The sequence below is a fragment of the Stenotrophomonas sp. SMYL20 genome (genome assembly GCF_036320045.1).
Lineage (GTDB): Bacteria > Pseudomonadota > Gammaproteobacteria > Xanthomonadales > Xanthomonadaceae > Stenotrophomonas > Stenotrophomonas maltophilia_A.
The window spans coordinates 127,401-183,664 of record NZ_JAWIRT010000007.1 but is presented as its reverse complement, the minus strand read 5'-3'; the positions used below and the strand labels follow the sequence as shown (position 1 = coordinate 183,664).

Below are 56,264 nucleotides of genomic sequence, written 5' to 3'. Positions count from 1 at the left end.
TCCCCTTTGGGGGCCGTACGATCCTTTATCGACGTTCGTGTGCGGGATGGGGATCGCTCGACTCGTCTGTCGGCTAGTATCCGCAGATGCATGCTTGACGGTCCCTCCACCCTGGCTCCTACATACCGCGTAGGAGCCGGGAGGAACATACAAGCCATGCTCGACCCGGGTACCGCAGAGTGGTCATTTGCGATCTTGTGTGTCGCAGGATCACCTTCACGGCGGACGGGATACCCGGCATTCTTGAGCGGTCCCAGTCGATCCGGTGCCCCATGCTCCGTCTTGCTTCCACTCTCGCGTTGCTCATCGTCGCGCCGCTGGCCTCCGCAGCCAGCGATCCGCGCGACGTGGTCACCCGTCTTTACGCGGCAGTCCAGGCGCCGGCTTCGGACGAAGCGACCATTCCGCCGTTGCTGGGCGATGCGCTGCGCTCAGCCATCGATGCGCAGCGCGCTTACGAGCGGACCTGTGCGGTGCTGGCCGCGCATGACGAGAAGCCGCACATGCTGGACCAGAGCCCGTATCTCATGGCGCCGGATCGGCCGGAAACGGTAAAGGTGGGGCTGCCCGCGACGAGCGGCGATGGCAGTTGGGTGTCCGTCGAAATGGCGATAGGCGACTATCGCTGGACCGACCGTGTCCTGCTGCAAAGGCAGGGCCAGGACTGGAAGGTCATGGACATCCGCTGGGGCCAGGGCGGCAACCTGATCGGGCGGCTGAAGCAGTTCTCGGCCTTCCGCTGCACCGCTTCTGGCGGCTAGCGCCGGGGCGCGCCCGACGCCTCGACCTCAGCCTTCCAGAATGAAAGCGGCCGCGACCTTGCGGCCTTCGCCCGCCAGGATGTTGAAGGTGCGCGCGGCGGCCGGATTGTTCATCACTTCCAGGCCGATGCCGCGTGACAGGCAGGCAGCCATTACCACTGCCGGCGGGAATACCTGGCGGTCACCCGTGCCGAGCACGATCAGCGCCGGGTTCAGCGCCAGGATCGGCTCCAGGTCAGCCAGCTGCAGCGCGGTGGCGCTCACTACCGGCCATTGCGTGACCAGCTGGTCCGGGGTCAGGAAGAAACTGCTGCCCAGCACCTGGTCATTCACCTTGGCCGAGCGGCCATCGGCGGCGCGCAGGCTGTAGGCGTAATCGGGCGGTTCGTGGTTCAGCTGCATGGCAGTAAGGCGATCAGCCGCGCGGCAGCACGATCTGGCGCTGTTCCTTGCTCGGGCGGTACAGCACGGCGACGTGGCCGATGCGCTGTACCAACGCGCTCTCGGTGGCTTCGACGATCTCGCCGATCATCACGTCACGGGCGTCGCGGTCTTCGGCAGCGACCTTCACCTTGACCAGCTCGTGGCGCTCCAGCACTTCGTTCAGCTCAGCGATGAAGGCCGGGGTCACGCCCTTGCCGCCGGTCTGCAGCAGGGCCTTCAGGTCGTGGGCTTGGCCGCGCAGGAAACGGGTCTGGGAAGCGGTCAGGGCGATGGACATGCAGGAAAACACGGTTGAATGGGGCGATCAGGGTATCATGAGGACCCCATCAGCCCCTATTTTCAATGGCTACCCGCAGCAAAAGCAGCCAGCGCTGGCTCAAGGAACACTTCTCCGACCCCTTCGTGAAGAAGGCCCAGGCCGAAGGCATGCGCTCGCGCGCGGCCTACAAGCTCGAAGAGCTGCTGGAACGTGACCGGTTGCTGAAGCCGCACATGGTGGTGGTCGACCTTGGCGCGGCCCCGGGCGGCTGGTCTCAGCAGGTTAGGAGACAGATCGGCGATACCGGCCGCGTGCTGGCACTGGATATCCTGGACATGCCGCCGCTGGCCGGCGTGGAGTTCCTTCATGGTGACTTCAGGGAAGAAGCCGTTCTATCGCAGTTTGAAGCCATGCTCGGGGATCAGCCGGTAGACCTTGTGCTGTCGGACATGGCCCCCAATAAGAGTGGTGTAGGCGCGGTCGACCAGCCGCGGATGATGCACCTGGCGGAGCTGGCTCTGGATTTTGCCGACAACCACCTGAAGACCGGTGGCGCATTCCTGATCAAGCTGTTCCAGGGCGAGGGCTTTGACGACTACGTGCGCGACATGCGCCGCCGGTACGACAAGGTCTCCATCCGCAAGCCGGAAGCCTCGCGCAAGCGCTCTCCCGAGGTGTATGCCTTGGGTCAGGGAAAACGCGCCCACATGAAGTAAGCTCGCAACGTACGCAAGTTCGACCACAACGCAACGCCAGCACTGAGAGGAACACCGGAGCCAATGAGGATGAACGACTTGACCAAGAACCTCCTGCTATGGGTGGTCGTCGCCGTCGTGCTGATGGTGGTCTTCCAGAGCTTCTCGCCGAAGTCCTCCGGGGCCGGCGCGCAGGGCGCGTCGTACTCGCAGTTCCTGGACCAGGTGGACAGCGGCAACGTGCAGAAGGTCGCCTTTGGTGGCGACATGCGCGGCGGCACCAGCCAGCTGACCTACACCACCCGCGGTGGGCAGTCGTCCACCATCACCGCACCGTTCGATCGTGACCTGATCAACGTGCTGCGTACCAAGAACGTGGAGATCGTGCAGGAGGAGCCGTCCAGCGGCATTTCCCTCGGCGCGATCCTGATGAATTTCCTGCCGGTCATCCTGATCATCGGCTTCTGGTTGTTCATCATGCGCCAGATGCAGGGCGGTGGCGGTGGTGCCAAGGGCGCGATGTCCTTCGGCAAGTCGCGCGCCAAGCTGCAGGGCGAAGACCAGATCAAGGTCACCTTCGCCGACGTCGCTGGCTGTGACGAGGCCAAGGAAGAAGTGGGCGAGCTGGTCGACTTCCTGCGCGACCCCTCCAAGTTCACCAAGCTGGGCGGCAAGATTCCGCGCGGCGTGCTGATGGTCGGCCCGCCGGGTACCGGCAAGACGCTGCTGGCCAAGGCCATCGCCGGCGAAGCCAAGGTGCCGTTCTTCTCGATCTCCGGTTCGGACTTCGTGGAAATGTTCGTCGGCGTCGGCGCCAGCCGCGTGCGCGACATGTTCGAGCAGGCCAAGAAGCACGCCCCCTGCATCATCTTCATCGACGAAATCGACGCCGTCGGTCGTCACCGTGGCGCCGGCCTGGGCGGCGGTCATGACGAGCGCGAGCAGACCCTGAACCAGCTGCTGGTCGAGATGGACGGTTTTGAAGGTGGCGAAGGCGTGATCGTGATCGCTGCGACCAACCGTCCGGACGTGCTGGATCCGGCGCTGCTGCGCCCGGGCCGTTTCGATCGCCAGGTCGTGGTCGGCCTGCCGGACGTGAAGGGTCGCGAGCACATCCTGAAGGTGCACATGCGTAAGCTGCCGCTGGCCGACGACGTCGAGCCGATGGTGATCGCGCGTGGTACCCCGGGCTTCTCCGGCGCCGACCTGGCCAACCTCTGCAACGAGGCTGCCCTGTTCGCCGCGCGTGGCAACGAGAAGGAGGTCCGCATGGACCACTTCGACCGTGCCCGCGACAAGATCCTGATGGGTGCCGAGCGCCGCTCGATGGCCATGAGCGAGGAGGAGAAGACCCTCACCGCCTACCACGAAGCCGGCCACGCCATCGTCGGCCGTCTGGTGCCCGAGCATGACCCGGTCTACAAGGTCACCATCATTCCGCGCGGCCGCGCGCTGGGTGTGACCATGTACCTGCCGGAAGGCGACAAGTACTCGATGAACCGCGTGGCGATCAAGTCGCAGCTGTGCTCGCTGTACGGTGGCCGCGTGGCCGAAGAGCTGATCTTCGGTGCCGACAAGGTCACCACCGGCGCCTCCAACGACATCGAGCGCGCCACCAAGATGGCCCGCAACATGGTCACCAAGTGGGGCCTGTCCGACCAGCTAGGCCCGATCGCCTATGGCGAAGAGGACGACGAGGTGTTCCTGGGCCGTTCGGTCACCCAGCACAAGAGCGTGTCCAACGACACCGCGCGCCGCATCGACGAGGAAGTGCGTAACATCCTCGACGAGGCTTACGCACGCACCACCGAGCTGATGACGGCCAACCTGGACAAGCTGCACGCGATGTCCCAGCTGCTGCTGCAGTACGAGACCATCGACGCGCCGCAGATCGACGCCATCATGGAAGGCCGCGATCCGCCGCCGCCGGCCGGTTGGAACAAGTCGAACAAGGATGGTGGCAACGACAAGGGCGGCGACGCCCGTCCGCTGCCGCCGATCGCAGGCCCGGCCGAATCGCACTGACGGCCCGCTGCACGTGACACCAGACGAGGCCGGGGCAACCCGGCTTCGTCGTTTCCGGGCCACTGGCCCATCCCGAAGAACTGATCTGACGCTGGAGCCCGCATGTCCGCCCCGAAGCCCGAACCGATTTCCCACACCGCCGAAATGGTCATCGCCACCGTGGTCGGCGTGGGTGTGGGCCTGGGGGCCGACAATCTGCTGCTGGGCTGCGTGGTGGGTATCGGTGTCGGCATCGTGCTGAGCATCGTCAGAACCCTGTACGTGGACCGCAAGCGCCGCCGCCGATAAGGGTGTCGGCAGGGCTGCGCCCTGCACCCGCGGTAGTGCCGGCCGCTGGCCGGCAACCTCAGCAGCAACAGCAACAGCGGGCTTTCCGTAGGATGGCGGGGCGGTGTCGGAGTGCGGGGACGCTGCAAGTACGTCCCTGTAAGCTTGGCAGCCGCTTGCTCGCGTGCGCATTCCTGCGCACACGGCAAGACCGGGGTTGGGCGTCCTGCCCAACCCGCCCGAGGCATGCCTCGGGCCCATGCGGCTGACACCCCGCCTTCCGACACCGCCCCACCTCTGACAGATCTCCGCGGCTGTTGGTAGGTGTCGACCTTGGTCGACACATCTGTCAGATATCGAATGAGTCATCCACGCATGGCGTGGATCTACTGCAGATCGCAGAAAACTGTCGAAGGCGGGGTGGGGGGGGGGGGGGGGGGGGGGGCGGCGGGGGCCCCCCCCCCCGCCCCCCCCCCCCCCCCCCCCCCCCCCCCCCCCCCCCCCCCCCCCCCCCCCCCCCCCCCCCCCCCCCGCCATCCCTCAGTAAACCCGCTGTTGCTCCGGCTCTTGCTGTAGCTCTGGCCTCTGCGGGTGCAGGGCGCCGCCCTGCCGAACTAAACTACCCGCCGTTGTCCCTGCAGGATTGCCCATGTTCGATACCTCGCCCCAGCTCGATTGCGCCGGCCGCATCCTGCGCCTCGACCGTGCCCGGGTCATGGGCATCGTCAACGTCACCCCGGACTCGTTCTCCGATGGCGGCGCGCACGACACCACCGAGGCCGCGGTCGCCCATGGCCTGAAGCTGGTCGAGGAGGGCGCGGACCTGCTCGATATCGGCGGCGAATCCACCCGCCCGGGCGCCGCGCCGGTATCGGTCGAGGAAGAGCTGCGCCGGGTGCTTCCGGTGATCGAGCAGCTGGCCGCCCGTACGCAGGTTCCGATCAGTATCGATACCTTCAAGCCGGAGGTGATGCGTGCGGCCGTGGCCGCCGGCGCCGGCATGATCAATGACATCTACGGCCTGCGCCAGGAGGGGGCGCTGGATGCCGCCGCTGAAGCCGGCGTGCCAGTGGTGCTGATGCACATGCAGGGCGAGCCGGGCCACATGCAGGCTGACCCACACTACGATGACGTGGTCGCCGAGGTGCACGGTTTCCTGGTGCAGCGCCTGTTCGCTGCAGAAATGGCCGGCATCGCGAAGAAGAACCTGCTGGTCGACCTCGGTTTCGGCTTCGGCAAGACCACGGCCCACAACATGACCCTGCTGGCGCGCTCGGAACGCTTCCTGGAACTGGGCGTGCCGATGCTGGCCGGCTTGTCGCGCAAGCGCAGCCTGGGGGAACTGACCGGCCGCGATACGCCGTCCGAACGCGTGGCCGCGTCGGTGGCCGCGCACCTGATTGCGGTGCAGCGTGGTGCGCGCATCGTGCGCGTGCATGACGTGGCGGCCACCGTCGATGCGCTGAAGATCTGGCAAGCGGTGGAAGCCGTGCCGACGCCGCGCGCCGACGCCACGCCGACGATCCGCTGGCCGGACGAAGACTGATGGGCATCGACCGGCGGCCACTGGCGATCGCCGTGATGGGGCCGACCGCCAGTGGCAAGACCGCCACCGCGATCGCCCTGGCACAGCAGCTGGATGGCGAAATCGTCAGCGTCGATTCGGCGCTGGTGTACCGCCACCTGGATATCGGCTCGGCCAAGCCTGATGCGGCCGAGCGCGCACAGGCCCCCCACCACCTGCTGGACCTGCGCGATCCCTGGCAGACCTATTCGGCGGCCGAGTTTGCGGCCGATGCCGGTCGCGTTGTGGCCGACATCGTGGCGCGCGGCAAAATGCCGATCCTGGCCGGTGGCACGGGGCTTTATTTCCGCGCCCTGCTGCAGGGCCTGTCGCCGATGCCCGAAGCCGATCCGGCGACGCGCGAAGCGCTCAGCGCCGAGGCGGCCGAGCGTGGCTGGGCGGCGCTGCACGCAGAGTTGGCCAAGGTCGATCCAGCAGCAGCGGCACGCATCCATGCCACCGACCCGCAGCGCATCCAGCGGGCGCTGGAGGTCTATCGCCTGACCGGCACCCCCATCACTGAATGGCAGCGCCGGCCGGGCGTGGCGCCGTTGCCGGTGCGCACCCTCAAGCTGATCCTGGCGCCGCGTGACCGCGCGGTGCTGCACCAGCGCATCGAGGCGCGCTTCGACGCCATGCTGGCGCAGGGCTTCCTCGACGAGGTGCGGGCGTTGCGCGCGATGCCGGAAATGACTGCCGTGGAGGCGCCGCTGGACCTGCCGGCAGTGCGCGCGGTCGGCTATCGGCAGGCCTGGGAATACCTGGACGGGGAGGGCGATGCCGCCCGCTTCCGTGACAAGGCGATCTTCGCCACGCGCCAGCTGGCCAAGCGCCAGCTGACCTGGCTGCGCGGCGAGCTTGATGCGCGCTGGTTCGACCCCCATATCGACCAGGAGCGCCTGGCCGGCGCGGTGTCGACCTTCGTCGCACGCTGAACCCCCGCCAGCCGTGTAACATCATCGGTCGGCGGGCGGCTCGGGGGCCGTGGCAACCGTCGGCAACCCAATAAGAACAATAATCAGGAGTGTGCAATGTCCAAGGGGCAATCGCTGCAGGATCCTTTCTTGAATGCACTGCGGCGCGAACGCGTGCCGGTTTCGGTGTACCTGGTGAACGGCATCAAGCTGCAGGGCACGATCGAGTCGTTTGACCAGTTCGTGGTCCTGCTGCGCAACACGGTCAGTCAGATGGTCTACAAGCACGCCATTTCCACGGTCGTTCCGGCACGCAACGTGAAGGTCGGTCCGGGCGGTGGTTACGTGCAGTCGGGTGAAGGTGGTCAGGCAGGTGATGAAGCAGACGAGTAATACCGGAGCGGTGAATGTTTGACCGCTCGAAGAAGGGCGAACACGCCCTGTTGATCCAGCCCCATTTTGGCAAGCTGGAAGACGATGTGCTTGAAGAGTTCGGTGATCTGGCCCGCTCGGCTGGGGCCAGCATCGCCGCGACGATCACCGCACGCCTGGATCGTCCGAATCCGTCGACCCTGATCGGCAGCGGCAAGCTGGACGAGATCAAGGCCGCGGCCGATGCCAGCGGTGCCGACCTGATCCTGGTCAACCATGCGTTGAGCCCGGGCCAGGAGCGCAACCTGGAACGCTTCCTCGAGCGCCGGGTGATCGACCGTACCGGCCTGATCCTGGACATCTTCGCCCAGCGTGCGCACAGCCACGAGGGCAAGCTGCAGGTCGAGCTGGCGCAGCTGCGTCACCTGGCCACGCGGCTGGTGCGCGGCTGGACCCACCTGGAGCGCCAGCGCGGTGGTTCGATCGGCCTGCGTGGCCCGGGTGAAACCCAGCTGGAAACCGACCGCCGCCTGTTGCAGAAGCGGGTCGAGCAGCTGCAGAAGCGGCTGGAAAAGGTCGAGGTGCAGCGCACCCAGATGCGCCGCGCGCGCGTGCGCAGCGAGCTGCCGCGTGTTGCCCTGGTCGGCTACACCAACGCCGGCAAGTCGACCCTGTTCAACGCCATGACCGGCGCCGAGGCCTATGCCGCCGACCAGCTGTTCGCAACGCTGGATCCGACCGTGCGCCGCATCGCGGTGCCGGGCGGCAACGTGGTGCTGGCCGACACCGTCGGCTTCGTCCGTGATCTGCCGCATGACCTGGTCGCTGCGTTCCGCTCGACCCTGTCCGAGGCGCGCGAGGCCGATTTCCTGCTGCATGTGGTCGACGCCGCCGATCCGCACCGCGAGGAGCGCATCGCCCAGGTCGACGAGGTACTGACCGCGGTCGGTGCCGGTGACCTGCCGCAGCTGCTGGTGTTCAACAAGATCGACCGGATCGAGGGCGCCGACGTCCGCCACGATGGCCAGGACGGTATCCCGGATGAGTCGCGTCGCGAGCGGGTGTGGATTTCCGCGCGTGACGGGCAGGGCCTGGAGCTGCTGCAGGCAGTGCTGGGCAAGCGCCTGGGCCTGCAGCATGTCACCGGCGAACTGCGCCTGCCGCCGGATGCCGGCCGCCTGCGTGCGCGCCTGCACCAGTTGGAAGTGATCCGCAGCGAGCAGGCCGACGAAGACGGCTGGCTGCTGCAGGTCGACCTGCCGATCGCAGAAGCCGAAAAGCTGGCCGCCAGTGCAGACGGCGCGCCGATCCGGGCGCTGCTGCCGGAGAAACTGCCGGAGTGGTGAGCTAGCGGCCGATGCCTGGTAGTGCCGGCCGCTGGCCGGCAGCGCAACCGTGCCGGAGGAGCGCGACATCCGCCTGTCATCTGCGGTACAACGTGCAGATTCTTCACCCCACCGTCATGCCGATGTCCATTCCCACCGACGCTGAACTCAATGCCCAGTCCGCCGCGCTCGGGCAGCGCCTGCAGCAGGCTTCGCTGCAGCTGGTGACCGCTGAAAGCTGCAGTGGTGGCTGGATCGCCAAGTGCATGACTGATATTGCCGGTTCCTCGGCGTTCTTCGACTGCGGCATGGTGGTCTACAGCTACGAGGCCAAGCAGCGCCTGCTGGGCGTGCGTGCGCAGACCCTGGAGCAGTTCGGCGCGGTCAGCCGCGAAACCGTGCTGGAAATGGTGTCCGGTGCGCTGGTCAATTCCGGCGCCGGTATCGCCGTGGCGGTGACCGGCATCGCCGGTCCTGGTGGCGGCAGCCCGGACAAGCCTGTCGGCAGCGTCTGGATCGGCTGGAAGCGCCGCGGTGGCTACGCCCGTGCCGAGCTGTTCCAGTTCGATGGCGACCGCGAAGCCATCCGCCGGCAAACCGTGGCGGCGGCATTGCGCGGTATCGACGCCCAGCTGTGACATGCTGCTCCGGTAATCGTCCGGAGCACGCATGATGTGGGAAACGCTGGGCACGGTCCGTGACCTGGGCCGACTGCAGGAAATCGCCGTCGTCCTGATCCGCTATGGCTTCGGCGATGTGGTGCGGCGCATCGGCCTGGCCAGCACGCTGGAGCGGGCAGGGCGCCTGCTGCACTGGAACGAGGAGCGGCAGGAACTGTTGCGGATGACCGCGCCGGTGCGCGTGCGCAGCGCGATGCAGGATCTCGGCCCGACCTTCGTCAAGCTCGGCCAGGTACTGGCGACGCGCGTCGACCTGCTGCCGCCGGAATGGATCGCCGAGCTCTCTGAACTGCAGAACGCGGTGCCGGCGCTGCCGTACGCGGATATCCGCGAGCAGCTCGAGGCCGACCTGGGTGCATCGCCTTCAGAAGTGTTCGCCTTCCTCGATGAAACCCCGATGGCCGCCGCTTCGCTGGCGCAGGCCCATCGCGCGCGCCTGCATGACGGTCGCGAGGTGGTGCTGAAGGTGCGGCGCCCCGGCATCCGCGATGTGGTCGAAGCGGACCTGCGGCTGCTGGCCCGCCTGGCCGAAATCGTCGAGGCGCGCCTTCCGGACCTGCGTCGTTACCGCCCGGCCGAAGTCGTGCAGCAGTTCACCGTATCGCTGCGCCGCGAGCTGGATTTCGCCGCCGAATGCCGCAATGCCGAGCGCATCGCACGCAACTTCAAGGGCCGCGACGACATCCTGATTCCCGACGTGCACTGGCAGTGGACCTGCGAAAGCCTGAACGTGCAGGACTTCGTCGACGGCATTCCCGGGCGTGACCTGGCCGGCGTCGATGCGGCCGGGCTGGACCGGCGCGAATTGGCGCGACGCGGTGCGGACATCGTGCTGAAGATGGTGCTGGAGGACGGCAGCTTCCACGCCGACCCGCACCCCGGCAACATCATCTACCTGCGAGACGGCCGCATCGGCGTGATCGATTTCGGCATGGTCGGCGCGTTGTCGGAGGTGCGCCGCTTCCAGGTCGCGCAGCTGCTGCATGGCCTGGTCGAGCAGGACCCGCAGGGCGTGGCCGACGTGCTGCTGGACTGGGCCGGTGGGGTGGAAGTGGACGAGAACCGGCTGCAGCACGACATCAGCCAGTTCGTCGACCAGTACCGCGGCGTGCCGTTGAAGGACCTGCGCATCGGCCTGATGCTGGGCGACATCACCCAGTTGCTGCGTAGCTACAGCCTGACCCTGCCGGCCGACCTGGCGTTGATGATCAAGGCGTTCCTGACCCTGGAAGGCATGGGCCGCCAGCTCGACCCGGATTTCGACATGGCCAGTGCTGCGCGCCCCTTCCTGGAGCGGGTGGTGCTGCAGCGCTACGCGCCCAGGGCGCTGCTCAAGCGCGGCCGGCGCAGCCTGCTGGGCCTGGTCGACTTCGCCGGCGAACTGCCACGCGACCTGCGCAAGCTGGTCCAGGCCGCCCGCCGTGGGCGCCTGCAGCTGAAGGTGGAAACCACGGCGCTGCAGGGCTTCGGCGAGCAGGTGAACCGTGCGGCGAACCGGCTGGTGATGGGCATCGTCACCGCCGCATTGATCATCGGCTCGTCGATCGTGATGCACAGCGTTGGCGGCGTCTCCAGCCGTTGGCTGCTGGCACTGGGCGTGTGCGGCTTCATCGGCGCCGGCTTCTGCGGCGTCTGGATCCTGTTTTCGATATGGAGAAGCGGCAAGCACACATAGTGTGCTTGCCGCAGCGGTTCCCAACGGGAGCCGCGGAATCGCTGCGCGATTCCTGTAGAGCCGACCGCTGGTCGGCTGCTTCTGCTCTCGCCTTTGTCTCTGCCAGCCAGGCCAAGCCCGGCGACGATTACCGAGCACAGCTCGGCACCACAGCTGTCGCCGTGTCGCCCCCGGCACTTGCAGTCCCGCTCATTAGTAGTAATACTACTAACCATGGACCTGACCGACACCCAGCAGGCGATCCTGCAGTTGATCGCCGAGCGTATCGAGAGCGAAGGCGCGCCGCCGTCGCAGACTGAAATCGCACGTGCGTTCGGCTTCAAGGGCGTGCGCGCGGCCCAGTACCACCTGGAAGCCCTGGAGCAGGCCGGTGCGATCCGTCGCATCCCGGGCCAGGCCCGCGGCATCCGTCTGGTGCAGGCGCCACCGGTCGAGAAGCTGGCCGAGCCGGGCCTGCCCGACAGCGTCCTGCGCCTGCCGGTATTGGGCCGTGTCGCAGCCGGCCTGCCGATCGGTGCCGATATCGGCTCGGACGACTTCGTGGTGCTGGACCGGGTGTTCTTCTCGCCGGCACCGGATTACCTGTTGAAGGTGCAGGGCGATTCGATGATCGACGAGGGCATCTTCGACGGTGACCTGATCGGTGTGCACCGCACCCGCGATGCCCATTCCGGACAGATCGTGGTGGCCCGCATCGATGACGAGATCACCGTCAAGCTGCTGAAGATCGCCAAGGATCGTATCCGCCTGCTGCCGCGCAACCCCGACTACAAGCCGATCGAGGTGCTGCCGGACCAGGACTTCTCGATCGAGGGCCTCTATTGCGGCCTGTTGCGACCCAACCGTTGACCCGTTCCATAGCGCATTACCCCGCGGTCTTTTGTGGCGATTCTCTGGTTCCACTGAGGTTGGTACGGATGTCCGATAATTCTTTTCAGAGCGCCGGGCAGAATCTCAGCCTGTGCGATACGTCCGACTTAAAGTGAACCCATGGCAAAGAAGACCCCCAAAGACAGCACCTCCAACGACACGACCTCTGCAAGGACCAATCCGATGGACGAGAACAAGAAGCGCGCCCTCGCTGCAGCTCTGGGCCAGATCGAAAAGCAGTTCGGCAAGGGCTCGGTGATGCGCATGGGCGACCGCGTGGTCGAGCCCGTCGAAGCCATCCCGACCGGTTCGCTGATGCTCGACATCGCGCTGGGCATTGGCGGTCTGCCGAAGGGCCGTGTCGTTGAAATCTACGGGCCGGAATCCTCGGGCAAGACCACGCTGACCCTGCAGGCCATCGCCGAATGCCAGAAGATGGGCGGCACCGCGGCCTTCATCGACGCCGAGCACGCGCTGGACCCGATCTACGCCGCCAAGCTGGGCGTGAACGTGGACGACCTGCTGCTGTCGCAGCCGGATACCGGCGAGCAGGCGCTGGAAATTGCCGACATGCTCGTCCGTTCGGGTTCGGTGGACATCCTGGTGATCGACTCGGTCGCCGCGCTGACCCCGAAGGCCGAAATCGAAGGCGAGATGGGCGACCAGCTGCCGGGCCTGCAGGCCCGCCTGATGAGCCAGGCGCTGCGCAAGCTGACCGGCAACATCAAGCGCTCCAACACCCTGGTGGTCTTCATCAACCAGCTGCGCATGAAGATCGGCGTGATGATGCCGGGCCAGAGCCCGGAAACCACCACCGGCGGCAACGCGCTGAAGTTCTACGCCTCGGTGCGGTTGGACATCCGCCGTATCGGCGCGATCAAGAAGGGCGACGAGATCATCGGCAACCAGACCAAGATCAAGGTCGTCAAGAACAAGCTGGCGCCTCCGTTCAAGCAGGTCATCACCGAGATCCTGTACGGCGAAGGCATCAGCCGCGAGGGCGAGCTAATCGACATGGGTGTGGATGCCAAGCTGGTCGAGAAGGCCGGCGCCTGGTACAGCTACGGTGAAGAGCGTATCGGCCAGGGCAAGGACAACGCCCGTGGCTACCTGCGCGACAACCCGACGGTCGCTGCCAAGCTTGAAGCCGAGCTGCGCGAGAAGTTCCAGCCGACCGAAGCCAGCCGTGAGGAAGGCGACGACGAAGGCGACGACGAATAAGGCTTGCTGTGGGGCAGGGCGGCGCCGTCAGTGACGTCGCCCTGTCCCGCAGGTTCGAATCGCCCAGGGATGGGCTGGGCGCCACGGATGGCGCCACCCTTGGAGCACCGATGTCCGACGCCGACGACATTCCCACCGGCCGCAAACGCCGGCCGCGCGAGCAGACGCCCGTGCAACGAGCGCTGGGCCTGCTGGTCCGCCGCGAGCACTCGCGCAAGGAGCTCACCCGCAAGCTGACCGCACGTGGCATCGAAGATGAAGCCGCGCAGGCTGCTGTCGCCAAGCTGACCGAAGCCGGCTGGCAGGACGACACCCGTTTCGCCGAGAACCTGGTGCGGATGCGCGCCAACACCGGTTATGGGCCGATCCATGTCCGCGCCGAGCTGGGCACTCACGGCCTGGACAGTGCCGCGATTGCCGCGGCGATGGACAGCTATGAAGGCGACTGGCAGGAAAATGCCCGTGATCTGGTCCGCCGACGCTTCGGCGAGGCGGGTCCTCAGGACCTGACGCAGCGGCGCAAGGCCGCCGATCTGCTGGCCCGGCGGGGCTTCGACGGCGACAGCATCCGCCGTGCGACCCGCTACGACCCGGATGACTGAGACTGGCGGCGCCGGGCCTGATACCCTTTAGGTTTTCGGCGGTCCCTCGCGACCCTGGCCAACGCGGCCGGTGGTCCGGGCCCGCCGGCCCGCAGACTGCCAGCCCCCAATGAACGCATCCGCCAAATTCACGACTTCCCAGATCCGCAGCGACTTCCTTGAATTCTTCAAGGGCAAAGGCCACACCATCGTGCCGTCGGCGCCGCTGGTGCCGGGCAATGATCCGACCCTGCTGTTCACCAACTCCGGCATGGTGCAGTTCAAGGACGTGTTCCTTGGCGCGGAGAAGCGCAGCTACGTGCGCGCGGCCGACGTGCAGCGCTGCCTGCGCGCGGGCGGCAAACACAACGACCTCGACCAGGTCGGCTACACCGCACGCCACCACACCTTCTTCGAAATGCTGGGCAACTGGTCGTTCGGCGACTACTTCAAGAAGGATGCGATCGCCTGGGCCTGGGAACTGCTGACCCAGGTCTGGAAGCTGCCGGCCGAGCGCCTGCTGGTCACTGTCTACCAGACCGATGACGAAGCGTACGCACTGTGGCGCGACATGGTCGGCGTGCCGGAAGAGCGCATCGTGCGCATCGGCGACAACAAGGGCGCACCGTTCGCTTCGGACAATTTCTGGCAGATGGCCGACACCGGTCCGTGCGGCCCGTGCACCGAGATTTTCTACGACCACGGTGACCATATCGCCGGCGGCCCCCCGGGCTCCCCGGACGAGGACGGCGACCGCTTCATCGAAATCTGGAACCTGGTGTTCATGCAGTTCGACCGCCAGCCGGATGGCACCCTGGTGCCGCTGCCGGCGCCGTGCGTGGATACCGGCATGGGCCTGGAGCGCCTGGCGGCGATCCTGCAGCACGTGCACACCAACTACGAGATCGACCTGTTCCAGGCCCTGATCCGCAAGGCGTCCGAGCTGACCGGCACCGCCGACCTGGAGAACAAGTCGCTGCGCGTGATCGCCGACCACATCCGTGCCTGCTCGTTCCTGATCGTCGACGGCGTGCTGCCGTCCAACGAAGGCCGCGGCTACGTGCTGCGCCGTATCATCCGCCGCGCCCTGCGCCACGGCTGGATGCTGGGCGTGCGCCAGCCGTTCTTCAGCAAGCTGGTGCCGACCCTGGTCGAGCAGATGGGCGAGGCCTACCCGGAACTGCCGGCGGCGGTGGATACCGTCACCCGTGCGCTGCAGGCCGAGGAAGAGCGTTTCGCTGAAACCCTCGATGCCGGCATGAAGATCTTCGAGGACGTGGCCGGCAAGGCCAGCAATGGTGTGATCCCGGGTGTTGACGCGTTCCGCCTGTACGACACCTATGGCTTCCCGCTCGACCTGACCCAGGACATCGCCCGCGAGCGCGACCTGACCGTCGACATCGCCGGCTTCGATGCGGCGATGGAGCAGCAGCGCGAAACCGCGCGCGCGGCCGGCAAGTTCGGCGGTGGCGTGACCCTGCCTGCCGAGCTGGTGGCGACCCTCAGCCCAACCGTGTTCCTGGGGTATGACCGCCTGCAGGCCGACGGCCTGACCGTGCTGGCGCTGCTCAAGGACGGTCGTCCGGTGCAGTCGGCCGATGCCGGTGATGCGGTCATCGTGATCACCAACCAGACCCCGTTCTACGCCGAATCCGGCGGCCAGGTCGGCGACACCGGCGTGCTCACCGGCAACGGCGTGCGCCTGGTGGTGGAAGACACCCAGAAGTTCGCTGGCCAGTTCCATGGCCACGTCGGCACCCTGTCCGAAGGCGGCCTGAAGGTCGGCGATGTGCTGTCCGGCCAGGTCGATGGCGAGCGCCGTGGCGCCACCATCCTCAACCACTCTGCCACCCACCTGCTGCACGCCGCCCTGCGCGAAGTGCTGGGCACCCACGTGCAGCAGAAGGGCTCGCTGGTGGCGCCGGACCGCCTGCGCTTCGACTTCTCGCACTTCCAGCCGATCAGCGCGGAAGAGCTGGCCGTGATCGAGCGCAAGGTCAATCAGCAGGTGCGTGCCAACAATGCAGCCGAAGTGCACACCATGGGCATGCAGGAAGCGCTGGACTTCGGCGCGATGGCCCTGTTCGGCGAGAAGTACGGTGAGCACGTGCGCGTGCTGAAGATGGGTGACTACTCCACCGAGCTGTGCGGCGGTACCCACGTCAACCGTACCGGCGACATCGGCCTGTTCAAGATCACCTCCGAGGGCGGCGTCTCCGCCGGCGTGCGCCGCATCGAGGCGGTCACCGGCCAGGGTGCCCTGGACTACGTGGATGCCGAAGAGGCCCGCCTGGCCGAGGCCGCCGACCTGCTTGGCGGCAGCGCTGCCGACGTGGTCGAGAAGATCCGCGCCCTTGGCCAGCGCCAGAAGCAGCTGGAACGCGAGCTGGAGTCCGTGAAGGCCAAGGTTGCCGCTGGCGCCACCGCCGACCTGTCCGGCCAGGCCGTCGAGGTTGCCGGTGTGAAGGTGCTGGCGGCGCGCCTGGAAGGCTTCGACGCCAAGGCCCTGCGTGACGCCATGGACCGCCTGAAGCAGCAGCTGGGCGATGCGGTGATCGTGCTGGCCGGCGCCCAGGACGGCAAGGCCGCCCTGGTCGCGGGTGTGAACGGCAGCGCAATGGGCAAGGTCAAGGCCGGGGAACTGTTGTCCCATATCGCCGGTCAGATCGGGGGCAAGGGCGGCGGACGCCCGGACCTCGCCCAGGGTGGTGGCGAGGACGGGCCCGCCCTTGCCACTGCGCTGGCTGCAGTCGTCGAATGGGTCAGCCCCCGCCTGTGATGAACCTGGCCGTCCCCCTTCTTGTAGGAGCGGGACGGCTGACGGTACCATTGCGAATCTTTTCCCTTTGTCGTGGTAGCGCTTCTTGACGGAGCGTCAAGCCGGTGGGGGATACCCTTCCACACGGTTCCATGGAGACTTACAAAAATGTTGATCCTGACTCGCCGCGTCGGCGAAACCCTGATGATCGGAGACTCGGTGAGCGTCACCGTGCTTGGCGTCAAGGGTAACCAGGTGCGTATCGGCATCACCGCGCCGAAGGACGTCGCTGTGCATCGCGAAGAGATCTATCAGCGCATCCAGCGCGGTGACGAAGCCGGTGGCACCGGTAGCGAAAATTCTGCCGAATAACGCTTTACCTTCGCACTCGATTAACGTTATGATTCACGCCCCGCTGAGGTGCAACGCACCAGACGCGGAGAAAACCCCGGAGTGATGCCCGAGTGGCCGAAGGGGCTCCCCTGCTAAGGGAGTATAGGGTCAAAAGCTCTATCGAGGGTTCGAATCCCTCTCACTCCGCCAGATACAAAGAAGCGCCTGCAGATTCTCGATCTGCAGGCGTTTTTCTTTGCTCCAATACTCATCTCTGAATCACCATCCACCGATCATCGATCAGTGGATGGCGGCGAATCCTTTGTCCGCTCAAAGCTTCACCGTCACACCCACCTGGAAACCACGCCCCGGCAGTGGCGCAATGTATTTCAACGGCGAGTTGTGCGGCCGTGCTTCTTCATTGAGCAGGTTGCTGCCGTTGACGAACACCTCCACGCCGGCGATGTAGCTGTTGCGTACCGGCAGTTCGCGGCTGACCTGCAGGTCGACCAAGTTGAACGCATCCAGTGGCACCTCCTCGCTGACGTTGCGGCCGAGGTACTTCTGCCTGTCGTAGTAGGTGCTGGACAGCTGCGCCTTCCAGCCCTCACGCTGCCATTGCAGGTTGGCACCGTAGCGGTTGGTCGGCATGTTCGGCAGGTACTCGCCGTCATTGTGGGCACGCAGCGAATCGGGGCGGTCGGCCTTGTTCTTCACCAGGTCGGCGAAGGCGGACACATTCAACGTGCCGAAGCGGCCCAGGTCCAATGCCTGCGAAGCATCGATCTCGAAGCCCTTCACCGTGGTGTCGGTCTGCTTCCAGTACTTCAGTGGCAGGCGGTTGGCGGTCTGCAGGCCGGAGTAGCCGAGGTAGAGATAATTCTCGTACTTCATCCGGTACGCGGTGGCGGACAGCTCGAAACCGCCGAGATGGAACAGGCCGGTCAGTTCCAGGTTCTTCGCGCGTTCCGGTTCCAGATTCTGGTTGCCTTCTTCCTGGGTCATCACCGAGTAGTGTGCGTTGCTGGCATACAGCTCGTTGATCTCCGGGGCACGTTGCGAAGACGAGTAGCGCACCTTGGCCGCGAACATCGGCCCCAGCTCGACATACGAACCCAGGCTGTAGCTGTTGAGCCGGTAGTCGCGGTGCTGCAGTTTGGTGTTGGCGGCATTGCGCGCGGTCTTGAAGCGGCTGGGCTGCAATTCGTGATCCACACGCTCGTGGCGCATGCCTGCATCGAAGGTGGCCCAGCCGAAGTCCAGCGTCTCCTTCAGGAACACCGCATTGCTGCGCGTGTCCACGTCCGGCAGGTAGCGCTGCGAGCCGCTGCCGGTGACATTACGCGACTGATGGCTGAAACCGAGCAGGCCGCTGAGCGGGCCGATGCGTTGATGGCTGAGCAGCAGCTCGGCCTGGGTGCTCTCGAAATCGTAGTCGTTGGCCTTGGTGGCGCCCAGCCGCTCGCCTGAGGTGTTGTCCAGCTTGGAAACACGGAGTTCCGCGCGCTCGAACCACGGCAGTGGATCACGCAGCAGGGCTTCCAGTGCGTAGCGCTGCTGCTTGATCACCACGCCCACCGGCAGGCCATCGGCATAGTTGGAACCGAACGACAGGTTCTGCATCGAGAAGCCTGGAACGCCGTACTCGCTGTCCTTGGCATCAATGCTGACACCCACGTAGCCACGGTCGAAGAACAGGGTCGAGCCGAAGGCCACCTGACTGTTGCGCGCATAGCTGTTGCCCAGTCGGCGATGGTAGTTGGGCGTCACATCGTTGTTGATCTGCTTCTGCACATACGACGGCGTACCGGGCACGTAGGCCGGGTTGACCGGATTGATGTAGGTGCGGCGCTGCCAGACCGAGGTCGGATTGTTGGTGTAGAAGGAGAAATCACCATCGGCCCAGTCCGGGTTCTCGGTCATGAACTGGTCGATGTACGGCTGCGAGGCCTTGTTGTAGAGCTGCTGGACGCGCGCCTCTTTCTGGCAGGCGTCAGCCAGTGCCGAGTTGACGCCCCCGCCTGCCGGGAACAGCCCGGTGTTGCAGACGCTGGCCTTGCTGTTGCCGGGGATGTCGTAGTGCGAGATGCGCTGCCGCGACACCTGCAGATTGGTGGAGATGTTGCGCTGGTTGTTGAAGTTCATGCGGAAGCCCTGCGCGTCGGCCGCGTTGAAGCCCTTGCGCAGGACCAGTTCCATCGACTGATCCTTGTCTTCCATGCTGCGCGAGATCAGGCCCGAGTCGATCTCCACGCTGCCGCCGATCGCATTGCCCCCATAGCGCACGGTGTCGGAGGACTTGTTGACGGTGACGCTGCGTACGAACAGCGGATCGAACGGGATGTTGATGTCACCGCTGATCGCGTTCATGCCCAGAATCGATTGGCCGTCCTGCAGGATCTGCACGCGGTTGCCGCTGAGGCTGCGGATGACCGGAGCGCCCGCGTTTGGCCCGAAGGCGCTGCTCTGCACACCGGAGACGTGTTCGAGCAGGCCGCCGAGGGTGCGGTTCTGCGCCTGCGGATTGTCGACGGTGACCCGGCTGTCGATGCGCGAGGGCTGGGAGGCCTGGACCTGGAGGGTGGGGAGGGTGGGTTCGTCCGCGGCCTGGGCGGTGTGGACGGCGAACAGAATGGCTGCAGCAAGGAGATGGCGGCGCATGACACGATCCGTGAAGTTGATGTGAAATGTTATAACGTAACTCTTTGTATCGACAAGGGCGGATTGGGCCTTGCCACCAGGGCTGGATATGAGAACGGTTCTCATATGAGAATGGCGGGTGATTTTTCACGGGCGCACCATGCACAGCCTCACCCTCGCCGACCTGGACCGCCTGGGCCGCAGCAGCGGCTTCCGCTATCGGCTGCCTGCACTTGCGTCCGCTGCGGATTCGGGCGCGCTGTGCGTGGTCGAGGGCAGGGTGGAACAGCGCTGCTTGCGCCCTGGCATCAGCCTGGCGCTGTCGGACGTGGTCGCGCATCAGCCGTTCGAGGCGACTTCGGAGGCACCCCCGCCGTTCGCTGCGATCGTGATGCTGGAAGGTCGTGCCAGAGCACGCCTGGAAGGGCAGGCTGTGATCGGCATGAACCGCGGCGCCGGCGCGATGATGTTGGCCGATGCCACGCCGATGACTGCGATTCATCCGGCCGGTCAACGGATGCGCAGTCTGAATGTCTCGCTGGATGCACCGGCCGAGATGGATGATCCGGTGATCAGCGAACTGCTGTTGCAGGCTCATCGCCATGGTCGCCGGCGGCTGCACAGCTGGCAGGTACCCGCGCATCTTGAACATGCCGCCGAACAGTTGCTGTCGGGGACCTGGCAGGGCGCAATGCATGCGCTGCTGTGCGAGGGTGTGGGCCTGCAGATGCTGGCGATGGCGTTGGGTGCGCCTGCCCAGGAGGCATCGCCGGACCAGCGTGTTTCAGCACGTGATCGCCGCATGCTGCAACAGGTGATCGACTGCCTGCAGGCATCACCTGCGGCTGACCACAGCCTGGAGGATCTGGCGCGCCTGGCCTGCATGAGCCCGAGCAGCCTGCGGCTGAAGTTCCAGCAGGTGCACCGGTGTTCGGTGTTCGCCTGGCTGCGCGAGCGGCGCCTGCAGTTGGCCTGCGAGCAGCTGCGGCAGGGCTGCAGCGTGCAGCAGGCCGCATATTTCGTCGGCTACCGGCACGCCACCAATTTCGCGACCGCATTCCGCGCGCGCTACGGCATCGCGCCCAGCGAGCTTCGCTGAGTCCGGACCATCGTCGGCAGTGCGCATACGCCTGCTGCGTCCGCGCATACGTGCGCTCACGCTCAAATGACAATAATTCTCATCCAGCCTTTCCTTCCCGCTGGATCTCCCATGCCTGCCTGTTTCCGCCCGTGTGCCCTGGCTAGCGCCATCGGCACGACCCTGGTGCTGTTCAACGCTGCCCACGCCGCCGAACGCACTCCGTCCGTAACGCCTTCCCAGCTTCCAACCGTGCAGGTCACGGCCGACCTCGATGGCAGCACCGAAACGTCGCGTTCCTACACCACCGACTCGATGGGCACGGCGACCGGACTGTCGCTGACCTCGCGGCAGACCCCGCAATCAGTCAGCGTGGTCACCCGCCAGCAGATCGAGGACCGTGGCCTGCTCAGCACCACCGATGCCTTGGCGACCGCACCTGGCATCTCGGTCACGCGCAGCGACGCCAACCGCTACTCGTTCTCCGCACGCGGCTTCGACATCGACAACTACCAGTTCGATGGCGTGGTGATGCCGGTGTTGTCGCCATGGAACTTCGGCGAGAACAACCTGGACATGGTGGTGTATGACCGCATCGAGATCGTGCGCGGCGCCAACGGCCTGATGACCGGCGCCGGCAATCCCTCGGCGGCAGTGAACTACGTGCGCAAGCGCCCGCTGCGCGAGTTCGCTGCCAGTGGTGGCATCAGCCTCGGCAGCTGGGACGCACGGCGCGCGTGGGCGGATGTGTCCAGCCCGCTGAGCCGCGAAGGGCGTGTGCGTGGTCGCCTGGTGGCCGCGCAGGCAGAGGGCGACAGCTACACCGCTGGCCTGGACAGTACGGCGAAGACGCTCTACGGCGTGGTCAGCGTGGACTTGGGCGAGGACACCGGGTTGATCGCCGGCATCTCCTACCAGGGCAACGACAACCGTGGCTTCGGCAGCGGCTTCGCGCTGTTCAACGCCGATGGCACGCGCACCCGTTTCGACCGCTCGGTATCAGCCACCGCGCCGTGGGCACGGATGACCACCGACACCCGCAATGGCTTCTTCGACTTCAACCATCGTTTCGGCAACGACTGGCAGGCGCGCGTGTCCTACAGCCGCTCGCATACCGACATGGAAATGAAGCATCTCTATCGCGGTGGCTACCCCGACCCGGTCACTGGCGCCATGCCCAATGGCAACAGCTTCACCCGCTACGACGGTCCGGTGCGCCGCGAAGCGATCAGCGCCAGCCTGACCGGTCCGTTCCAGCTGTTCGGCCGCCAGCACACTGCGTCCATCGGCTGGTCGCGCTCACGCGATGAAATCGCGCTGGGGCAGTACCGCGCGCTGGCGCCGCTGCCGCCGTTGACCAGCTATCTGGACTGGCACGGGCCGGGCACGCCGGAGCCGACGTGGGCCAGCAGCAAGACCCAGGCCGACGATCTGGACAACCATCAGAGCGGTGCCTACGCGGTGGCGCGGCTGTCGCTGGCCGATCCGCTGCACGTGATCGTCGGTGGCCGCATGAGCAACTGGGAGACCGACCAGGTCTACTTTGGCACCAAGCGGAAGTACCGCTACCGCAACGAGTTCGTACCGTATGCCGGCGTGGTCTGGGATTTCAACGGCTACAGCAGCGTGTACGCCAGCTACACCGGCATCTTCAAGCCGCAGAACAACCGCAACGAATCCGGGCAGATCCTCGATCCGGTCAGTGGCCGCAGCTATGAGCTGGGCCTCAAGGGCAGCTGGCTGCAGGAGCGCTTGAATGCGTCGGCGGCGCTGTTCCGCACCCAGCAGGACAACCTGGCCGAGGCCACTGGTGGTCTGGTCGAGGGCAGCACGCAGGCGGCCTACCGTGCGGTGAAGGGCGCAACCGTGGATGGCCTGGAACTGGAGCTGGCCGGCGAGCCGCTACCGGGCTGGAGCCTGGGTACCAGCTTCACCACCTTCATCGCGCAGGATGCACAGGGACGGGCGATCAACACCGCCAAGCCGCGCAGCCTGTTCAAGCTGTTCACCACCTGGCGGCTGCCGGGTGCCTGGGACCGGCTGACGATCGGCGGTGGCGTTGACTGGCAGAACCGCATGTACCAGACCGCCACCGCGCCAGGGAATCGCCGTGTGCCGGTGGAGCAGCCCGGCTACGCGCTGGTGAACCTGATGGCGCGCTATCAGTTCAGTTCCAATGTGTCGGCCGCAGTCAACATCAACAACCTGTTCGACCGCCACTACTACTCGCAGATCGGCTTCTACAACCAGGGCTGGTACGGCGCGCCGCGAAACGTGATGTTCACTGTGAAGGTTGGCTATTAAGGCACGGCGTTGCCCTCCGTTCAGCGCCCTGCCTTGTGCGGGGCGCCGATGCTGTGCAGCATCCGGATGCTGCGCCCCACAGTGCTTCACGCAGCGTCCTCTTCACGGGAACGGAGCAACGTATGAAGCTGTTGTCCGCTGTGTTGTTGTCTGCGCTTTCATTCCCCGCCGTTCCGGCACTGGCAGTGGAGGCGTCTCCTTCACCGCTGTTGGGGCGCTGGTCGCTGGATATCGCTACGTCTGCGTTGCCCGAGGCGCAGCGCCCGAAGCAGGTGGTGCTGGAGTTCAAGGACGCCGGTGCGGGGCGTTGGAGTTCACACGTGGACATCGTCCTGCACGACGGCAAGACCATGAAGTCCGACGGCACGCTGGCGCTGGACGGCACGCCGGGGCCCTTGTCCGGCACCTATGGCGCAGACAAGGCCAACCTGAAACTGCCAGCGCCGAACACCCTGGTGATGCAGCTGGTGGACCACGGCACGCCGGCCTCCACCCGTATCTATACCGTCGCGGCCGACCGCTCGACGATGACCGAGACCAAGGCGTTCTACGGCCACGACGGTACGCCGATCCTGCAGACCAATCTGTTCAAGCGAATGCCCTAGCGTTGCCGCCGGCACCACGCCCGTAGAACGGGCGTGGTGAATGCAGCAGCCTTACACCGCAGCCGGGTCGCGCTTGCCGGTGTCGATGCCGTACTTGTCGATGGCGTCCTGCATCCGCGCGCGCTCGATGCGGCCTTCGTCGGCCAGTGACTTCAAGGCGGCCAGCACGATGAAGTGGCGGTCCACTTCGAAGAACGTGCGCAGCGACTCACGCGTGTCGGAGCGCCCGAAGCCATCGGTGCCGAGCGCGGTGAAGCGGCGGTCGTTGATGAAGGGACGGATCTGGTCGCCGACGATCTTCATGTAGTCGGTGGCCACCACCACCGGGCCTTCATGGCCCTGCAGGCACTGCTGCAGGTAGGGCACGCGGGGCTCCTCGGCCGGATGCAGCAGGTTCCAGCGCTCGGCAGCCAGGCCATCGCGGCGCAGTTCGGTCAGGCTGGTCGCGCTCCACACATCGCTGGCGATGCCGAAGTCCTGCTGCAGCAGTTCTGCCGCGGCTTCCACTTCGCGCAGGATCGAACCGCTGCCCATCAGCTGCACGCGTGGCTGCGAGTCGCTGTCGGCGGCCGTCGGGTGCAGCAGGTACAGGCCCTTCAGGATGCCGGCCTCGGCGCCCTCGGGCAGCGCCGGCTGCGGATAGTTCTCGTTGAGTACGGTGATGTAGTAGTAGATGTCTTCCTGCTCGACGTACATGCGGCGCAGGCCGTCGTGGATGATCACCGCGAGCTCGTAGTTGTAGGTCGGGTCGTAGGACACGCAGCTCGGGATCACCGACGACAGCACGTGGCTGTGGCCGTCATCGTGCTGCAGGCCTTCGCCCATCAGCGTGGTACGGCCGGAGGTGGCGCCGAGCAGGAAGCCGCGGGTGCGCGCATCGGCGGCGGCCCAGGCCAGGTCGCCGACGCGTTGCAGGCCGAACATCGAGTAGAAGATGTAGAACGGAATCGTCGCCAGCCCGTGGTTGCTGTAGGCGGTACCGGCGGCGATCCACGAACAGATCGCACCGGATTCGTTGATGCCTTCCTGCAGGATCTGGCCGTCCTTGGCTTCCTTGTAGTAGCTCAGCTGGCCGGCATCCTGCGGGGTGTACAGCTGGCCCAGGTACGAATGGATGCCGATCTGGCGGAACAGGCCTTCCATGCCGAAGGTGCGCGATTCATCGGGCACGATCGGAATCACCAGCTTGCCCAGTTCCGGGTCCTTCAGCAGGCTGGTGAGGATGCGCACGAAGCCCATGGTGGTGGACTGGCCGCGATCGCCGCTGCCCTGCAGCTGGGTGTTGAAGATCGACAGCGGCGGCAGCGGCAGCGGATCGACCTTGGCCAGGCGCGCCGGCAGCTGCCCGCCCTGGATGCGGCGGCGTTCGGCGAAGTAGGTCGCCTCGGCGCTGCCCGGCTCCGGACGCAGGTACGGCATTTCCTCCAGCTGCTCATCGCTGACCGGCAGGTTGAAACGGTCGCGGAACGCACGCACCGCGTCGGCGCTCATCTTCTTCAGCTGGTGGTTGATGTTCTGGCCTTCGCCGGCTTCGCCCATGCCGAAACCCTTGACCGTCTTGGCCAGGATCACGGTCGGCCGGCCGCTGGTATTCACGGCCTGCTGGTAGGCGGCGAACACCTTCTGCGGATCGTGGCCACCACGTGCCAGCGCCCAGATGTCGTCGTCGCTCATGTGCGCGACCAGCTCCAGCAGCTCGGGGTAGCGGCCGAAGAAATGCTCGCGCACGTAGGCACCGTTCTGCGACTTGAAGGTCTGGTAGTCGCCGTCCACGCATTCCATCATGCGCTGGCGCAGCAGGCCGCTGTGGTCGCGGGCCAGCAGGTCGTCCCAGCCGCTGCCCCAGATCAGCTTGATCACGTTCCAGCCAGCCGCGCGGAAGGTGCCTTCCAGTTCCTGGATGACCTTGGCGTTGCCACGCACCGGACCGTCCAGGCGCTGCAGGTTGCAGTTGACCACGAACACGATGTTGTCCAGCCGCTCGCGGCCGGCCAGCGAGATCGCCGCCAGCGATTCGGGCTGATCCATCTCGCCGTCGCCGAGGAAGGCCCAGACCTTGCGGCCCTGGTGTTCTTTCAGGCCGCGGTATTCCAGGTAACGCATGTAGCGCGCCTGGTAGGCGGCGGTCAGCGGGCCCAGCCCCATCGACACGGTGGGGAACTGCCAGAACTCCGGCATCAATCGCGGGTGTGGATACGAGGACAGGCCTTCGCGCCCGGCTTCGCGGCGGAAGTTGTCCATGCGCGCCGGATCGATGCGGCCTTCCACGTACGCGCGGCCATAGATGCCCGGCGCGGAGTGGCCCTGGATGTAGATCATGTCGCCGTCGAAGGTGTCGGTACGGCCACGGAAGAAATGATCGAAGCCCACGTCGTACAGTACTGCCGCCGACTGGTAGGTGGCGATGTGGCCACCGACGTTGGAATGCTTGCCGGCACGCAGCACCATCACCATCGCATTCCAGCGGATCATCGCGTTCAGGCGGCGCTCGATGGCCAGATCACCCGGGTAGGCCGGCTGGCGCTCGGGCGGGATGGTGTTGACGTAGGCGGTCCAGGCACGGGTATGCAGGTCGCCGTGCTGCTGTGCATCCAGCTCGCTGAGCTGGTCGATCAGGTAGTGCGCGCGCGGCCGGCCACCGGTCTGCATCACCGCTTCCAGTGATTCACGCCACTCGCGGGTTTCCAGCGGATCGGTATCGAAGGGAATGAGCGCTTGGTTCATGACTGTCTCCAGAGGGCGCCGGTCGGACTTCTGCCTGGGCGACAACACCGGCAGGGCGCACAGCACTGGAGCGGGGTCGCAACGGCGGGGCCGTGACGCGAAGGGCGACCGTGGCGGCCGCCGAGAAGACAAGCGTAGGCCTGGCCCCCCGGCTTCGATAGGCGGGCAGAGCTTGGGTCTCTGGCAAGCAAGGGTTGGCACGGCGCGCCGTATCATGGCCGGGTGCGCCGGGTGCGCCGGGTGCGCCGGGTGCGGCCGCTGATCAGGCCGCTGATCAGGCCGGGGACAGGCCCGGGAAGAACATCGGGATGACCGCCACACCAACCCCCAGCAGGCACCAGGCCACGATCGGCAGCCAGCCTGAGAGCTGCTGGCAGCGTTCCGGCAAGCGGCGCCCTCCGATCCACAGCAGCAGGGTGAGCAGGCCCAGCGCGTAGGCGAGGGCGACGACCACCGGATGCACGTGGACAACACGGCTGGGCGGCCACATCTGCTGCTGGTAGGCGGTGGTGTGTGCGACCAGCAGCAGGAACAGCAGGCTGCTGAGGGTGTTGATGGCGGTGCGGGCGTTCATTGCGGGGCACTCCTTGTGCCGGCTGCCGGAAACTGCAGAGGCGGCATTCTAGCGGCTGCCTGCCGGCAGTTGAAACGCCACTGTCATCGATGGCCGTCACCCTGCGGGGCTTTCCAGCCTTGGGGTGGTTGGCCGGCCGTGAACAGCGTGAGGATCTGGGAGAAGAGCTATGCGCTGCGGCGGCGGCTGCTGCGCGGCTTCTTCCTGCGCCGGGGTTCTGCCAGCGAAGATGCCGAAGATCTGGCGCAGGAGGTTTACCTGCGGCTGCTGCGCAGCACCGGTGAGCATGCCGACGCGGTCGAGAACCCGGAAGCCTACCTGTTCACCGTGGCCGCCAATCTTGCACGGGAGCACGCGCGCGCGCGTTCGTCGCTGCCGCCGCTGGAGGACGTCGACCTCCTGGCCGAAGTGTTGAAGAGCGAAGAAGACATCGAAGGCGAATTCGAGCGCGCGCAGCGCTGGAGCGATATCCGCAGCACCATCGCACGGCTGCCGGCGACCACGCGGCGGGTGATGGAGCTGCATTATCGCGACGGGCTGGACTGCCCGGCAATCAGCCAGCAGCTGCAGGTCTCGGTGCATATGGTGCGCAAGCATATCGGCAAGGGGCTGGACGCCTGCAGGAAGGCGCTGGGCGCCAGGGAGCTCACATGAAACGGAATCCATCGGGTGCGGCCGACGACGTGATCGCCAGCGAGGCCATGGACTGGTTCCAGCGCAATCGCGAGGGCGTGCTGGGCGAGGCGGAGCGGGTTGCGTTGCTGGACTGGATGAAGCGCTCGCCGGAGCATGTGCGCGCCTATATGCACGCTCTCGCACTGCACCGGCAGGTTGGTGAGGCGCTGCAATCGGCATTGGCTGAAGAGGCCTCGGTGCCGCCACAGGAGGCCGCTGCCAAGGTCGTGCCGCTGTTCGGACACGCACAGGCCCCGCTGCGCAGTGCGCCGCACAGCCGTCGCACGCGTTGGTGGGTGGCGGCTGCCGCAGCCTGTATCGCCCTGCTCGGCGTGGGCCTGGTACCGCAGCTGATGCCCACCGAGCAGCTTTACAGCGCCGGACATGGAGAAATTCGTGACCTGGTGCTGCCCGATCAGACCCAGGTGCGGCTGAACGCGGACAGCCGCCTGCGGGTGCGCATGGGCGGGTTCAGCCGCAGGGCGGAACTGCTGCAGGGCGAGGCGACGTTCGACATCGCCCAGGACCGACGGCCGTTCGAGGTGCAGGTGAACGGATTGCAGATCCGCGATATCGGCACGGTGTTCGACGTGTCGCGACGGCTGCAGGGCACCCGCATCGGTGTGGTATCCGGCGAGGTGGAAGTGTGGAGCCACGGTGCGGATGCGCGGCGTCTTGCACAACTGGGTAAAGGCCAGGTGGTGCAGGTCGACGCGCGCAGCCATGCGGTCGAGTCGTTGGATGTGCCGTTGTCGATGCTGCTGGACTGGCAGCAACGCAAGGTCTCTTTCCTGGACGAGCGGCTGGATGAGGTGGCCGCCGCCTTCAACCGCCACAACCAGGTGCAGGTGCGGGTGCTGGATGAAGGTGCGGCGTCGGCGCGGTTGTCCGGCAGCCTGGACGCGCATCGCATCGGTGCGCTGCAGGCCTTCCTCGAGCGCGACCCGCGCTTCGTGGTGCGGCGCGAAGGCGACACCGTGCGGGTTGGCAGTCGCTGAGGTCGACATGGCCGTGGGTTGTCAGAAAAAATTCATCAAATCCGCGTTCTCCACTTCGGTGGATGCGGGCTCTTACTTGGGAGAAGCCGCTGCCGAGTCACGCAGCGGCACCTGCTGCTTTCTCTCTTCCAAGGACCCGTGATGCGCAACACGCTTTACCTGTCGATCATCCTCGCCCTGTCTCCCTGCAGCGTGCCGCTGGCGGCTGCGGCCACTGCCGATGGCCTCGAGGCCCGCGTTTCGGCGCCGATCGCGGCGCAGCCGCTGGCGCGCGCGCTGGAGCAGTTGTCGCGCAGTTCCGGCGTGCAGTTCCTGTATTCGGGCAGTGGTGAAGTGCACATGGCCGGGGCGGTGCCGCGCGGTGCCACCGTCAAGCAGGCGCTGGACGCGCTGCTGGCAGGGACCGGCCTGGGCTACACCGTGGTGGATGGCAACGTCATCGCCATTGATCCTGCGCCGGCACACAACGAACCGAAGCCGGCCGCGCCGAAGCCGCGCGAGGCCGAAGCGGTGGTGGCGCCGACCCTGGGCACGGTGAAGGTGATTGCTGCGCATGAGGTGATCGACCAGAAGAAGACCTCGCCGGTGATCAAGGATTCGGTGGTCTACGACGAGATGGACAGCTACGGCGACGAGACACTGGCCGAGAGCCTGATGGCCGCGCCGGGCCTGAGTGCCGTGGAGGATGCCGGTGAGCCCCGTTACGTGACGGTGCGTGGCGTGCAGGCCAACCTCAACTACACCACCATCGACGGCATCGCGATTGCCAGCGTGGGTGGCAGTGGCTCGGGTGAGCGCATGAACAACCTGCAGCTGATTCCCAGCGACATCGGCACCCGCACCGACATCTACAAGAGCTTCAGCGCAGAGCAGGCGCCGGATGCGATCGGCGGCGTGATCGACATCATCAGCCGCAGTGCCTTCGACCGGTCCGGCAAGTACGTGTTCGCCGATGTGGCTGGTATCTACTCCACGGCCGAGACCAATGTCGAGCGCAGTGCCGGTGGCAACCACGAGACCCTGGGGCATTTCGGCAAGAGCGCCAAGATGGTGTTCTCCAACCAGTTCGGTGCCGACCAGGAACTCGGCCTTGTTGCGGTAGCGCGCTATGAGCAGCGTTCGCGCAACAGCGTCAAGCGCTGGGTGGAGTCGAACTACTACTACAACGACGCCGGCAAGTACCTCACCGACGGCACCACCGGGCCGGACGAGGCCAAGGGCTGGAACGGACTGCGTGCGCCGGGCAACTTCAGCACCGGCACCTACACCAACTTCATCACCAACTTCGGTGGCTCGGCCAAGCTGGAATGGAAGCCATCGGACGATCCTTTCTACGCATCGTTGCTGCTGTACTCGTACCGGTTCTACGAGAACTCGACGATGAACAAGACCGATCTGTACGGCAACGCCAAGTTTCCGATCCGCAACCAGACCGAAGACAGTGGCACCACCCAGATCAACAGCATCTACATCAAGAACCGCCACGACCGCTGGGACCGCAGCAACCGTGGCGCCATCGCCAGCTTCAACTGGGATATCGGTGATCGCTCGCGGCTGACCCTGCGCGGTGGCCACACCGAAGAGACCTTCCACAACAATCAGGTCTACTGGGGTGTGCGCGCCTACCCAAGCAATCTGTTCGTCGACTACGAGAACGACAGCCACGGCTTCCCGAACGCAGTGGCGGTTTCCGATTCCAGCCTGCTGACCAGCTCGGCGTTCAAGCTCAACCCGGCACAGGCCTATGTCTCGCCGCGCGACGCCAAGGAGAGCATCGACAACCTGCGTGCCGACTTCAGCTACAACATCGACGCCGATGCGCGTGGCTTCGGCCTGGCCGCCGGCGCCGAGTACCGCCATCTGAAGATCTGGCAGGACATCGACTTCGACTACTTCAAGAGCAGTGCCACGCTCAACGATTACCTGTATCCGGGTTCGACGCTGCTGGGCAGCGTGCCGGGCTTCCCGCTGATCGACAACCGCAAGTGGAACGAGGAACTGCTGCCGAAACTGGGCAACAACAATGCGGCGTATCCAAATGCCAACTTCACCAGCGACTACAAGTACGTGGAGGACATCACCAATGCCTACGTGTCCGCACACTACGCCTGGGACCGACTGCTGCTGATCGGCGGCCTGCGCTACGACCACACCCGCTTCGATGCCTACAGCCCATTCAGCGATGATGGCGGCACTACGTATACCTCTGCCTTCCGCAATACGAGCGGTGGCTACAACAACCTGCTGCCTTCATTGAATGCGACGTTCAAGTTGAGCGAGGACCAGCGCCTGCGCTTCTCCGCCAGCCGAACGCTGGGCCGGCCGACACCCAGCAACATCGCCCAGGCCACCAGCACCAGCTGTGGTAATGACGAGGAGGGCAGGGGCTTCTGCACCATCAAGCAGGGCAATGCCAACCTGCAGCCGCGCCGTTCCACCAACATCGACCTGGCGTGGGACCTGTACTTCAACGGCAACAACGGCCTGGTCTCGGTGGCACTGTTCGACAAGGTGATCAAGGACGACATCTACACCCTGACCACCTTCGAGAACGTGGGTGATACCCGCTACCGGGTCACCCAGCCGATGAACACCGACGAGTCCAGGCTGCGCGGTGTCGAGTTCGCGGTGGCCAACCGCAACCTGCAGTGGGGCCGCCAGCGCTTCGACATGTACTTCAACGCAACGCGGCTGGAAGGCCAGACCAACTACCGCATCAGTGATGGCACCGAACGCCGCCTGGACCGCCTGCTGTACCAGCCGGACTGGTCGCTCAATGGGTCGGTGATCTGGCGCATGCCGTGGAAGAGCGCACAGCTGCGCCTGTCCGGTACCTACCGCAGCCGGATGCTGGTCGACTTCGGCGATACCCAGTGGCTGGATTCGTACTACGACCCGTACATGACCTTCAACATGGGCTTCAGCCACAAGGTCAGCAGGCACGTGACGCTGAAGTACGAGGCCAAGAACCTGTTCAACACGCAGCCGACCTACAGCACCGGCCCGAACGGGCGCTTCCGTACCGAGATCGACGACTACGGCCGCTTCTTCTATTTCCACATCATCTACAACTGAGGGCGCAGCCGTGGATACGATCAATCGCAGGCGATTCCTGGCCCTGGCCGGCCTGTCTGCTGCCGGCGCGTGGATGGGCACGGCGCACGCGCTGGCCGCACAGACCGATGCCGCCGCGCTGAACCCGCGCAACCTGCTGGCGTCGCCGCGGTTCGCCAGCACGCCGTTCACCCTGGGCGTGGCCTCGGGTGATCCTTCGGCCGATGGCATGGTGCTGTGGACACGGCTGGCGACCGAGCCGCTGGTGTTCGGCGGTGGCATGCCGACCCGGCCGATGGTGGTCGAATGGCAGCTGGCGGCGGACGAGGGCATGCGCAGGGTGGTACGCCAGGGTTCGGCGATGGCGCATCCCGAACTCGGCCACGCTGTGCACGTGGAGCTGGGTGGGTTGGCGCCCGCACGGCCTTACTGGTACCGCTTCACCGTAGGCGGCCACGCCAGTGCGGTCGGTTGCACCCGCACGCTGCCCGCAGCCACGGCCGCAGTGGATCGCGTGCGTTTTGCGGTGGCCGGTTGCCAGCACTACGAGGAAGGCCACTACACCGCGTGGCGGCGCATTGCCGAGGAACCGCTGGATTTCGTCTTCCACTACGGTGATTACATCTACGAAGGCGAAAGCCAGCCGGGCCTGCGGAAAATGAACGGCCAGCCGTTCACCAACCTGCGCAATCATGTCGGGCCGCAGACCTACACGCTGGACGACTACCGTCGCCGCTACGCCCAGTACAAGAGCGATGCCGACCTGCAGGCCGCGCATGCGTCGGCGCCGTGGTTCGTCACCTTCGATGACCATGAAGTGGACAACAACTGGGCCGGCGCCGAAGACCAGGACGATACGCCCAGCGAAGTGTTCCTGCTGCGCCGCGCACAGGCGTTCCAGGCCTACTACGAGAACATGCCACTGCGCCGTTCGGCATTCCCGCGCGATGGCCACATGCAGATGTACCGGCGCGCACGCTATGGCACGCTGATGGACCTGCACCTGCTCGACACACGCCAGTACCGCAGCAAGCAGGTAAACATGGCGCTGCGCGGGGAGGTGGAATCGCCGGAGCGCAGCATTGTGGGTGCGACGCAGGAGCGCTGGCTGTTCGACGGCCTGGCCGATGCCGCGCCGCGCTGGCACACCATCGCCCACCAGGTGGCACTGGGCAACTACATGCGCGAGAAGGACGGCGTGGTGCAGTCGTCCGATGACCAGTGGTCGGGTTATCTGGACAGCCGCCGGCGCCTGCTCGACCACATCCAGAAGGTGGGCTTCGGCAACGTGGTGACGGCGTGTGGCGACGCGCACCGGCATTACGCCAGCGACCTGGTGCAGGACCATCGTGATTCAGGCGTGGTCTCCAGTGAGTTCCTTGCCACTTCGATTACTTCCGGCGCTGATGGCCAGGGTGTGGATGCATATGCCGAGAACCAGCTGCGGCACAGCCCTTATCTGAGGGCGACCACAGACAAGCGCGGCTATGTGCTGTGCGATGTCACCCGTGATGCGTGGATCGGCGACATGAAGACGCTGGATACCGTGATGCAGCCGAACGGAACGGTGCAGAGCTGGAAGCGCTACGCGGTCGAGCACGGCCGGCCGGGGCTGCAGGAGGCCTGATCAGGCACGCCCCCTTGTAGAGTCGAGCCATGCTCGACTCTACAAGGGCGGAGCGGCTCAATCGTGCTCGAACCGCAGTGGTTCGCTGCCCATCGCCGGGTCACTGGTGCCAGGACGCCCATCCTCGGCACGGCCCGCCAGGCGCAGCACACTCTCACCTGCGCTGACCTGCAGGTCATACCAGCCGGCGGTAGGCGTTGCATCCCACGCCAACGAAGTCTCTGCATGCGCGGGCAGTGCCAGCGTCTGCTCGGGCATGTGCCCGGCATAGGCACCGGCATGCACGCGCACTTGCTGTGCACTTTCACCCAGATTGCGCAGGTGCAGCCGCAGCTGGCCGTCGGCGCGCTCGACCGACGCCTGCACAACGGGTCCTTTGGCAGCGCCCTGGAAGTGACGGTGGAAGCCGTTCGGGCCCAGCAGCCAAAGGTCGTAGCGACCGTGCACATCCAGCGGCCAGCGCTCCCGCAGTGGCGTGCCCGGTATCAGTGTATAGCGGCGTGGCACCTCACCCAGCCGCAGCCGATCGTAGACATGCAGGACCGCTGCCGCACCTTCGCAGGACAACACCAGTTCCACGCCCGATGTGTTGATCGCGGCAATCGATGCCTGCGGCCGATAGGGCAGGGCACGCGCCGGACGTACGCCACGTTCCTGTTGCGCCGGTTCCAGCCCCTCCGGCAACGCCGGCACGGTGCGTCCCGGCAGGGCGGCGGCACGTGCGGCCGCCGCGCTCACGTCGGGCAGGCCGCGTATGAACGGACGGGTATCGCGCTGGGCGAAGTCGAAGGCGTTGCTCAGGTCTCCGCAGACCGCACGGCGCCAGGGTGAGATATCCGGTGCGGCCACGCCGAAGCGGCGTTCGATCAGCCGTATGACCGAGGTGTGGTCGTACACCTGCGAATCGACCCAGCCACCGCGGCTCCAGGGTGAAATCACGTACAGCGGCACGCGCGGACCCAGCCCATAGGGGCGGCCGCGCAGCTCGGCGGCGTCGTACTTCTCGTCGCCCGGTGCCGGATGGCGGTGGTACTCGCCTTCGGTACTGACCGAAGACGTACCCGCCCAGCCACCGTTTATCGGTGAAGGCGGTGCCGGTGGCGGCATGTGGTCGAAGAAGCCGTCGTTCTCGTCGAACATCAGCAGCAGGGCGGTGCGGCTCCACACCTCCGGATCGGCGGTCAGTGCATCCAGCACGCGTGCGGTATAGGCCGCGCCCTGGGCCGGGCTGGAGGGGCCGGGATGCTCGCTGCCGGCCGCGTCGGCGATGATGAAGCTGACCTGCGGCAGGCGCCCGTCGACCACGTCCTGGCGCAGTTGTGCCAGCCCACGCGTGCTGACCCCACGCGCGCGCAGCTGCGGGTCATGCCCCGGCGCAGCACGGTAGGCCTGGCGGAAAGACTCGAAGCCGGCCAGTGGGTTGTCGGTGAAGTTGTCAGCCATGTCCTGGTAGATCTGCCAGGAGACGCCCGCCTTCTGCAGGCGTTCGACATAGCTGGTCCAGCGATACGACGCCGGATGCCCGCCGTGCTCGGGGAAGTTGTCGTGCGAGTTGGCGATCACCGGGCCGCCAGCACGCGCGTGTGCATCATTGTGACCGGTCCACAGGAACACCCGGTTCGGGTTGGTTCCGGCCTGCATCGCGCAGTGGTAGGCGTCGCAGATGGTGAAGGCATCGGCCAGTGCGAACTGGAAGGGCAGGTCGCTGCGCTGGAAGTAGCCCATCGAATGGTTCTGCTTGGCCTTCGGCCATTGCCCCATGCGGCCGTGGTCCCAGGCGCGCTGTGCGTCCGGCCAGGTGTGTGGTGTGCCCTCCACCCGCATGTAGCCGAAGTGCGCAGCGGTATCCAGCGGGAACGGTGCGATCGCGCGCGTGCCGCTGGCATCGGGTTGCAGCCACAGGCTGCGCGTGCGGCCGCCGGCCTGCAGCGCCGGCGCGGGAGCCACGAAGCGATCGCCGAAACCACGCACGCCCGGCAACGTGCCGAAGTAGTGGTCGAACGAGCGATTCTCCTGCATGAACACCACAATGTGCTGCAGGTCTTCGAGGCTGCGCGTCTGCGCGGCGGGGGCGATCGCTGCGGCCCGGGCGATGCTGGGCAGCAGCGGGGAAAGGCCGGCGGCAACGCCGGCCTGCAACAACCGGCGTCGGCCGATATCAGTCACGGGCTCACTCACAGGTCCACACGGAAGGAGATGCCGACAGTGCGCGGGGCGCCGATGAAGGCGTTGTCGCGGCCGTCCACCCCTGCAAGATACCGCTTGTCGGTGAGGTTGCTCACCACCAGGTTGGCACCCATGCCCTTCAGGCGCGGCGACAGGCCCTGCAGGTCGAAGCCGATATTGGCGTTGAACACGGTGGCCGAGGGCAGCTTGTTGACGTTGGCGGCATCGAGGTAGCGCGTGCCGAGGTAGCGACCGGACAGGCCGAAGTTCCAGTTTTCGCCCTGCCAGTCGGCCGACAGCACCAGGGTCTGTTCGGGCTGGCCGATCACCTTGGCACCGTCGACGATGCCCAGCTGGGTATCACGTGCGGCATCGCCACTGCCCAGGTACTTGGAGCGGTTGTAGGTATAGGCGGCGTTGAGACGCCAGCCATTGTCCCAGCCGTAGCCGAACGCCGCCTCCAGGCCGTTGCTTTCCACGCCACCGAAGTTCTCGTAGACACCGTCGGTCTCGCCCAGGTAGTCGATGCCGCTGACGAAACCGGCCGGCAGATAGACGATGCGGTTGTCGAACTTGATGTTGTACAGGGTGACCGACGCGGTCAGCGGCCAGCGGCTGATGCGCATGCCGACTTCGATGTTGTCGGCGGTCTCCGGCTCGACGTTGCGGAAGTGCTGCGGGTCGGTCTCGCCGAGCACGCCGGAGGGAATGGCGGCGAAGTTCTGCGAGAAGCCAGCGAACAGCTCCATGCCTTCCACACCGGGCGCCCAGGTGAAGCCGGTGGACAGCAGCGGATCGGACTTGGAGTCAGATTTGACGTGCTCGCTGGCACCGATCACGCGGCGGCGCGACTGGTCGACGAAGAACTGCTTCACGCCCAGGCGTGCGCTGAACGGCCCGAAGCGGGCCACGTCCTCGACGTAGTACATCTGCTCGTCAACCTTGTACTTGTCCTCGAACTGCACCCAGTACGGCTGATGGTCGAAGGCGATGTCCTGGCCGACGTTGAGCAGGCGATGCCAGTCGCGGCGCGCCGAGCGGTCCAGCTTTTCCACCCACAGGCCGCCGCGGATCGTGTTGTCGACCGCACCGAAGGTCTGCCGCCATTCGACGTCGGCGGTCACGCCCATGCGGTCGTTGTCGTAGTGGGTGTGGCGGTAGGACTGCGCGCCCAGCACGTTGCCCGCGTAGCAGTTCGGATCGTACTCGGCAGTGAAGCCCAGCCGTGGGGTGCAGCTGGCCAGGCGCTGCGCGGCGCTGCCATCGGGATTGACGAAGAAAATCTGGCCGCGGTTACTGCCACCGTACACGGTCTTTCCACCGATGTACTCCGACTCCGGGCGACCGGCACCATCATCGCTGACCTGCGCCAGGTAGGGGGGCAGCCAGTCGCCACGACCTTCCATGCGGTGCCCGTAAGCCGCCACCGAGGCCTTGAAGCCGTTGCCGCCGTCGAAGGCCGCGCGCAGGTAGCCGAAGGTGTTCTCGCGCAGCGCACGCGAGCCGGAACGGTAGTTCTGGTCCAGGTACGGAATGCCGGTGAGGGTGCCGACCAGGTTGTCGCGGTCCGGATTGGTGGCGAAGCCCTTCGGCGAGACGCTGGTGTACTCCGGCTCGTCGGCATCGTTGTAGGACAGGTAGCCGGTCAGCGTCCAGCGATCCAGCTCGGTGATGAACTTGCCGGCGATGTGGTCGTTGCTGGTCTTGCCGCTGCCATCGATCCAGTCGTGCACACGTGCGGAAGAAGCGCTGACCCAGGCGCGGGTATGGCCGCCGAGCAGGCCGGTGTCGTAGCGCACGTAGTACTTGCGCGCCTCGTTGTCACCGGCACCGACCACGAAGCGCAGGCGGCTGTCCTGCAGTGGGTCGCTGGTGAGGAAGTTGAGCGTGCCACCCAGCGCCTCGTTCGAGCGCGAGGAGATGTCGGCAGTGCCCTGGCTGACTTCCACTGTTTCCAGGTCCAGGGTATCGATGTAGCGGTTGGCCAGCGAACCGCCACCGTAGCCCGAGCCGCCATTGGGCAGGCCGTCGATGGTGGTGCCGATCTGCTGGGTGTCACGGTTGGTCACGAAGCCGCGCATGCTGATCTGCGTGCCCCACACCGAAGAACCGGTGGCATCGGCCTCGCTGACCACCACGCCGGGCACTTCGTTGAGCGCGTCGTTGACGCTGCTCATCACGGTCTGCCGGTTCAGTGTTTCCGCGCGCACCGACGTCTTCGCGTAGCTGGTGGCCTGACCAATCACCTGTACCTGGTCGAGGGTACGCGCATCGCTGCTGCGCGCTTCGCCCGTATCGCCCTGCGGTGCTTCTGCGAGGGCGTCCAGGGCGGGGGCGATCAGCAGGGCCAGCAGCGAGACACGGGGAAAACGCGCAATCGTTCGCATCGAAACTGGACCTTCAGAGGGAGGAAACCCCGGAGTGTCGGCAGCGCCAATGACATCGGCATGACGTGGCAGCGCAGGAACGATGGCACTGTGGGGGCGGTCACGGCCTTCGGGTATGCTCGGCGCTTCAATGGACCTGAGGTGGTGGCGATGCAGAAGCGATCGAAGATCTGGCTGGGAGGTGCAGCCCTGGTGCTGCTGGCAGGGTGCAACCGGACGCCCTCGGATGGAGAGGTGGCGCCGCCTGCGCCAGCCACGGCGGACGAGGCCGCAGCACCGGCCGCCGCCCCAGCGGGTTCAACGGCCGCCGCCGACGCCACCGCACTCACCGACCGCGATGGCAAGCCGGTGCCGCTGGTGCCTTTCGACACCGGCAGCGTGCCGCTGAGCGACACCACGCTGGGTGAGCTGCCGTTCTTCAGCCTGCCGCAGGGCTACGCGCCGCAGAACGCCCCGCACCCGCGCGCCTGGGCGCGCTTCCCGTTCCGGATGGGCGAGGGTGTGCATTGGGCGGAAGGTCCGAGCTGGTCGGCACGCATCGTGACCGACAGTGAGGCGGCCCCCGACAAGGCGTTCTCCGCGCTGGAAGTGCAGCGCAACTTCGACGGCGTGATCACCGCCGCCGGCGGCCGCAAGGTCTTTGAAGGCAAGCTGCTGCGCGACATCTACTACGGCCCGCAACTGGAAGGCGAGATCGGGGGTGGCTTCATCGATGCGGTGAACGGAGAACAGGACGCACCCACCACCGTCTACGTGCTGCGCCAGGTCAACCGCACCGTGTGGGTGCAGCTGGCAGTGGACAGCAACGGCGCCGGTCTGGTGGTCGTGGATGACGTGCCGTTCAAGGCCACCGCGCAGTGGTCGGACCGTTTCCCGCACCTGTCCCTGCCGGCCGGCTATCGCGAGCGCAACACGCCCGAGCAGCGTGATTTCGATGCCTTCCCGTTCTGGACCGGAGATCACTTCGAACCGGTCGAGGGCCGCACCTTCGCTGCCGATTTCGACAAGGGCGAGCGCGAATACTCGATGCATGAAGTACGCCGCAACCTTGAGGCGATGATGGCCCAGGTCAACGGCACCAAGGTGTTCGAGGGGCGCATCCCGCACGAGGCGGCCGAGGGCGTGTCGAAGCAGGTGCAGTCGTCCTACGGCAACGCGGCCAGCTACAGCTGGGACAACTACGACACCGTGGTCTATCGCGTCGATCTGGCTGATGGCCGCCAGGTGTGGGTGCATGCTCGCCTCGAATACCTCAGCGCAGGCTGGGTCGTGGTCGAGCGCAAAGGCTTCACCCAGACGGCGGCGCTGCTGCCGGCCGATGCGTTGAAGAAGAAGCTGGACAGCGACGGCCGCGTGGCGATCCAGGTCAACTTCGCCACCGACAAGGCGCAGATCCTGCCGACGTCCGAACCGCAACTGGCGCAGGTGCTGGACCTGCTGCGTGCCGACCCGTCGCTGAAACTGTCGATTGAAGGCCACACCGACAACAGTGGCGCGGCCGCGCACAACCGCAGCTTGTCCGAGGATCGGGCCCGGTCGGTGGTGGCGGCGTTGACCGCCAAGGGCATCGCCGCCGACCGCCTGCAGGCGGCCGGCTTCGGTGCCGACAGGCCGGTGGCCGACAATGGCAGCGAGGAAGGCAAGGCGCGCAATCGCCGGGTCGAGCTGGTCAAGCGCTGAACCACGCCCTCCTCAGTACCGCGCGTCCTTGGGTTTCGGGTCGCGCGGCCAGTCCTTGCTCTTGTTGGCGAAGTCCGGCCGCGGCTGGTTGATGAAGTAGCTGGCGATGTCCACCGCATCCTGGTCGGGCATCACCTGCTGGCCCAGTGGTGGCTCGCGGGTCACCGCCGGCGGCATGTTGTGCTTGACGAAACCGGCCGCCTTGTACAGGCGCGCCATGCCGGCGCCGATGTTGAAGCTGTGGTCGCCCCACAGCGGCGGGAAGGCGATATCACCGCTGGCGTCGCGCCGGCCTTCGCCGTTGTCGCCATGGCAGGCGGCACACTGCACGGCGTACAGCGCCTGGCCACGGATCGGGTCCGGGGTCAGCGTGCTGTCGATGGGGCCCTCGCTGGGAGCGGCCACCTTTGCACCGTCTGGCACTGGACTGCTCAGCCACGCCATGTAATCGAGCATGGCGCGCATCTGCGGTGAGTCTTTCGGCAGCGGCTTGCCGTTCATTGAGCGCTGCAGGCAGCCATTGATGCGCTCAGTCAGCCCGATCACCTTGCCCGGGCGCGGCATGTAACGCGGATAGGCGCCGCCGCCCGTATTGAAGTAGTGGTTGCCGAACGGTCGCTTGCCCTCGGCCATATGGCACGAATTGCAGTTCAGATCGTTGCCGACGTTGTCCGGCAGCAGCCGTGCGGTCTCGTTGAGGAGGCGGCGGCCAAGCATCACCGATTCGGCATTGCCGAGCCCGGCGATCTCTTCGGCGCTGGGTGCGTGGTAGTGGCCGACCACCTTGCCCTGCGCATCGAGGATATCGATCGTGCTGGCTACGGCAGCATCCAGGTCCGGGTACAGATGGCGATAGGCGAGGGTGCCGGCGCCGACCAGCAGCACGAGGGTGACCACGCTGCCGATCAGCAGGCGGGAGCGTTTGCGCGAACGTTTCATCGTGCGGCCTCCTGCGGAACGTAGTGCACCGGCTTGTCACGCACCACCCGGCGCATGCGCGCCACGTCGACCTCGCTCACCGCGCTGGCCTGGTTGCCCCAGCTGCTGCGGATGAAGGTCAGGATCTGTGCCAGCTGTGCATTCGGCAGCTGCTCGAAACCGGGCATGGTGAAGGCCATGCGGTCGTGCGGGGTATGCGGCGTGCGGCCGCCGATCAGGGTCACCTGCACCAGCGAGCTGGGGTCATCGGCGAACACGATCGAGTTGCCGGCCAGGGCCGGATAGACGCGGGGCATGCCGCGCCCGTCGGCGCGGTGGCAGGCCTGGCAGTGCTCGGCATAGGCCAGCGAACCGGCAACACGGTAGTCGCCGCTGCGCAGTGCGGCGGTGGAGGTGTCGGTACCCGGGGACCACTGTGCGTTGCGGCCATCGCGTGCCGGCAGCTGTTTCAGGTAGCGGGCCATCGCCAGCAGGTCGGCGTCGGACAGGTACTGCGTGCTGTGCTCGACCACGTCGGCCATACCGCCGAAGGCCGCGGAGCGATCGGTGCGTCCGGTGCGCAGGAAGTCGACGATCTCGCCCTCGTTCCAGCTGGCCAGACCGGTTGATTCATTGCGCAGGTTCTTCGCATACCAGCCTTCCAGCACCGAGCCGGACAGGAACTGGCGGCTGCCATCATCGGCCATCGCCTTTTCCTGGAACGCGAGGCCACGTGGCGTGTGGCAGGCGCCGCAGTGGGCCAGGCCTTCCACCAGTTCGGCGCCGCGCTGCTGGCTGGCATCCAGCGACGGATCCGGGTTGAACGTACGCGGGCGTGCGAACAGCAGCTGCCACCAAGCCAGTGGCCAGCGCATGTTGGCCGGCCACGGGATCGTGCTGTCGGCGTTGCCCTGCTTCACCGGCTGCACCGAGCCCATGAAATAGGCGTACAGCGCCTTGATCTCGGCATCGCTGGCGATCACGTACGAGGCATACGGCATTGCCGGATACAACGGCTGCCCATCGTGACGGATGCCGCGACGGACCGCGCGCTCGAAGTCGGCGTAGTCGTAGGCGCCAATGCCGGTGTCGGGATCGGGCGTGATGTTGGTCGAGTAGATCGTGCCCATCGGCGTCTGCATGCCGAGGCCACCGGCGAACGGCTTGCCGCCCGGCGCAGTGTGGCAGGCGGCGCAGTCGGCGGCGCGCGACAGGTACTGTCCCTGCGCGATCAGCGTCGGATCGTGGATGTCGACCTGCGCCGTCTGTCGCGGTGCGAACCAGTAGGGCGTGGTGCGGGCGATGCCGTAGGCGGCGGCAAACGTGGCGGCCAGGGCAATGGCGAGCTTGAGCGAGGTGCGCATGGCGGCACTGTGGGCAATCCCGCGCGCGCGTTCATTGATCCGGATCAATGACTGAACGGATACAGCTTGTACACCAAGCTGAATCGTTCCTGCGTTGTCATCAAGCCGTCATCCGCGCGCGATAGATGGCCCACGCCCGCGTCGCTAACCTGCCACGCTGTCGCACCTTTTCCCCGATTGCCCATGAAGCGCCTGCTGCTGTTGTTGCTGGCGTGCGCCGGCCTGTGGCTGGCTGCATGCTCCTCCTCCATCAATGCCTCGTCCACCTCGCTCGCCGACAGGCTGATCGCGCCAGGTGGTGTATCGACCCTGCTCGATCGCCCGCGCATCGCTGCGGCCATCGCCGAACTGCCCAACCGCCATGGCTTCGCGCCGGGCCGCGATGGCGTGCCGATCTTCTGGCGTGTATTCGATCCCGGCGACTACGGCGCGCGTTATCACTACCTGCCGCAGCGCCACGAGAACGGCCTGCCGCTGGATACCGGCCTGAGCCTGGCAGTACCGCAACCGTTCCGCGCGCAGGCCCCGCGCGGCACCGTGGTGCTGCTGCACGGTTGGATGATGAACGGCGATTCGATGCTGCCGTGGTCGCTGCAGCTGGCCGAATCCGGCTATCGCGTGATCACGCTGGACCTGCGCAACCATGGGCAGTCCGGTGCAGGTCCGTCCGGATACGGCACCTATGAATCCGACGATGTGGTGGATGTAATCGGCGAGCTGCGTGCACGTGGTGAAGTAAACGGCCCGCTGTACCTGTTCGGCGTGTCCTATGGCGCCGCCACAGCGGTGTTCACCGCCGACAAGCTGGGCGACCAGGTGGAAGGCGTGGTGGCGATGGAATCGTTCGCCAATGCCGGTGTGGCGATCCGCACGATGATCCCGCACCTGATGGGACTGCAGCCGGAAGGCCTGAAGGCGCAGGCGGTGGCGTCGTACGCGCGCTGGCGCTACGGCGGCCAGGACATCAACCAGGTGATCGCCGCCGCCAGCCGCCGCATCGACGTCGATCTGGACCGCGTGGATGTAGCGCGCGCGCTGGCCGATACCCGCGCCTGCGTACTGCTGCTGCACGGCCAGGGCGACCAGCACATTCCGGTCAGCCAGGGCCGCGAACTGGCGCAGGCCAATCCGCGCGCGCACTACATCGAGATGCGCGGCGAGGACCACATCACCCTGCCGCTGCGACTGGACCTGCTGGCGGGCGTGGTCGATGACTGGATGGCGCGCGACGAGCACCATCCGCAGAGTGCTTGCCCGGCGCCCCAGCTGCCGGCCCAGGCCGAGTGGCTGACACGCAGCTGAGAAAAGGGGACGGAGGGGATTAAGTCGTTTCCCGCACAGCTGGGCCAGAAACGACTTAATCCCCTCCGTCCCCTTTTTTCTGTCAGGCCACCCGTCTTGCCAGCGAGCGCGCAGACGCCGCGACGCCCAGCAGCAGCGCGGCCACGCACAGGAAGGCGAAGCCGAGGCTGGTAGCGTGTGCGAGTGCGCCGATCGCTGCCGGTCCGGCGAGGATGCCAGCGTAGCCCAGCGTGGTGACCGCGGTGATGGCGATGCTCTCCGGCATCACCCGCTGTTGGCCCGCCATCGAGAACAGCGCCGGCACGATGTTGGCGCAGCCCAGCCCGACCAGTACGTAGCCGGCCAGCGCCACCGGGAACGATGGCACCAGCGTCGCCAGGGTGAAACCCGCAGCAGCGGTGATGCCGCCGAAGACCAGGGTGCGGGTCCGGCCGAGGCGCTCGACGATGCCGTCGCCGAACAGGCGCATCGCGGTCATCGCCAGGGTGAACAGTGCAAAGCCGGCACCGGCCTGGTCACGTGGCACCTGCCGCACTTCGGCGAGGAACACCGCGCTCCAGTCCAGCATCGAGCCCTCGGCGAGGAACACCACGAAGGCCAGCACGCCGATGAACAGCACCACGCCATGCGGCAGTGCCAGCAGGGGGCCTTCATGCAGGATCCGTTGTGGGCGCCAGTGCGGTGCCGACAGCACTGCCACCAGCAGCAGAGCGGCCACCGAAACCAACGCGGCCAGCCACAGCGGCGTACCCAGGATCAGCATGCCGGTCATGCAGCCGGCACCGACGAAGCCGCCGATGCTGTAGAAGGCATGGAATCCGGACATCATCGCGCGCCCGGCGTCGCGCTCGACCGCGACCGCCTGCATGTTCATCGCACAATCCAGTGCACCGACGCCGGCGCCGAACACGAACAGGGCCGCGCCCAGCGCTACCGGAGAGGGCGCCAGCACCAGCAAGGGCAGGGCGCACAGCATCATCGCGCAGGTGATCACCATCACCCGGCGGCATCCCAGCCGCCCGGTCAGCGCACCTGCCAGTGGCATCGCCAGCAGTGAGCCGAGCCCGAGGCAGAGCAGCACTGCGCCGAGGCTGGCGTCGGACAGCCCGGCCTTGGCCTTGGCGTAGGGCACCATCGGTGCCCAGGCGGCGGTGGCGAATCCGGGAATGAAGAAGGCAGCGCGGGTGGCGTGCTGCTGGGCACGTGGGGATGAAGGCGTCATGCGCGGTGCGAAGCTCCAGGGGGTGTTAATGAAAACGTTTTCAGGACGGCTCGGCAAGTGCCATGCGTGACATCGGGCGACGCATACGATTGCAGTGACCCGATCGCGTCACTGGCGATTAACGTCGCCCACGGACAGTGGCTGCACGGTCGGCATTCCGCCGCCCGCTGCCGGAGATCCGTACATGAGCACGACACCCACCATCCTCCTCGTCCACGGCTTCTGGGGCGGGGCCGCACACTGGGCCAAAGTGATCCTGGAGCTGCATCGCAACGGCCATGACCGCGTGCAGGCGGTGGAACTGCCACTCACCTCGCTGGCCGACGATGCCGGCCGCACCCGGAAAATGATCCGGCAGATCGACGGGCCGGTGCTGCTGGTCGGCCACTCCTATGGCGGCGCGGTGATCAGCCAGGCCGGCAACGAGGACAACGTGAAGGGCCTGGTCTACATCGCCGCTTTCGCGCCTGATGCCGGCGAGAGCCCCGGTGGCATCACCCAGCAGCACCTGCCGGAGGCGGCGCCGAACCTTGCGCCGGACAGCGATGGCTACCTGTGGCTGCGTGCGGACAAGTTCCATGAGAGCTTCTGCCAGGATCTGAGCGAAGACGAGGGCCGGGTGATGGCGGTGACCCAGAAGGCGCCGCTGGCCAGCACATTCGGCGATGTGATCAGCGACCCGGCGTGGAAGCACAAGCCGAGCTGGTACCAGCTGTCCCGCCACGACCGCATGATCGCGCCGGAAAACCAGAGGGCCATGGCCACGCGCATGCAGCCCAAGCGACTGCTGGAGCTGGATGCCAGCCATGCCTCGTTGGCCTCGCAGCCGAAGGAGGTGACCGCGCTGATCCTGGAGGCCTGCGCCGCCATCGGCGGCTGAGCCTGCGGCAGCGCGCCGCACCACAGCACATCGCACGACAGCCGGGGCGCAGGGGAGTACACTCCTGCGCCTGCGGCCATCCGGCCGCGTCCCCGTCTTCCCTCCAGCCGCCGCCAGAGGATCCCACCCGATCGTGGAGGTCCCGCCGTGCTGTCTGTGCCTGATGCCCGTATTCCGTCCCCCTTGCCGCGTCGCCGTGCGTTGCCGCAGGCGCTTGCCCAGGGCCTGCTGATCACCGCACTGGCCAGCAGCGGCATCGCAGCCGCGCAGTCCGCCGCCGAGCCGGACAAGGCCGCCGAGGCCCCGGCCTCGCAGACCCTGCAGACCGTACAGGTCACCGCCAACCAGCTCGGCACCATCACCGAAGGCAGCGGCGCCTACACGCCGGGCACCATCGCCACCGCCACCCGCCTGGTGCTGACCCCGCGGCAGACCCCGCAGACCATCAGCGTCATTACCCGCGCTCAGATGGACGACTTTGGCCTGAACGGCATCGATGACGTGATGCGGGTGACCCCGGGCATCAGCATCGTCACCTACGACAGCGAGCGCACCGAGTACTACGCACGTGGATTTGCCGTGCAGAACTTCCAGTACGACGGCATCCCGATGTCGCGTGACTCGGCCTATTCGGCGGGCAACACGCTCAGCGATACCGCGATCTATGACCGCATCGAAGTGCTCAAGGGCGCGACCGGCCTGCTGACCGGCATGGGCGATCCGGGCGCGACCATCAACCTGGTGCGCAAGAAGCCGGGCAAGGAGTTCGCCGGCAGTGCCACGCTGGGTGTCGGCCGCTGGGATGACTATCGTGCCGAGATCGATGTTGGCGGCCCGTTGACCGCCGATGGACGCGTGCGCGGTCGTGCGGTGGGCGCCTGGCAGGACAAGCATTCCAATCTCGACTTCTACCAGCGCACCAGCAAGGTGGGCTACGCGGTGCTGGAAGCCGATCTGGGCGAGCGCACCCTGCTGACCGTGGGTGGGGATACGATGGACAGCGACCCGAAGGGCTCGACCTGGGGTGGCATCCCTCTTCTGGACAGTGCCGGCAACTTCAATGACATGCCGCGTTCGTTCAACAACGGCACCCGCTGGAGTGGCTGGCGCCAGTATGTGCGCACCGGCTTCGCCACGCTCGAGCACACCTTCGCCAACGACTGGGTGGCCAAGCTGCAGCTCAACCACCAGGTCAACGGCTATGACGCCGCACTGGCCGGCGCCGCCGCCGGCAATCCCGATCCGTTGACCGGCGAGGGCGTCAGCCTGTGGCTCGGCAAGTACGTTGGCAAGACCGTCAGCAATGCTGCCGACTTCTATGTGAGCGGTCATTTCGGCCTGCTCGGGCGGGAGCATGAGCTGGTGGTCGGTGGCAGCGCCTCGCGCAAGCGCTGGACCAATACCGGCTACGGCCCGCAGGCGGGGTTCCCGGATACCGTGCCGGACTACAGAACCTGGAATGGCGACATTCCCGAGCCGGAGTGGCAGCGCAGCTACAGCAACAACGAAGTGACGCGTGAGAACGGCCTGTATGTGGTCGGCCGTTTCGACGTGGCCGATCCACTGAAGGTGATCGTGGGCAGTCGCCTGGCCAGCTACCGCTCGCCGGACACGCGCGAGACCGGCGTGTTCGTGCCGTATGCCGGTGTGGTCTACGACCTCGGTGAGCACTATTCGGTGTACGCCAGCTACAGCACCATCTTCAAACCGCACAGCGAACGCGACGAGCAGGGCAAGGCACTGGATCCGCTGGAAGGCCGCAGCTACGAGATGGGCCTGAAGGCCGAGTTCCTCGATGGGCGCTTCAACGCCAGTGCGGCGCTGTTCCAGCTCGACCAGGACAACTTCGCCCAGCCCACTGGTGGCAAGACACCGGACGGGCAGGATGCCTATCGCGCCCTGATGGGGGTGCGTACCAAGGGTTACGAGCTGGAAATGTCGGGCCAGCTGGCCGAGGGCTGGCAGGTGCAGGGTGGGTTCTCGCACAAGATCGCGCGCCAGGCCGGTGGCAAGGTGACCACACTGGAGCCGGAAAACCAGTTCAGCCTGCACACCAGCTACCGCCTGCGTGGCGACTGGAAGGGGCTGACGCTGGGCGGTGGCGCGCGCTGGCAGGATTCCACTTTCGGCGAGATCACCAACCCGGCCACGCAGGCCAAGGTGGTGCATCGCACCCAGCCTTATTGGCTGCTGGATGCGATGGCGCGCTATGAATTCAACGATCGCCTGTCGGCCACGCTCAACGTCAACAACCTGCTGGACAAGCGTTACTACACGATCTTCAGCTGGTACAGCACCTACACCTGGGGTGAGCCGCGCAATGTGCGGTTGGCGATGACGTACAAGTTCTGACGCCGGTGGTGCTGTAGAGCCGAGCCCGCGCTCGGCTGGCTGTCAAACCGCAGCCGAGCATGGCTCGGCTCTACAAATACGCCCGCGATGCTTTTCGGCATCGCTGGCGTTGTCATTACAGCGGCAGGTCGAACACCAGCACTTCGGCGTCGTTGCCGTTCTCCAAGGTCAGCTGCGCTTCGTCGCTGACCTGCAGCGCATCACCGGCTTCCAGGGTGATGCCATTGACCTGCAGCTGGCCTCGGGCCACCTGCACATAGGCGCCACGACCGTTGCCGAGGGCGTGGTGCAGCTTCTGGCCGCCATCGAGGATGGTGGCGAAGATGCGGGCATCCTGGTGGATGCGCAGCGAACCATCGGCACCGTCCGGCGAAGCGATCAGGCGCAGCTGGCCGCGCTTGGTTTCCGGTGCGAAGTGGGTCTCTTCGTACGACGGAGTAATGTTCTCCGCGTCCGGGAAGATCCAGATCTGCAGGAAGTGCACGGTCTCGTCGGCGGAGTGATTGAACTCGCTGTGGCTGACACCGCTACCGGCACTCATGCGCTGCACGTCGCCGTAACGCAGCACCGAACCGGTGCCCATCGAGTCCTTGTGCTCCAGCGCGCCGCCCAGCACATAGGAAACGATCTCCATGTTGCTGTGGCTGTGGGTGCCGAAGCCCTGGCCGCCGATCACCTTGTCTTCGTTGATCACCCGCAGCGGGCCGAAGCTGACGTAGCGGGGGTCGTAGTAGTTGGCGAAGGAGAAGGTATGGCGCGAGGACAGCCAGCCATGCTCGGCCAAGCCACGGGTAGCGCTCTTGCGGATCTGCAGCATGATGGAATCTCCTTTGTTCGATGGTTTCGATGGGGCGGGGTGGGCTGGTAGCCGCTGTGTTTCCCCGTTGGAGTGAAGTATCCGCTTGCACCCGGGGTTTGAAAAACGGATAGTTTTGACAGTCATCATCGAAAAATTCGAATGCTCAAGCTCAGCCTCGATGCCCTGCAGATCCTGGACGCCATCGACCGCCGCGGCTCGTTCGCCGGCGCCGGCAAGGCCCTGCACAAAGTGCCTTCGACCATCTCCTACACCGTGGCCAAGCTGGAGGAGGACCTGGGTGTACAGCTGTTCGACCGGGTCGGCCCGCGCGCCGAGCCGACCGAGGCTGGCCGCGCCCTGCTGGACGAGGGCCGCCACCTGCTGCGCGCAGCCCGGGAGCTGGAACTGCGGGTGCGCCGGGTGGCATCGGGCTGGGAGACCGAACTGACCCTGGCGGTGGACTCGGTGTTCCCGACCTGGCTGCTCGGCCCGGACATCGCCGCATTTCGTGAGGCCGAGGCACCGACCCGGCTGCGATTGATCGGCGAGGCCCTGTCCGGTACCTGGGAGGCCTTGCTGGACCGCCGTGCCGACCTGCTGGTCGGTGCGCCGGGCGAGGGTCCCAGCGGCGGCGGTTTCGTGGTCGAGCCGCTGGGTACGGTGGAGTTCGTGTTCGCGGTCGCCCCCGATCATCCGTTGGCCGCAGTGCCGGGCGTGCTCGGACGCGAACAGCTGGTCGAACACTGCGCGATCGCGGTCTCCGATTCGGCGCGACGGCTGCTGCCGCGCACGGTCGGCCTGTTGATGGGGCAGGAGATGCTGACGGTGCCGGACATGGCCAGCAAGCTGAAGCTGCAGTGCGAAGGCGTGGGCTTCGGTTTCCTGCCCGAGCCCTGCGCGCGTGCGGCGGTGGCGCGTGGCCAGCTGGTGATCCGCGAGGTGGAGGAGCACAAGCCGGAAGAGACCTTCTGGCTGGCTTGGCGCACCGGCGAGGATGGCGCCGCACTGCGCTGGTGGCGAGAGCGCCTGCGCAGGCCGGAGCTGCTGTCACAGTGGTGGCAGTCAATGGCCAGGGGGTAGGGGTACGGCAGGGCTGCGTCCTGCACCCGCTACGAGCTGGAGCAACAGCAACAGCAGAAGCTGGTTTCCTGTGGGGAGGCGGGGTGGGTCCGGTTGCGGGGGCCGCTGCAAGTCCCCCTCCGGGGCCCGGCCCAGCCGCTGGCGGCTGGGCGTTCGGGCGCTTGCGAAGCAATGCTTCGCAAGCAAAGCGCCCTCACCCATGTAAGCTCGGTCGCCGCTTGCTCGTGTGCGCAGTCCTGCGTACACGGCAAGACCCGGGTTGGGCGTCCTGCCCAACCCGCCCGAGGCATGCCTCGGGCCCATGCGGCTCACGCCCCCGCAATCGGACCCACCCCGCCTTCGACAGTTTTCCGCGATCTGTCGGAACGGCGTGCTGCTCTGGTAGGTGTCGACCTTGGTCGACACGGTAGATCCACGCCATGCGTGGATGAATTCATTCGATATCTGACAGATGTGTCGACTCGATGGAGTCATCCACGCATGGCGTGGATCTACCAGATCGCGGAAATCTGTCAGAGGTGGGGCGGCATGGGCAGGCAGGACCGTTGGCGGCATGGATGCCGCCATCGAGCCCCCATGGATGGGTTTACGGCGTGTCCTGCCTGTCCATGTCGCCCCGCCAACCCACGGAATGCCAGCTTTTGCTTTTGCTTTTGCTGTTGAGGTTGCCGGCCAGCGGCCGGCACTACCAGGGGTGCAGGGCGCAGCCCTGCCGAAAAACACACATAAAAAAACAGCAGGCCGAGGCCTGCTGTTTCGGTGTAATGGTGCGCCCGGAGAGATTCGAACTCCCGACCGCCTGGTTCGTAGCCAGGTACTCTATCCAACTGAGCTACGGGCGCCAATTACATAAACTTGTTGTGCTGACTGTGTATGGTGCGCCCGGAGAGATTCGAACTCCCGACCGCCTGGTTCGTAGCCAGGTACTCTATCCAACTGAGCTACGGGCGCGCGGTACACAATCAACTTACTGCTTAATTTTACTGCATTTCCAGCGGCGGATGCTGAAAACCTGTCGAGTGGTGCGCCCGGAGAGATTCGAACTCCCGACCGCCTGGTTCGTAGCCAGGTACTCTATCCAACTGAGCTACGGGCGCCCTGCGACAGGAGCGGAATTATGCGGATGTCGGCGCGTACCGTCAACAGTTTTGTGAAAATTTTCATCCAACTGAATGAAAAAGCTGTCAGCTACGGCCTCCGGCGCCTTCAGCCACGCGAAATGATCGGCGCGCGTGCCCAGATCCTGCGCGGACAGCACGCGCAGCTGCGCGTCCACATTCGGCAGCTTCGCCAGCAGCGTCTGCATCGATCCGGTCGGTGCCAACCAGTCGTGCTCCATCAATACGGCCTGTGCGCTGCCATGCACGCGCGCCATCTGCGCATCGAGGTCTTCGTTCATGCCGGCCGCGGCGTAGTGGTTGTTCAGGCCAACGCGCGCCCAGTCGGCGATCAGCCCGCGCGCTTCGGTGCCACCGAAGCCGAGGCGCCGACCATGCAGCACGCCCTGGCGTTGCGCGATCCACGGCAGGAAACGATAGACCAGTGGCAGCAGCCAGCCACGCGGTGGCGGGAAGCCGCGCCAGAACGGTGAGCCGCTGGCGGCCAGCCACAGCCGGTTGAAGTGCTGCGGGTTGCGGCCGGCATGCACGCAGGCCAGCTGCCCGCCCAGACTGTGTCCACCGATGATCCAGGGCAGGGCGTCGGTGGCGTCATCGGCTGCGGCCAGGACGGCCTGGCTGGCCGGCAGATCCTGTTCGAGTACCTCGCGATAGCCCCAGTCCTGCGTGCGCGACGGGCGCAGTGAGCTGCTGCCGTTGCCGCGCCACTCATGCAGGTAGACCGCCACGCCCTTCGCCGCCAGCGCCAATGCCAGTGGCAGGTAGTGACGCGCGGCCACGCCCAGCGCTGGCAGCCACAGCAGGCGCGCGATGGACTGTGCAGGCACGCAGGCGATCACTTCGTAGCGATGGCCATCAGTGCACTGCACGGCAACGACGTCCGGTGCGAGACTCATGCGTGCGGTGCCGCGCCGAAGTGATCGAGTACCAGCACCTCGCTGCGGCCAGGCGCGTAGCCCTGCTGCAGGCCGCGCGCAACGTAGTCGATGCCGGCTTCGCAGGCATTGGCCAGGCTCAGGCCATTGCACAGCTGCGCGGCGATGGCCGAGGCGAGCGTGCAGCCTGTGCCATGTGCGTCCAGCGGCAGGCGGGCGTGGATGAATTCTTCGCTGCTGACGCCGTCGAAGTAGCGATCGATCACGCGGTTGCCTTCCTGCAGGTGGCCGCCTTTCAGCAGCACCGCACCGGCACCGAGCTCGAGCAGGGCAGAGGCAGCCTGTTCGGCGTCATCGCCGTTGGCGATCTTCCGGCCGATCAGGAGTTCTGCTTCCGGGGTATTGGGCGTAACCAGCGTCGCCAACGGCAGCAGGCGTTCGCGCATGGCCTTGAGCGCACTTTCCTCCAGCAGGCGCGCGCCGCTGGTGGCGACCATCACCGGGTCCAGCACCACGTGCGGCGGGCGATGCTTTTCCAGTGCGTCGGCGACGGCATGGATCACCTCGGCGTTGGCCAGCATGCCGAGTTTCACGGCATGGATATCGAAGTCATCGAAGCAGGCTTCGATCTGCGCCTGCAGGAATGCGATCGGTGGCACATGCACGGCGGTGACGCCACGGGTGTTCTGTGCAGTCAGCGCGGCGAACACGGCCAGGCCATGCACGCGGTGCGCGGCGAAGGCCTTGAGATCGGCAGGGACACCGGCGCCACCGCCGGAGTCGGAGCCGGCGATGGTGAGGGCGGAAACGGGAGTGGTCGGGCTCATCAGTTGATTGTGCCGTGGTCCCGCAGGGGAAGGTAGATCCACGCCATGCGTGGATGTCCTTGATTCAATGCCGCCAACGCGCCCACTGCTGGTACACCACATAACCCAGCCCGGTCAGGCCGGTCAGCAGGGCGGGGGCGAGCAGGGCGTCGTATTGCCAGCGCATGAACAACCAGGCGCCGAGGATGCCGCCGGCGAGGAAGCCGCTGATGATCAGGCCGCTGAGGGTCAGCCGCCGTACCTGCAGCGGCAGTCCGCGCAGCAGGTGGCCCAGGCCGATGCCGAGGTCGGTGAACATGCCGCTGAGGTGGGTGGTGCGCACCACCGCGCCACTGAAGGTGGTCGCCATCGCATTCTGCAGGCCGCAGGCCATGGCGGCGGCCAGTGCACCCCAGATCTGATGCTGTTCGAACAGCGGAATGGCCACCAGCAGCAGTGCCGATTCCAGCGCCAGCGCGACACCGTAGCGGCGGCCCAGCTGCAATGCGCTGTCCTGGATCAGCAGGCCGCTGAGCATCGCGCCCAGCGAAAACGCGATCAGCAATCCCCACAGGTGGCCGACCGCGCGCCAGTCACCCTGGGCCAGCGCCATGCCCAGCTGGCTGGTGCTGCCGGTCATGTGGCTGACCGCCTGGTGCTCGAAACCGAGGAAGCCGACCACGTTGACCATGCCGGCAACGCACGAGAGCGCGACCGCGCCGATCCAGACCCAGGTGGGCAGGCGTATTCCCATCGGCGGGGCCCCTCAGGGCCCGCCGAAGCCGCCGTTGAACTGCAGCTCGCTGAAGGTGTTGCTGGCCGGGTCGAATACCGCGCCCCAGAACTGCGTGCCGCCGTCACAGACGCGGATCGCTTCCCGTGCCGGGTTGATGCCGCTGTCGTCGGGCAGATGGAAGGCGTTGATGTAGATCAGACGCTTGCCGGCGCTTTCGATGCCGACGTACTGGCGGTCGAAGTCCAGCACCTTCGGTACCTGTGATTCCAGCGACGACAGCTGCGCTTCCAGCTGGTCGATCTGCTGCCGGCTGGGCGCCCAGTAACCACTGACCCGCCCGGCCTCGCGGCCGGGACTGGGGCGCGAGCAGGTATCGAGCACCTGCGCGGCGATGATCGGGCGGGTGACCACCCAGGATTGGCCGGTACGCTCGGCGGTCGGCACGCTGGCCGGGCCGAGCGTGGTGGTGCAGGCACCCAGGGCGGCTGCGAGGGCGATCGCAGCCGTGGGCAGCAGCAGGCGGGTGCAGCGGTTCACAACACCTCCGAAGCGTAATCGGCCAGGCGCGAGCGTTCGCCTCGGCGCAGGGTGATGTGCGCACTATGCGGCCAGTTTTTGAAGCGATCCACCGCGTAGGTCAGGCCCGAGGTGGTCTCGGTCAGGTACGGGGTGTCGATCTGCTCGACGTTGCCCAGGCAGACGATCTTGGTGCCGGGGCCGGCACGGGTGATCAGCGTCTTCATCTGCTTGGGGGTGAGGTTCTGCGCCTCGTCCAGGATCAGGTAGCGCGACAGGAATGTGCGGCCGCGCATGAAGTTCATCGAGCGGATCTTGATGCGGCTGGCGAGCAGGTCGTTGGTCGCCTGGCGTCCCCAGGTGCCGCCTTCCTGGTTGTGCGTGAGCACTTCCAGGTTGTCGGTCAGTGCACCCATCCACGGCGTCATCTTCTCTTCCTCGGTGCCGGGCAGGAAGCCGATGTCCTCGCCGACGCTGACCGTGGCGCGGGTCATGATGATCTCGCGGTAGCGCTGCTGGTCCATCGTCTGCGCCAGGCCGGCGGCCAGCGCCAGCAGGGTCTTGCCGGTGCCGGCGGTACCCAGCAGCGTGACGAAGTCGATCTCCGGATCCATCAGTGCGTTGAGCGCGAAGTTCTGCTCGCGGTTGCGTGCACTGATTCCCCACACGGCGTGGCTGCCGTGGCGGAAATCATCGACCAGCGACAGCACCACCTTGCCGTCGCCGACCACGCGGCTGACGCGCAGCTCGACTTCATCTTCGCCAGGCAGGTAGACGTACTGGTTCGGGTACCACTCCTCGCCATCCTGCGCCAGGATTTCGTAATGCGTGCGGCCCTTGTCGCTCCAGCTGCGCAGGTCATCGCCGTGGCGCTTCCAGAAGTCTTCCGGCAGCTCGGTGGCGCCGGTGTAGAGCAGGCTGAAATCGTCCAGCGCGCGGTCGTTCTCGTAGTCCTCGGACACGATGCCGGCGATCGCGGCCTTGATCCGCAGGTTGATGTCCTTGGAAACGAACACCACCGGCAGGTCCGGGGTTTCTTCCTTCAGTGCCAGGATCGCGCCGAGGATGGCGTTGTCCGGGATGACCTTGCCGAAGCTCTTGCCGGCGTCGAAATGGCTGGTCTGGAAGCGCAGCTTGCCGGCGCTCTGCTTGCCGCGCAGCTGCAGGCCATTGGGTCGCTGCAGCGGAATGCCGTCGGCCAGGTTGTCCAGGCCGGATTCCTGCACCAGCTCGTTGAGGAAGCGGCTCACCTGGCGGGCGTTGCGGCTCGCTTCGGAGGTGCCCTTCTTGCCGTTGTCCAGCTCCTCGATCACCTGCATGGGCAGGTAGACGTCGTGCTCCTCGAATTTGAACAGCGCGGTGGGATCGTGCATCAGCACGTTGGTATCCAGCACGTAGATGCGCTTGCCTCGGGTCATCGTCGATTCCTGGTTACGGACAGGGAAAAACCACCACGGCCTGCTGCGGGGCAGGGTGATGGCAGACACAGTAGGCAGTGGGACTCACTTGGACTGGGAGGCCTTCAGTTCGGCGAGAACGGCATCGGCATGGCCGGCAACCTTGACCTTGCGCCAGGACTGCACGATGCGGCTGTCGGGGGAAATCAGGAAGGTGCTGCGTTCGATGCCACGTACCTGCTTGCCGTACATGTTCTTCATCTTGATCACGTCGAAGGCGCTGCACAGCGCTTCGTCGCCATCGCTGACCAACGGGAAGTTGAAGCCCTGCTTGGCACAGAAGTTGTCGTGCGACTTCACCGAGTCGCGTGAGACACCGAGTACCACCGCGCCTGCCTTCTTGAATTTCGGCAGCAGTGCGTTGAAGTCGATGCCTTCGGTGGTGCAGCCGGGGGTGCTGTCCTTGGGATAGAAGTACAGCACCAGCCAGTGGCCGGCGTAGTCGCCGAGAGTGGCCTGTTCGCCACCGGACAGCGCCAGCGGCAGGGAGAGGGTGGTGCTGTCCAGGGTATCGCCGTTGTTCATGAGGTCCTTCTGTCGAGCCTGGGTTCTTTCTACGACAATTGCATGAAACGCCACGCGCCCGTGAGAGGCGCGCGAAGAATCAGAATTTCATCGGGTCCATGATCGCGTCCAGGTTCAGGTGGTCGCAGAATTCAAGGAAGTCGTCGCGCAGCGCGGCGATGTGCATGTTGGCCGGCACGCCGATGGTGACCTGCGCGCTGAACATCTCCGCACCGGTCTGCATGGCGCGGTAGCGCGTGCTCTGCAGGTTCTCGATGGTGATGCCCTGGCGGTCGAAGAAATCGGCCAGCTGGAACAGGATGCCCGGCTTGTCGGCGGCGATCACTTCGACGATGTACGGCAGCAGGTTGGACTGCGCCTGCTTGGCGGCAGTGCGGTACCAGACCAGCTTCAGGCCCTCTTCGCGCTCCAGCCGGGTCAGCATCGCTTCCAGCTTGGCCACCGAGTCCCAGGAGCCGGTGGCCAGGGCGGTGACCGAGACATCGCGGCCGACCGTGGCCAGGCGTGCGTCCACCAGATTGCAGCCGCTGTCGGCAATGCGGCGGGTGACGGACAGCAGGGGGGACTCCGGATGCGTCGTGTAGGCGTTGATCAGGAGGTGGTTTTCGCTCGGCGCGGGGCGCGGGGTGGTGTCGGTCAAGGCGATTCCGGGTAATGCATGCGTTAGTCTGAATGCCCGCCAGAGGCGGGGATCCACCGGTGTCCAGCATACTTGCCCGTGCTTTCGCGCCGCAAGTAACATTCAGGTCGCCCCCGGCCTTTCGTGGCGGGCGTTTTCCCTTTCCAGCCAAGAGCAGCACGTCCTTGTCCCTTTCCGGCCTCATCACCGCGCTGGCGACCCCGTTCCGGGCCGACGGCGCCCTCGATCCCGACGGTTGGCAGCGCCTGCTGCACCTGCAACTGGAAGGTGGCGTCCATGGCGTTGTCGTAGCCGGCTCGACCGGTGAAGCAGCGACCCTCACCGATGCCGAGTACGACCTGCTGCTGGCCAGCGCGGTCGAGCGCATCGGCGGCCGCATCCCGGTCATGGCCGGTACCGGCCTGTCGGGCACCGCCAA

46 protein-coding genes and 4 tRNA genes (1 of these 50 only partly in view) are annotated in these 56,264 nt (G+C 66.1%); 29 read left to right on the top strand and 21 right to left on the bottom strand.

What is annotated here, in order from left to right:
• Positions 1 to 272: 272 nt before the first annotated feature.
• Positions 273 to 761: a hypothetical protein gene (locus V3B48_RS07685; RefSeq protein ID WP_329893470.1), complete on the top strand. Its 489-nt coding sequence runs from the start codon at positions 273 to 275 to the stop codon at positions 759 to 761.
• Positions 762 to 788: 27 nt separating this feature from the next.
• Here V3B48_RS07685 and V3B48_RS07680 read toward each other — a convergent pair whose 3' ends face one another.
• Complete coding sequence (locus V3B48_RS07680; protein WP_012510659.1) at positions 789 to 1,163, bottom strand: Mth938-like domain-containing protein; 375 nt, start codon at positions 1,161 to 1,163, stop codon at positions 789 to 791.
• Between the two features lie 13 nt (positions 1,164 to 1,176).
• On the bottom strand, positions 1,177 to 1,482 hold the full coding sequence (yhbY, locus tag V3B48_RS07675) for a ribosome assembly RNA-binding protein YhbY (protein WP_004152868.1): 306 nt from the start codon (positions 1,480 to 1,482) through the stop codon (positions 1,177 to 1,179).
• Positions 1,483 to 1,547: 65 nt separating this feature from the next.
• On the opposite strand from yhbY, the gene rlmE reads away from it, so the two are divergent.
• From rlmE to V3B48_RS07600, 15 genes are all read left to right on the top strand, one after another.
• The gene (gene rlmE, locus V3B48_RS07670; protein ID WP_005409014.1) at positions 1,548 to 2,180 is read left to right on the top strand and encodes a 23S rRNA (uridine(2552)-2'-O)-methyltransferase RlmE; all 633 of its coding nucleotides are present in this window, start codon (positions 1,548 to 1,550) and stop codon (positions 2,178 to 2,180) included.
• 69 nt (positions 2,181 to 2,249) lie between these two features.
• The gene (gene ftsH, locus V3B48_RS07665) at positions 2,250 to 4,184 is read left to right on the top strand and encodes an ATP-dependent zinc metalloprotease FtsH (protein ID WP_010485966.1); all 1,935 of its coding nucleotides are present in this window, start codon (positions 2,250 to 2,252) and stop codon (positions 4,182 to 4,184) included.
• A 102-nt stretch (positions 4,185 to 4,286) separates the two neighbouring features.
• Positions 4,287 to 4,472: a hypothetical protein gene (locus V3B48_RS07660; RefSeq protein ID WP_121503759.1), complete on the top strand. Its 186-nt coding sequence runs from the start codon at positions 4,287 to 4,289 to the stop codon at positions 4,470 to 4,472.
• Between the two features lie 628 nt (positions 4,473 to 5,100).
• Entirely contained in the window at positions 5,101 to 5,997 is an 897-nt protein-coding gene (gene folP, locus V3B48_RS07655) for a dihydropteroate synthase (RefSeq protein WP_121503757.1), read from the top strand.
• On the top strand, positions 5,997 to 6,950 hold the full coding sequence (gene miaA, locus V3B48_RS07650; RefSeq protein WP_329893468.1) for a tRNA (adenosine(37)-N6)-dimethylallyltransferase MiaA: 954 nt from the start codon (positions 5,997 to 5,999) through the stop codon (positions 6,948 to 6,950). Before folP ends, miaA begins: the two co-directional genes overlap by 1 nt.
• Before the next feature lie 96 nt (positions 6,951 to 7,046).
• Entirely contained in the window at positions 7,047 to 7,322 is a 276-nt protein-coding gene (gene hfq, locus V3B48_RS07645; RefSeq protein ID WP_004152891.1) for an RNA chaperone Hfq, read from the top strand.
• Positions 7,323 to 7,336: 14 nt separating this feature from the next.
• Positions 7,337 to 8,647 (top strand): ribosome rescue GTPase HflX, encoded by a 1,311-nt coding sequence (hflX, locus tag V3B48_RS07640; protein ID WP_032128411.1) that lies wholly within the window; start codon positions 7,337 to 7,339, stop codon positions 8,645 to 8,647.
• A gap of 122 nt (positions 8,648 to 8,769) precedes the next feature.
• The gene (locus tag V3B48_RS07635; protein ID WP_010484249.1) at positions 8,770 to 9,264 is read left to right on the top strand and encodes a nicotinamide-nucleotide amidohydrolase family protein; all 495 of its coding nucleotides are present in this window, start codon (positions 8,770 to 8,772) and stop codon (positions 9,262 to 9,264) included.
• 34 nt (positions 9,265 to 9,298) lie between these two features.
• Positions 9,299 to 10,981, top strand: a complete 1,683-nt coding sequence (ubiB, locus tag V3B48_RS07630) for a 2-polyprenylphenol 6-hydroxylase (protein WP_049461320.1) — start codon at positions 9,299 to 9,301, stop codon at positions 10,979 to 10,981.
• Between the two features lie 213 nt (positions 10,982 to 11,194).
• Positions 11,195 to 11,830 (top strand): transcriptional repressor LexA, encoded by a 636-nt coding sequence (gene lexA / locus V3B48_RS07625; RefSeq protein ID WP_032128412.1) that lies wholly within the window; start codon positions 11,195 to 11,197, stop codon positions 11,828 to 11,830.
• A gap of 204 nt (positions 11,831 to 12,034) precedes the next feature.
• Entirely contained in the window at positions 12,035 to 13,072 is a 1,038-nt protein-coding gene (gene recA / locus V3B48_RS07620) for a recombinase RecA (RefSeq protein WP_010484252.1), read from the top strand.
• Positions 13,073 to 13,182: 110 nt separating this feature from the next.
• On the top strand, positions 13,183 to 13,674 hold the full coding sequence (gene recX, locus V3B48_RS07615) for a recombination regulator RecX (protein WP_014036760.1): 492 nt from the start codon (positions 13,183 to 13,185) through the stop codon (positions 13,672 to 13,674).
• 109 nt (positions 13,675 to 13,783) lie between these two features.
• Positions 13,784 to 16,432 carry an alanine--tRNA ligase gene (gene alaS / locus V3B48_RS07610; RefSeq protein ID WP_329893467.1) on the top strand — a complete coding sequence of 883 codons (2,649 nt, stop codon included), beginning with the start codon at positions 13,784 to 13,786 and terminating at the stop codon, positions 16,430 to 16,432.
• 147 nt (positions 16,433 to 16,579) lie between these two features.
• Positions 16,580 to 16,783: a carbon storage regulator CsrA gene (csrA, locus tag V3B48_RS07605; protein WP_004152909.1), complete on the top strand. Its 204-nt coding sequence runs from the start codon at positions 16,580 to 16,582 to the stop codon at positions 16,781 to 16,783.
• A gap of 78 nt (positions 16,784 to 16,861) precedes the next feature.
• Positions 16,862 to 16,954 (top strand) — tRNA-Ser (locus tag V3B48_RS07600).
• Between the two features lie 120 nt (positions 16,955 to 17,074).
• On the opposite strand, the gene V3B48_RS07595 is transcribed toward V3B48_RS07600, so the two are convergent.
• Positions 17,075 to 19,405 carry a TonB-dependent receptor gene (locus V3B48_RS07595; RefSeq protein ID WP_329893466.1) on the bottom strand — a complete coding sequence of 777 codons (2,331 nt, stop codon included), beginning with the start codon at positions 19,403 to 19,405 and terminating at the stop codon, positions 17,075 to 17,077.
• Between the two features lie 139 nt (positions 19,406 to 19,544).
• On the opposite strand from V3B48_RS07595, the gene V3B48_RS07590 reads away from it, so the two are divergent.
• From V3B48_RS07590 to V3B48_RS07580, 3 genes are all read left to right on the top strand, one after another.
• The gene (locus V3B48_RS07590) at positions 19,545 to 20,483 is read left to right on the top strand and encodes a helix-turn-helix transcriptional regulator (protein WP_329893465.1); all 939 of its coding nucleotides are present in this window, start codon (positions 19,545 to 19,547) and stop codon (positions 20,481 to 20,483) included.
• Between the two features lie 111 nt (positions 20,484 to 20,594).
• Positions 20,595 to 22,766: a TonB-dependent siderophore receptor gene (locus V3B48_RS07585; protein WP_329893464.1), complete on the top strand. Its 2,172-nt coding sequence runs from the start codon at positions 20,595 to 20,597 to the stop codon at positions 22,764 to 22,766.
• Positions 22,767 to 22,888: 122 nt separating this feature from the next.
• Positions 22,889 to 23,371, top strand: coding sequence for a LuxR family transcriptional regulator (locus V3B48_RS07580; RefSeq protein ID WP_110711893.1), 483 nt, complete (start codon positions 22,889 to 22,891; stop codon positions 23,369 to 23,371).
• A gap of 51 nt (positions 23,372 to 23,422) precedes the next feature.
• Here the strand turns inward: V3B48_RS07580 and aceE are convergent, their stop codons facing one another.
• Complete coding sequence (gene aceE, locus V3B48_RS07575; protein WP_279912522.1) at positions 23,423 to 26,095, bottom strand: pyruvate dehydrogenase (acetyl-transferring), homodimeric type; 2,673 nt, start codon at positions 26,093 to 26,095, stop codon at positions 23,423 to 23,425.
• Between the two features lie 274 nt (positions 26,096 to 26,369).
• Positions 26,370 to 26,669 carry a hypothetical protein gene (locus V3B48_RS07570; RefSeq protein WP_032128423.1) on the bottom strand — a complete coding sequence of 100 codons (300 nt, stop codon included), beginning with the start codon at positions 26,667 to 26,669 and terminating at the stop codon, positions 26,370 to 26,372.
• A 138-nt stretch (positions 26,670 to 26,807) separates the two neighbouring features.
• Here V3B48_RS07570 and V3B48_RS07565 point away from each other — a divergent pair, with 138 nt between their 5' ends.
• From V3B48_RS07565 to V3B48_RS07550, 4 genes are all read left to right on the top strand, one after another.
• Positions 26,808 to 27,323, top strand: coding sequence for a sigma-70 family RNA polymerase sigma factor (locus V3B48_RS07565; protein WP_032128424.1), 516 nt, complete (start codon positions 26,808 to 26,810; stop codon positions 27,321 to 27,323).
• Positions 27,320 to 28,342 carry a FecR domain-containing protein gene (locus V3B48_RS07560; protein ID WP_329893463.1) on the top strand — a complete coding sequence of 341 codons (1,023 nt, stop codon included), beginning with the start codon at positions 27,320 to 27,322 and terminating at the stop codon, positions 28,340 to 28,342. The genes V3B48_RS07565 and V3B48_RS07560 overlap by 4 nt, the downstream gene beginning before the upstream one ends.
• A gap of 141 nt (positions 28,343 to 28,483) precedes the next feature.
• Positions 28,484 to 31,417: a TonB-dependent receptor gene (locus V3B48_RS07555; protein WP_329893462.1), complete on the top strand. Its 2,934-nt coding sequence runs from the start codon at positions 28,484 to 28,486 to the stop codon at positions 31,415 to 31,417.
• A 10-nt stretch (positions 31,418 to 31,427) separates the two neighbouring features.
• Positions 31,428 to 33,023, top strand: coding sequence for an alkaline phosphatase D family protein (locus tag V3B48_RS07550; RefSeq protein WP_329893461.1), 1,596 nt, complete (start codon positions 31,428 to 31,430; stop codon positions 33,021 to 33,023).
• 57 nt (positions 33,024 to 33,080) lie between these two features.
• Here V3B48_RS07550 and V3B48_RS07545 read toward each other — a convergent pair whose 3' ends face one another.
• Together V3B48_RS07545 and V3B48_RS07540 are read right to left on the bottom strand one after the other, a co-directional pair.
• Complete coding sequence (locus V3B48_RS07545) at positions 33,081 to 35,189, bottom strand: phospholipase C, phosphocholine-specific (protein WP_182267584.1); 2,109 nt, start codon at positions 35,187 to 35,189, stop codon at positions 33,081 to 33,083.
• An 8-nt stretch (positions 35,190 to 35,197) separates the two neighbouring features.
• The gene (locus V3B48_RS07540; protein WP_329893460.1) at positions 35,198 to 37,576 is read right to left on the bottom strand and encodes a TonB-dependent receptor; all 2,379 of its coding nucleotides are present in this window, start codon (positions 37,574 to 37,576) and stop codon (positions 35,198 to 35,200) included.
• Positions 37,577 to 37,726: 150 nt separating this feature from the next.
• Between V3B48_RS07540 and V3B48_RS07535 the strand changes: the two genes are divergently transcribed.
• Positions 37,727 to 39,256 carry an OmpA family protein gene (locus V3B48_RS07535; protein ID WP_329893459.1) on the top strand — a complete coding sequence of 510 codons (1,530 nt, stop codon included), beginning with the start codon at positions 37,727 to 37,729 and terminating at the stop codon, positions 39,254 to 39,256.
• A 12-nt stretch (positions 39,257 to 39,268) separates the two neighbouring features.
• Here the strand turns inward: V3B48_RS07535 and V3B48_RS07530 are convergent, their stop codons facing one another.
• Both V3B48_RS07530 and V3B48_RS07525 read right to left on the bottom strand, forming a co-directional pair.
• Positions 39,269 to 40,195 carry a c-type cytochrome gene (locus tag V3B48_RS07530; RefSeq protein WP_329893458.1) on the bottom strand — a complete coding sequence of 309 codons (927 nt, stop codon included), beginning with the start codon at positions 40,193 to 40,195 and terminating at the stop codon, positions 39,269 to 39,271.
• Complete coding sequence (locus V3B48_RS07525; RefSeq protein WP_329893457.1) at positions 40,192 to 41,538, bottom strand: cytochrome c; 1,347 nt, start codon at positions 41,536 to 41,538, stop codon at positions 40,192 to 40,194. Before V3B48_RS07525 ends, V3B48_RS07530 begins: the two co-directional genes overlap by 4 nt.
• Positions 41,539 to 41,721: 183 nt before the next feature.
• Here V3B48_RS07525 and V3B48_RS07520 point away from each other — a divergent pair, with 183 nt between their 5' ends.
• Positions 41,722 to 42,840: an alpha/beta fold hydrolase gene (locus V3B48_RS07520; protein ID WP_285302984.1), complete on the top strand. Its 1,119-nt coding sequence runs from the start codon at positions 41,722 to 41,724 to the stop codon at positions 42,838 to 42,840.
• Positions 42,841 to 42,922: 82 nt separating this feature from the next.
• Here V3B48_RS07520 and V3B48_RS07515 read toward each other — a convergent pair whose 3' ends face one another.
• The gene (locus tag V3B48_RS07515) at positions 42,923 to 44,062 is read right to left on the bottom strand and encodes an MFS transporter (RefSeq protein WP_049461323.1); all 1,140 of its coding nucleotides are present in this window, start codon (positions 44,060 to 44,062) and stop codon (positions 42,923 to 42,925) included.
• Between the two features lie 184 nt (positions 44,063 to 44,246).
• Between V3B48_RS07515 and V3B48_RS07510 the strand changes: the two genes are divergently transcribed.
• On the top strand, positions 44,247 to 44,942 hold the full coding sequence (locus V3B48_RS07510; RefSeq protein ID WP_329893456.1) for an alpha/beta hydrolase: 696 nt from the start codon (positions 44,247 to 44,249) through the stop codon (positions 44,940 to 44,942).
• 147 nt (positions 44,943 to 45,089) lie between these two features.
• Complete coding sequence (locus tag V3B48_RS07505) at positions 45,090 to 47,294, top strand: TonB-dependent siderophore receptor (protein WP_329893455.1); 2,205 nt, start codon at positions 45,090 to 45,092, stop codon at positions 47,292 to 47,294.
• Positions 47,295 to 47,409: 115 nt separating this feature from the next.
• Here V3B48_RS07505 and V3B48_RS07500 read toward each other — a convergent pair whose 3' ends face one another.
• Positions 47,410 to 48,111, bottom strand: a complete 702-nt coding sequence (locus V3B48_RS07500) for a pirin family protein (protein WP_012510689.1) — start codon at positions 48,109 to 48,111, stop codon at positions 47,410 to 47,412.
• A gap of 141 nt (positions 48,112 to 48,252) precedes the next feature.
• Here V3B48_RS07500 and V3B48_RS07495 point away from each other — a divergent pair, with 141 nt between their 5' ends.
• Positions 48,253 to 49,173: a LysR family transcriptional regulator gene (locus V3B48_RS07495; RefSeq protein WP_329893454.1), complete on the top strand. Its 921-nt coding sequence runs from the start codon at positions 48,253 to 48,255 to the stop codon at positions 49,171 to 49,173.
• 765 nt (positions 49,174 to 49,938) lie between these two features.
• Here the strand turns inward: V3B48_RS07495 and V3B48_RS07490 are convergent.
• The 10 genes from V3B48_RS07490 to V3B48_RS07445 form a co-directional block, all read right to left on the bottom strand.
• Positions 49,939 to 50,015, bottom strand: a tRNA-Arg gene (locus V3B48_RS07490).
• 32 nt (positions 50,016 to 50,047) lie between these two features.
• Positions 50,048 to 50,124, bottom strand: a tRNA-Arg gene (locus V3B48_RS07485).
• Positions 50,125 to 50,193: 69 nt separating this feature from the next.
• Positions 50,194 to 50,270 (bottom strand) — tRNA-Arg (locus V3B48_RS07480).
• On the bottom strand, positions 50,261 to 51,187 hold the full coding sequence (locus V3B48_RS07475) for an alpha/beta fold hydrolase (RefSeq protein ID WP_329893453.1): 927 nt from the start codon (positions 51,185 to 51,187) through the stop codon (positions 50,261 to 50,263). Before V3B48_RS07475 ends, V3B48_RS07480 begins: the two co-directional genes overlap by 10 nt.
• A complete protein-coding gene (gene thiD, locus V3B48_RS07470) occupies positions 51,184 to 51,993 on the bottom strand; it encodes a bifunctional hydroxymethylpyrimidine kinase/phosphomethylpyrimidine kinase (RefSeq protein ID WP_285302745.1) in 810 nt (269 codons plus the stop codon). The genes V3B48_RS07475 and thiD overlap by 4 nt, the downstream gene beginning before the upstream one ends.
• A 64-nt stretch (positions 51,994 to 52,057) precedes the next feature.
• Positions 52,058 to 52,726 (bottom strand): YoaK family protein, encoded by a 669-nt coding sequence (locus V3B48_RS07465; RefSeq protein ID WP_049463692.1) that lies wholly within the window; start codon positions 52,724 to 52,726, stop codon positions 52,058 to 52,060.
• Positions 52,727 to 52,738: 12 nt separating this feature from the next.
• On the bottom strand, positions 52,739 to 53,245 hold the full coding sequence (locus tag V3B48_RS07460; protein WP_285302746.1) for a hypothetical protein: 507 nt from the start codon (positions 53,243 to 53,245) through the stop codon (positions 52,739 to 52,741).
• Positions 53,242 to 54,642, bottom strand: coding sequence for a PhoH family protein (locus tag V3B48_RS07455; protein WP_010484287.1), 1,401 nt, complete (start codon positions 54,640 to 54,642; stop codon positions 53,242 to 53,244). Before V3B48_RS07455 ends, V3B48_RS07460 begins: the two co-directional genes overlap by 4 nt.
• Positions 54,643 to 54,726: 84 nt before the next feature.
• On the bottom strand, positions 54,727 to 55,206 hold the full coding sequence (locus tag V3B48_RS07450) for a peroxiredoxin (protein WP_049445310.1): 480 nt from the start codon (positions 55,204 to 55,206) through the stop codon (positions 54,727 to 54,729).
• 79 nt (positions 55,207 to 55,285) lie between these two features.
• Positions 55,286 to 55,846 carry a glycine cleavage system protein R gene (locus tag V3B48_RS07445; RefSeq protein WP_005409051.1) on the bottom strand — a complete coding sequence of 187 codons (561 nt, stop codon included), beginning with the start codon at positions 55,844 to 55,846 and terminating at the stop codon, positions 55,286 to 55,288.
• A 164-nt stretch (positions 55,847 to 56,010) separates the two neighbouring features.
• On the opposite strand from V3B48_RS07445, the gene dapA reads away from it, so the two are divergent.
• Positions 56,011 to 56,264 carry the beginning of a 4-hydroxy-tetrahydrodipicolinate synthase gene (gene dapA / locus V3B48_RS07440; protein WP_285302747.1) on the top strand. The gene runs 640 nt beyond the window's last position, so the window shows 254 of its 894 coding nt (coding positions 1-254); the start codon lies at positions 56,011 to 56,013; the stop codon falls past the right edge of the window.

Coding starts and splice junctions, on each gene's coding strand:
- aceE (WP_279912522.1), bottom strand. CDS start 26,095: ATGAACCAAGCGCTCATTCCCTTCGATACCGATCCGCTGGAAACCCGC.
- hflX (WP_032128411.1), top strand. CDS start 7,337: ATGTTTGACCGCTCGAAGAAGGGCGAACACGCCCTGTTGATCCAGCCC.
- ubiB (WP_049461320.1), top strand. CDS start 9,299: ATGTGGGAAACGCTGGGCACGGTCCGTGACCTGGGCCGACTGCAGGAA.
- V3B48_RS07530 (WP_329893458.1), bottom strand. CDS start 40,195: ATGAAACGTTCGCGCAAACGCTCCCGCCTGCTGATCGGCAGCGTGGTC.
- lexA (WP_032128412.1), top strand. CDS start 11,195: ATGGACCTGACCGACACCCAGCAGGCGATCCTGCAGTTGATCGCCGAG.
- V3B48_RS07560 (WP_329893463.1), top strand. CDS start 27,320: ATGAAACGGAATCCATCGGGTGCGGCCGACGACGTGATCGCCAGCGAG.
- V3B48_RS07570 (WP_032128423.1), bottom strand. CDS start 26,669: ATGAACGCCCGCACCGCCATCAACACCCTCAGCAGCCTGCTGTTCCTG.
- V3B48_RS07495 (WP_329893454.1), top strand. CDS start 48,253: ATGCTCAAGCTCAGCCTCGATGCCCTGCAGATCCTGGACGCCATCGAC.
- V3B48_RS07535 (WP_329893459.1), top strand. CDS start 37,727: ATGCAGAAGCGATCGAAGATCTGGCTGGGAGGTGCAGCCCTGGTGCTG.
- recA (WP_010484252.1), top strand. CDS start 12,035: ATGGACGAGAACAAGAAGCGCGCCCTCGCTGCAGCTCTGGGCCAGATC.
- V3B48_RS07590 (WP_329893465.1), top strand. CDS start 19,545: ATGCACAGCCTCACCCTCGCCGACCTGGACCGCCTGGGCCGCAGCAGC.
- V3B48_RS07510 (WP_329893456.1), top strand. CDS start 44,247: ATGAGCACGACACCCACCATCCTCCTCGTCCACGGCTTCTGGGGCGGG.
- yhbY (WP_004152868.1), bottom strand. CDS start 1,482: ATGTCCATCGCCCTGACCGCTTCCCAGACCCGTTTCCTGCGCGGCCAA.
- V3B48_RS07685 (WP_329893470.1), top strand. CDS start 273: ATGCTCCGTCTTGCTTCCACTCTCGCGTTGCTCATCGTCGCGCCGCTG.
- V3B48_RS07515 (WP_049461323.1), bottom strand. CDS start 44,062: ATGACGCCTTCATCCCCACGTGCCCAGCAGCACGCCACCCGCGCTGCC.
- rlmE (WP_005409014.1), top strand. CDS start 1,548: ATGGCTACCCGCAGCAAAAGCAGCCAGCGCTGGCTCAAGGAACACTTC.
- folP (WP_121503757.1), top strand. CDS start 5,101: ATGTTCGATACCTCGCCCCAGCTCGATTGCGCCGGCCGCATCCTGCGC.
- V3B48_RS07555 (WP_329893462.1), top strand. CDS start 28,484: ATGCGCAACACGCTTTACCTGTCGATCATCCTCGCCCTGTCTCCCTGC.
- V3B48_RS07500 (WP_012510689.1), bottom strand. CDS start 48,111: ATGCTGCAGATCCGCAAGAGCGCTACCCGTGGCTTGGCCGAGCATGGC.
- ftsH (WP_010485966.1), top strand. CDS start 2,250: ATGAACGACTTGACCAAGAACCTCCTGCTATGGGTGGTCGTCGCCGTC.
- V3B48_RS07540 (WP_329893460.1), bottom strand. CDS start 37,576: ATGCGAACGATTGCGCGTTTTCCCCGTGTCTCGCTGCTGGCCCTGCTG.
- V3B48_RS07475 (WP_329893453.1), bottom strand. CDS start 51,187: ATGAGTCTCGCACCGGACGTCGTTGCCGTGCAGTGCACTGATGGCCAT.
- V3B48_RS07595 (WP_329893466.1), bottom strand. CDS start 19,405: ATGCGCCGCCATCTCCTTGCTGCAGCCATTCTGTTCGCCGTCCACACC.
- V3B48_RS07455 (WP_010484287.1), bottom strand. CDS start 54,642: ATGACCCGAGGCAAGCGCATCTACGTGCTGGATACCAACGTGCTGATG.
- V3B48_RS07465 (WP_049463692.1), bottom strand. CDS start 52,726: ATGGGAATACGCCTGCCCACCTGGGTCTGGATCGGCGCGGTCGCGCTC.
- V3B48_RS07580 (WP_110711893.1), top strand. CDS start 22,889: ATGAAGCTGTTGTCCGCTGTGTTGTTGTCTGCGCTTTCATTCCCCGCC.
- V3B48_RS07680 (WP_012510659.1), bottom strand. CDS start 1,163: ATGCAGCTGAACCACGAACCGCCCGATTACGCCTACAGCCTGCGCGCC.
- recX (WP_014036760.1), top strand. CDS start 13,183: ATGTCCGACGCCGACGACATTCCCACCGGCCGCAAACGCCGGCCGCGC.
- V3B48_RS07525 (WP_329893457.1), bottom strand. CDS start 41,538: ATGCGCACCTCGCTCAAGCTCGCCATTGCCCTGGCCGCCACGTTTGCC.
- V3B48_RS07585 (WP_329893464.1), top strand. CDS start 20,595: ATGCCTGCCTGTTTCCGCCCGTGTGCCCTGGCTAGCGCCATCGGCACG.
- csrA (WP_004152909.1), top strand. CDS start 16,580: ATGTTGATCCTGACTCGCCGCGTCGGCGAAACCCTGATGATCGGAGAC.
- alaS (WP_329893467.1), top strand. CDS start 13,784: ATGAACGCATCCGCCAAATTCACGACTTCCCAGATCCGCAGCGACTTC.
- V3B48_RS07450 (WP_049445310.1), bottom strand. CDS start 55,206: ATGAACAACGGCGATACCCTGGACAGCACCACCCTCTCCCTGCCGCTG.
- V3B48_RS07660 (WP_121503759.1), top strand. CDS start 4,287: ATGTCCGCCCCGAAGCCCGAACCGATTTCCCACACCGCCGAAATGGTC.
- thiD (WP_285302745.1), bottom strand. CDS start 51,993: ATGAGCCCGACCACTCCCGTTTCCGCCCTCACCATCGCCGGCTCCGAC.
- V3B48_RS07520 (WP_285302984.1), top strand. CDS start 41,722: ATGAAGCGCCTGCTGCTGTTGTTGCTGGCGTGCGCCGGCCTGTGGCTG.
- V3B48_RS07635 (WP_010484249.1), top strand. CDS start 8,770: ATGTCCATTCCCACCGACGCTGAACTCAATGCCCAGTCCGCCGCGCTC.
- miaA (WP_329893468.1), top strand. CDS start 5,997: ATGGGCATCGACCGGCGGCCACTGGCGATCGCCGTGATGGGGCCGACC.
- hfq (WP_004152891.1), top strand. CDS start 7,047: ATGTCCAAGGGGCAATCGCTGCAGGATCCTTTCTTGAATGCACTGCGG.